This window comes from Candidatus Saccharimonadales bacterium, assembly GCA_035480635.1.
Taxonomy (GTDB): domain Bacteria; phylum Patescibacteriota; class Saccharimonadia; order UBA4664; family DATIHN01; genus DATIHN01.
On the sequence record DATIHN010000016.1, the window covers coordinates 57,228 to 112,729 of the forward strand.

66 protein-coding genes and 3 tRNA genes (2 of these 69 cut by a window edge) are annotated in these 55,502 nt (G+C 50.3%); 11 read left to right on the forward strand and 58 right to left on the reverse strand.

Annotated features, from left to right (window positions below; genetic code table 11):
* The 8 genes in view from VLE72_01975 to VLE72_02010 are tightly spaced (at most 51 nt apart) and all read right to left on the reverse strand, a layout consistent with a single transcriptional unit that may run on beyond the window.
* Window positions 1-365, reverse strand: partial view of a class II fructose-bisphosphate aldolase gene (locus tag VLE72_01975; GenBank protein ID HSX14656.1) — the 5' end (the start) only. It extends 523 nt beyond the left edge of the window; only the first 365 of its 888 coding nucleotides appear in the window; its start codon is at window positions 363-365; its stop codon lies beyond the left edge, outside the window.
* A complete protein-coding gene (locus tag VLE72_01980) occupies window positions 362-1,339 on the reverse strand; it encodes a transketolase C-terminal domain-containing protein (protein ID HSX14657.1) in 978 nt (325 codons plus the stop codon). Before VLE72_01980 ends, VLE72_01975 begins: the two co-directional genes overlap by 4 nt.
* Window positions 1,332-2,177 (reverse strand): transketolase, encoded by an 846-nt coding sequence (locus tag VLE72_01985; GenBank protein ID HSX14658.1) that lies wholly within the window; start codon window positions 2,175-2,177, stop codon window positions 1,332-1,334. The genes VLE72_01980 and VLE72_01985 overlap by 8 nt, the downstream gene beginning before the upstream one ends.
* On the reverse strand, window positions 2,158-2,820 hold the full coding sequence (locus VLE72_01990; protein HSX14659.1) for a hypothetical protein: 663 nt from the start codon (window positions 2,818-2,820) through the stop codon (window positions 2,158-2,160). The genes VLE72_01985 and VLE72_01990 overlap by 20 nt, the downstream gene beginning before the upstream one ends.
* Window positions 2,820-3,257 (reverse strand): RpiB/LacA/LacB family sugar-phosphate isomerase, encoded by a 438-nt coding sequence (locus tag VLE72_01995; protein HSX14660.1) that lies wholly within the window; start codon window positions 3,255-3,257, stop codon window positions 2,820-2,822. Before VLE72_01995 ends, VLE72_01990 begins: the two co-directional genes overlap by 1 nt.
* Entirely contained in the window at window positions 3,254-4,267 is a 1,014-nt protein-coding gene (gene gap / locus VLE72_02000) for a type I glyceraldehyde-3-phosphate dehydrogenase (protein ID HSX14661.1), read from the reverse strand. Before gap ends, VLE72_01995 begins: the two co-directional genes overlap by 4 nt.
* 51 nt (window positions 4,268-4,318) lie before the next feature.
* A complete protein-coding gene (locus tag VLE72_02005; GenBank protein ID HSX14662.1) occupies window positions 4,319-5,059 on the reverse strand; it encodes a GGDEF domain-containing protein in 741 nt (246 codons plus the stop codon).
* A 9-nt stretch (window positions 5,060-5,068) separates the two neighbouring features.
* The gene (locus VLE72_02010; GenBank protein ID HSX14663.1) at window positions 5,069-5,581 is read right to left on the reverse strand and encodes an inorganic diphosphatase; all 513 of its coding nucleotides are present in this window, start codon (window positions 5,579-5,581) and stop codon (window positions 5,069-5,071) included.
* 168 nt (window positions 5,582-5,749) lie between these two features.
* Here VLE72_02010 and VLE72_02015 point away from each other — a divergent pair, with 168 nt between their 5' ends.
* A complete protein-coding gene (locus tag VLE72_02015) occupies window positions 5,750-6,016 on the forward strand; it encodes a GlsB/YeaQ/YmgE family stress response membrane protein (GenBank protein HSX14664.1) in 267 nt (88 codons plus the stop codon).
* Between the two features lie 42 nt (window positions 6,017-6,058).
* Here the strand turns inward: VLE72_02015 and VLE72_02020 are convergent, their stop codons facing one another.
* From VLE72_02020 to VLE72_02050, 7 genes are all read right to left on the reverse strand, one after another.
* On the reverse strand, window positions 6,059-6,985 hold the full coding sequence (locus VLE72_02020; protein HSX14665.1) for an FAD-dependent oxidoreductase: 927 nt from the start codon (window positions 6,983-6,985) through the stop codon (window positions 6,059-6,061).
* Window positions 6,985-7,236: a glutaredoxin family protein gene (locus VLE72_02025; GenBank protein HSX14666.1), complete on the reverse strand. Its 252-nt coding sequence runs from the start codon at window positions 7,234-7,236 to the stop codon at window positions 6,985-6,987. The genes VLE72_02020 and VLE72_02025 overlap by 1 nt, the downstream gene beginning before the upstream one ends.
* 63 nt (window positions 7,237-7,299) lie before the next feature.
* Window positions 7,300-8,511 carry a glycoside hydrolase family 1 protein gene (locus VLE72_02030; GenBank protein ID HSX14667.1) on the reverse strand — a complete coding sequence of 404 codons (1,212 nt, stop codon included), beginning with the start codon at window positions 8,509-8,511 and terminating at the stop codon, window positions 7,300-7,302.
* Between the two features lie 18 nt (window positions 8,512-8,529).
* Window positions 8,530-8,898 carry a response regulator gene (locus VLE72_02035; GenBank protein HSX14668.1) on the reverse strand — a complete coding sequence of 123 codons (369 nt, stop codon included), beginning with the start codon at window positions 8,896-8,898 and terminating at the stop codon, window positions 8,530-8,532.
* Between the two features lie 4 nt (window positions 8,899-8,902).
* Entirely contained in the window at window positions 8,903-9,421 is a 519-nt protein-coding gene (locus tag VLE72_02040) for a superoxide dismutase family protein (GenBank protein HSX14669.1), read from the reverse strand.
* A gap of 31 nt (window positions 9,422-9,452) precedes the next feature.
* A complete protein-coding gene (locus VLE72_02045) occupies window positions 9,453-9,614 on the reverse strand; it encodes a hypothetical protein (GenBank protein ID HSX14670.1) in 162 nt (53 codons plus the stop codon).
* On the reverse strand, window positions 9,607-10,146 hold the full coding sequence (locus VLE72_02050) for a hypothetical protein (GenBank protein ID HSX14671.1): 540 nt from the start codon (window positions 10,144-10,146) through the stop codon (window positions 9,607-9,609). The genes VLE72_02045 and VLE72_02050 overlap by 8 nt, the downstream gene beginning before the upstream one ends.
* 144 nt (window positions 10,147-10,290) lie before the next feature.
* Here VLE72_02050 and VLE72_02055 point away from each other — a divergent pair, with 144 nt between their 5' ends.
* Window positions 10,291-11,553, forward strand: a complete 1,263-nt coding sequence (locus VLE72_02055) for a cohesin domain-containing protein (GenBank protein HSX14672.1) — start codon at window positions 10,291-10,293, stop codon at window positions 11,551-11,553.
* The gene (locus VLE72_02060) at window positions 11,546-13,117 is read left to right on the forward strand and encodes a fibronectin type III domain-containing protein (GenBank protein ID HSX14673.1); all 1,572 of its coding nucleotides are present in this window, start codon (window positions 11,546-11,548) and stop codon (window positions 13,115-13,117) included. Before VLE72_02055 ends, VLE72_02060 begins: the two co-directional genes overlap by 8 nt.
* A 7-nt stretch (window positions 13,118-13,124) precedes the next feature.
* Here VLE72_02060 and VLE72_02065 read toward each other — a convergent pair whose 3' ends face one another.
* A complete protein-coding gene (locus tag VLE72_02065) occupies window positions 13,125-13,541 on the reverse strand; it encodes a VOC family protein (protein HSX14674.1) in 417 nt (138 codons plus the stop codon).
* A gap of 107 nt (window positions 13,542-13,648) precedes the next feature.
* Between VLE72_02065 and VLE72_02070 the strand changes: the two genes are divergently transcribed.
* The 5 genes from VLE72_02070 (at window position 13,649) to VLE72_02090 (ending at window position 17,399) form a co-directional block, all read left to right on the forward strand.
* Window positions 13,649-15,235, forward strand: coding sequence for an MFS transporter (locus VLE72_02070; protein HSX14675.1), 1,587 nt, complete (start codon window positions 13,649-13,651; stop codon window positions 15,233-15,235).
* Window positions 15,236-15,286: 51 nt separating this feature from the next.
* A tRNA-Gln gene (locus tag VLE72_02075) sits at window positions 15,287-15,361 on the forward strand.
* A gap of 189 nt (window positions 15,362-15,550) precedes the next feature.
* Window positions 15,551-15,883 carry a hypothetical protein gene (locus tag VLE72_02080; GenBank protein ID HSX14676.1) on the forward strand — a complete coding sequence of 111 codons (333 nt, stop codon included), beginning with the start codon at window positions 15,551-15,553 and terminating at the stop codon, window positions 15,881-15,883.
* Between the two features lie 98 nt (window positions 15,884-15,981).
* Window positions 15,982-16,224, forward strand: coding sequence for an SHOCT domain-containing protein (locus tag VLE72_02085; protein ID HSX14677.1), 243 nt, complete (start codon window positions 15,982-15,984; stop codon window positions 16,222-16,224).
* 68 nt (window positions 16,225-16,292) lie between these two features.
* On the forward strand, window positions 16,293-17,399 hold the full coding sequence (locus VLE72_02090; GenBank protein HSX14678.1) for a serine hydrolase: 1,107 nt from the start codon (window positions 16,293-16,295) through the stop codon (window positions 17,397-17,399).
* Here VLE72_02090 and VLE72_02095 read toward each other — a convergent pair.
* From VLE72_02095 to VLE72_02180, 18 genes are all read right to left on the reverse strand, one after another.
* Window positions 17,393-17,644, reverse strand: coding sequence for a hypothetical protein (locus VLE72_02095; GenBank protein ID HSX14679.1), 252 nt, complete (start codon window positions 17,642-17,644; stop codon window positions 17,393-17,395). The genes VLE72_02090 and VLE72_02095 overlap by 7 nt on opposite strands.
* Before the next feature lie 80 nt (window positions 17,645-17,724).
* Window positions 17,725-18,396 (reverse strand): tRNA (guanosine(37)-N1)-methyltransferase TrmD, encoded by a 672-nt coding sequence (gene trmD / locus VLE72_02100; protein ID HSX14680.1) that lies wholly within the window; start codon window positions 18,394-18,396, stop codon window positions 17,725-17,727.
* A 2-nt stretch (window positions 18,397-18,398) separates the two neighbouring features.
* On the reverse strand, window positions 18,399-18,578 hold the full coding sequence (locus VLE72_02105) for a hypothetical protein (GenBank protein ID HSX14681.1): 180 nt from the start codon (window positions 18,576-18,578) through the stop codon (window positions 18,399-18,401).
* A gap of 248 nt (window positions 18,579-18,826) precedes the next feature.
* A complete protein-coding gene (locus VLE72_02110; GenBank protein HSX14682.1) occupies window positions 18,827-19,204 on the reverse strand; it encodes a KH domain-containing protein in 378 nt (125 codons plus the stop codon).
* 53 nt (window positions 19,205-19,257) lie between these two features.
* On the reverse strand, window positions 19,258-19,815 hold the full coding sequence (gene rpsP, locus VLE72_02115) for a 30S ribosomal protein S16 (GenBank protein ID HSX14683.1): 558 nt from the start codon (window positions 19,813-19,815) through the stop codon (window positions 19,258-19,260).
* Between the two features lie 81 nt (window positions 19,816-19,896).
* On the reverse strand, window positions 19,897-20,625 hold the full coding sequence (locus tag VLE72_02120) for an alpha/beta fold hydrolase (protein ID HSX14684.1): 729 nt from the start codon (window positions 20,623-20,625) through the stop codon (window positions 19,897-19,899).
* Between the two features lie 69 nt (window positions 20,626-20,694).
* Window positions 20,695-21,375 carry a ribonuclease III gene (gene rnc / locus VLE72_02125; protein ID HSX14685.1) on the reverse strand — a complete coding sequence of 227 codons (681 nt, stop codon included), beginning with the start codon at window positions 21,373-21,375 and terminating at the stop codon, window positions 20,695-20,697.
* 5 nt (window positions 21,376-21,380) lie between these two features.
* Window positions 21,381-21,860, reverse strand: a complete 480-nt coding sequence (locus VLE72_02130; GenBank protein HSX14686.1) for an NUDIX domain-containing protein — start codon at window positions 21,858-21,860, stop codon at window positions 21,381-21,383.
* Complete coding sequence (gene nusB, locus VLE72_02135) at window positions 21,805-22,287, reverse strand: transcription antitermination factor NusB (GenBank protein HSX14687.1); 483 nt, start codon at window positions 22,285-22,287, stop codon at window positions 21,805-21,807. The genes VLE72_02130 and nusB overlap by 56 nt, the downstream gene beginning before the upstream one ends.
* Entirely contained in the window at window positions 22,287-22,442 is a 156-nt protein-coding gene (gene rpmF, locus VLE72_02140; GenBank protein HSX14688.1) for a 50S ribosomal protein L32, read from the reverse strand. The genes nusB and rpmF overlap by 1 nt, the downstream gene beginning before the upstream one ends.
* Window positions 22,442-22,912 (reverse strand): YceD family protein, encoded by a 471-nt coding sequence (locus tag VLE72_02145; protein HSX14689.1) that lies wholly within the window; start codon window positions 22,910-22,912, stop codon window positions 22,442-22,444. Before VLE72_02145 ends, rpmF begins: the two co-directional genes overlap by 1 nt.
* A 108-nt stretch (window positions 22,913-23,020) precedes the next feature.
* Window positions 23,021-23,467, reverse strand: coding sequence for a hypothetical protein (locus tag VLE72_02150; protein ID HSX14690.1), 447 nt, complete (start codon window positions 23,465-23,467; stop codon window positions 23,021-23,023).
* A 43-nt stretch (window positions 23,468-23,510) separates the two neighbouring features.
* Window positions 23,511-26,405 (reverse strand): class I tRNA ligase family protein, encoded by a 2,895-nt coding sequence (locus VLE72_02155; GenBank protein HSX14691.1) that lies wholly within the window; start codon window positions 26,403-26,405, stop codon window positions 23,511-23,513.
* 90 nt (window positions 26,406-26,495) lie between these two features.
* Window positions 26,496-27,785 (reverse strand): UDP-N-acetylmuramoyl-tripeptide--D-alanyl-D-alanine ligase, encoded by a 1,290-nt coding sequence (gene murF, locus VLE72_02160; GenBank protein HSX14692.1) that lies wholly within the window; start codon window positions 27,783-27,785, stop codon window positions 26,496-26,498.
* Window positions 27,769-27,996 (reverse strand): hypothetical protein, encoded by a 228-nt coding sequence (locus VLE72_02165; protein ID HSX14693.1) that lies wholly within the window; start codon window positions 27,994-27,996, stop codon window positions 27,769-27,771. Before VLE72_02165 ends, murF begins: the two co-directional genes overlap by 17 nt.
* A complete protein-coding gene (locus tag VLE72_02170) occupies window positions 27,993-29,315 on the reverse strand; it encodes a lipase family protein (GenBank protein ID HSX14694.1) in 1,323 nt (440 codons plus the stop codon). The genes VLE72_02165 and VLE72_02170 overlap by 4 nt, the downstream gene beginning before the upstream one ends.
* On the reverse strand, window positions 29,300-29,779 hold the full coding sequence (locus VLE72_02175) for a GNAT family N-acetyltransferase (protein HSX14695.1): 480 nt from the start codon (window positions 29,777-29,779) through the stop codon (window positions 29,300-29,302). The genes VLE72_02170 and VLE72_02175 overlap by 16 nt, the downstream gene beginning before the upstream one ends.
* Window positions 29,780-29,870: 91 nt before the next feature.
* A tRNA-Ala gene (locus tag VLE72_02180) sits at window positions 29,871-29,946 on the reverse strand.
* Window positions 29,947-30,055: 109 nt separating this feature from the next.
* Between VLE72_02180 and VLE72_02185 the strand changes: the two genes are divergently transcribed.
* A complete protein-coding gene (locus VLE72_02185) occupies window positions 30,056-31,783 on the forward strand; it encodes an Ig-like domain-containing protein (protein ID HSX14696.1) in 1,728 nt (575 codons plus the stop codon).
* Window positions 31,784-31,802: 19 nt separating this feature from the next.
* Here the strand turns inward: VLE72_02185 and VLE72_02190 are convergent, their stop codons facing one another.
* The 15 genes from VLE72_02190 to mnmA form a co-directional block, all read right to left on the reverse strand.
* Window positions 31,803-31,970, reverse strand: coding sequence for a hypothetical protein (locus VLE72_02190; GenBank protein ID HSX14697.1), 168 nt, complete (start codon window positions 31,968-31,970; stop codon window positions 31,803-31,805).
* 22 nt (window positions 31,971-31,992) lie between these two features.
* A complete protein-coding gene (locus VLE72_02195; GenBank protein ID HSX14698.1) occupies window positions 31,993-32,769 on the reverse strand; it encodes a sortase in 777 nt (258 codons plus the stop codon).
* Window positions 32,750-33,937 carry an Ig-like domain-containing protein gene (locus tag VLE72_02200; protein HSX14699.1) on the reverse strand — a complete coding sequence of 396 codons (1,188 nt, stop codon included), beginning with the start codon at window positions 33,935-33,937 and terminating at the stop codon, window positions 32,750-32,752. The genes VLE72_02195 and VLE72_02200 overlap by 20 nt, the downstream gene beginning before the upstream one ends.
* Window positions 33,938-34,010: 73 nt before the next feature.
* Entirely contained in the window at window positions 34,011-34,316 is a 306-nt protein-coding gene (locus tag VLE72_02205) for a hypothetical protein (protein ID HSX14700.1), read from the reverse strand.
* A 9-nt stretch (window positions 34,317-34,325) separates the two neighbouring features.
* A tRNA-Ala gene (locus VLE72_02210) sits at window positions 34,326-34,401 on the reverse strand.
* Window positions 34,402-34,488: 87 nt separating this feature from the next.
* Window positions 34,489-35,742: a GTPase ObgE gene (gene obgE / locus VLE72_02215; protein HSX14701.1), complete on the reverse strand. Its 1,254-nt coding sequence runs from the start codon at window positions 35,740-35,742 to the stop codon at window positions 34,489-34,491.
* Between the two features lie 822 nt (window positions 35,743-36,564).
* Window positions 36,565-37,809, reverse strand: coding sequence for a LysM peptidoglycan-binding domain-containing protein (locus tag VLE72_02220; protein ID HSX14702.1), 1,245 nt, complete (start codon window positions 37,807-37,809; stop codon window positions 36,565-36,567).
* A gap of 279 nt (window positions 37,810-38,088) precedes the next feature.
* Window positions 38,089-38,883, reverse strand: a complete 795-nt coding sequence (locus tag VLE72_02225) for an inosine/xanthosine triphosphatase (protein HSX14703.1) — start codon at window positions 38,881-38,883, stop codon at window positions 38,089-38,091.
* Window positions 38,884-39,099: 216 nt separating this feature from the next.
* Entirely contained in the window at window positions 39,100-40,095 is a 996-nt protein-coding gene (gene mltG / locus VLE72_02230) for an endolytic transglycosylase MltG (protein HSX14704.1), read from the reverse strand.
* The gene (gene ruvX, locus VLE72_02235; protein ID HSX14705.1) at window positions 40,092-40,466 is read right to left on the reverse strand and encodes a Holliday junction resolvase RuvX; all 375 of its coding nucleotides are present in this window, start codon (window positions 40,464-40,466) and stop codon (window positions 40,092-40,094) included. The genes mltG and ruvX overlap by 4 nt, the downstream gene beginning before the upstream one ends.
* Window positions 40,459-42,150 carry a hypothetical protein gene (locus VLE72_02240; protein ID HSX14706.1) on the reverse strand — a complete coding sequence of 564 codons (1,692 nt, stop codon included), beginning with the start codon at window positions 42,148-42,150 and terminating at the stop codon, window positions 40,459-40,461. Before VLE72_02240 ends, ruvX begins: the two co-directional genes overlap by 8 nt.
* Window positions 42,147-43,409: a cell division FtsA domain-containing protein gene (locus tag VLE72_02245; GenBank protein HSX14707.1), complete on the reverse strand. Its 1,263-nt coding sequence runs from the start codon at window positions 43,407-43,409 to the stop codon at window positions 42,147-42,149. Before VLE72_02245 ends, VLE72_02240 begins: the two co-directional genes overlap by 4 nt.
* A gap of 61 nt (window positions 43,410-43,470) precedes the next feature.
* Window positions 43,471-43,947 carry a hypothetical protein gene (locus tag VLE72_02250; GenBank protein HSX14708.1) on the reverse strand — a complete coding sequence of 159 codons (477 nt, stop codon included), beginning with the start codon at window positions 43,945-43,947 and terminating at the stop codon, window positions 43,471-43,473.
* Window positions 43,948-43,949: 2 nt separating this feature from the next.
* Entirely contained in the window at window positions 43,950-45,875 is a 1,926-nt protein-coding gene (locus VLE72_02255) for an alanine--tRNA ligase (protein ID HSX14709.1), read from the reverse strand.
* 15 nt (window positions 45,876-45,890) lie between these two features.
* A complete protein-coding gene (gene mnmA / locus VLE72_02260; protein HSX14710.1) occupies window positions 45,891-46,958 on the reverse strand; it encodes a tRNA 2-thiouridine(34) synthase MnmA in 1,068 nt (355 codons plus the stop codon).
* A gap of 113 nt (window positions 46,959-47,071) precedes the next feature.
* On the opposite strand from mnmA, the gene VLE72_02265 reads away from it, so the two are divergent.
* Both VLE72_02265 and VLE72_02270 read left to right on the forward strand, forming a co-directional pair.
* Entirely contained in the window at window positions 47,072-47,518 is a 447-nt protein-coding gene (locus tag VLE72_02265; protein ID HSX14711.1) for a hypothetical protein, read from the forward strand.
* 118 nt (window positions 47,519-47,636) lie between these two features.
* The gene (locus VLE72_02270; protein HSX14712.1) at window positions 47,637-48,095 is read left to right on the forward strand and encodes a hypothetical protein; all 459 of its coding nucleotides are present in this window, start codon (window positions 47,637-47,639) and stop codon (window positions 48,093-48,095) included.
* 34 nt (window positions 48,096-48,129) lie between these two features.
* On the opposite strand, the gene VLE72_02275 is transcribed toward VLE72_02270, so the two are convergent.
* The 9 genes in view from VLE72_02275 to VLE72_02315 are tightly spaced (at most 40 nt apart) and all read right to left on the reverse strand, a layout consistent with a single transcriptional unit that may run on beyond the window.
* Window positions 48,130-48,306 carry a hypothetical protein gene (locus VLE72_02275; GenBank protein HSX14713.1) on the reverse strand — a complete coding sequence of 59 codons (177 nt, stop codon included), beginning with the start codon at window positions 48,304-48,306 and terminating at the stop codon, window positions 48,130-48,132.
* 40 nt (window positions 48,307-48,346) lie between these two features.
* The gene (locus tag VLE72_02280) at window positions 48,347-49,315 is read right to left on the reverse strand and encodes a CvpA family protein (GenBank protein ID HSX14714.1); all 969 of its coding nucleotides are present in this window, start codon (window positions 49,313-49,315) and stop codon (window positions 48,347-48,349) included.
* Between the two features lies 1 nt (window position 49,316).
* Window positions 49,317-49,907: a YdcF family protein gene (locus VLE72_02285; GenBank protein HSX14715.1), complete on the reverse strand. Its 591-nt coding sequence runs from the start codon at window positions 49,905-49,907 to the stop codon at window positions 49,317-49,319.
* A 20-nt stretch (window positions 49,908-49,927) separates the two neighbouring features.
* Window positions 49,928-51,079 (reverse strand): cysteine desulfurase family protein, encoded by a 1,152-nt coding sequence (locus tag VLE72_02290; GenBank protein HSX14716.1) that lies wholly within the window; start codon window positions 51,077-51,079, stop codon window positions 49,928-49,930.
* A 34-nt stretch (window positions 51,080-51,113) separates the two neighbouring features.
* Window positions 51,114-51,575, reverse strand: coding sequence for an HAD hydrolase family protein (locus tag VLE72_02295; protein ID HSX14717.1), 462 nt, complete (start codon window positions 51,573-51,575; stop codon window positions 51,114-51,116).
* 7 nt (window positions 51,576-51,582) lie between these two features.
* The gene (locus VLE72_02300; GenBank protein HSX14718.1) at window positions 51,583-52,341 is read right to left on the reverse strand and encodes a TatD family hydrolase; all 759 of its coding nucleotides are present in this window, start codon (window positions 52,339-52,341) and stop codon (window positions 51,583-51,585) included.
* A gap of 1 nt (window position 52,342) precedes the next feature.
* The gene (locus tag VLE72_02305; protein ID HSX14719.1) at window positions 52,343-52,723 is read right to left on the reverse strand and encodes a hypothetical protein; all 381 of its coding nucleotides are present in this window, start codon (window positions 52,721-52,723) and stop codon (window positions 52,343-52,345) included.
* On the reverse strand, window positions 52,716-54,152 hold the full coding sequence (metG, locus tag VLE72_02310) for a methionine--tRNA ligase (GenBank protein ID HSX14720.1): 1,437 nt from the start codon (window positions 54,150-54,152) through the stop codon (window positions 52,716-52,718). Before metG ends, VLE72_02305 begins: the two co-directional genes overlap by 8 nt.
* On the reverse strand, window positions 54,145-55,502 hold the 3' portion of the coding sequence (locus tag VLE72_02315; protein ID HSX14721.1) for a transglutaminase family protein. 523 nt of this gene lie beyond the right edge of the window; only the last 1,358 of its 1,881 coding nucleotides appear in the window; the start codon falls outside the window, past its right edge — the gene reads right to left on this strand; the stop codon is at window positions 54,145-54,147. The genes metG and VLE72_02315 overlap by 8 nt, the downstream gene beginning before the upstream one ends.

A 55,502-nucleotide genomic window follows, 5' to 3' on the forward strand; every position in this document is an offset into this window, starting at 1 on the left:
GTAGCGGAAATAATTTCATCATCCGTGGCCTCTTTATTGGCTTGGGAAACATCGATATGAATAAATTCAAAACCGGCATCAATTCCAGCCTTTGCCGCCTCAACTGATGGCGAATGATCAAGGTTTATATACATCTCAATATCAAGTTCAGACTTATAGTTATCAACCATATCGCGTAAGTTAGCCAACCCCATAGCCTCAACCTCGCCCTGACTAGCCTCGATTAAAACTGGAGACTTTTTACTTGCCGCAGCCTGAGCGATGGCTCTGAGAGTCTCTTGATTATCAACATTAAAGGCCCCGACGGCAAACTTCTCTACACGGCTGCGCTCCATCAATTTCCTGGCGCCAGCAATATCGGTCATTTTGATCCCTTTCGTTTGATCAGTTCTTTGGCGGCTTTGGCGATGTGAGGCGCGGTTAATTTAAAATGTTCCAATAGTTCTGTCGGATCACCGGACTCGCCAAAGTGATCTTGCATACCCATTCGAGTCATCGGCGTCGGCAGCTCATCGGCCAAAAGCTCGGCCACCGTACCACCCAGTCCTCCCGCCACCTGGGCCTCTTCGCTGGTTAGCACAGCGCCGGTTTTTTTGACACTAGCCAAAATCGTGGCTTGATCGAGCGGTTTGATGGTAGCACAATTAATAACCTCAGCTTCGATTTTGGTTTTAGATAGTTCTTTAGCCGCTATCATGGCCTGGTATACCATGGGCCCGCAAGCAACTATGGTAACATCGGCTCCCTCTCGTAAAACTTGAGCTTGACCTACCCTAAAAGGTGTATCGGCAGTTGTGACGATCGGTGACTTTTCGCGGGCCAAACGCAGGTAGGTCGTATCCGGAGTATCCGCAATAGCCTTTGTAGCCCGCTCGGCCTCCAAACTGTCACATGGCACCACCACCGTCATATTTGGCAGGACTCGCATCAAAGCAATGTCTTCTAACATCTGGTGGGTCGCGCCATCCGGACCAACGCTGACACCGGCGTGAGACCCGACAATTTTGACGTTGGTCTCGTTCAAGCAGATAGTGGTGCGAATCTGCTCCCAATTGCGTCCAGGGCTAAAGGCGGCGTAGCTCGACACAAAGGGCACCCGGCCCATGAGCGACATCCCGGCCGCTGTCGTCACTAAATTTTGTTCAGCAATGCCAACTTGAAAAAACCGCTCCGGATAGGCTTCGGCAAAGTGATGCATTTGGGTTGATTCAGTCAAATCAGCGCACAGCGCCACAATCTTTTCGTCGGCTCCGGCCTCTTTCAGCCCGCGCCCAAAACCAGCTCGAATCGGTTCTTGTTCGACGTCTGAATCGTAGAGTTTGGGGTTAAGGCTACTCATGCTCGCTCCGGATCTTGCCGCCTAAAGTTCTTAGTTCCGCCAAAGCCTTTTTGGCTTCTTCGGGTTTGGGAGGTTTGCCATGCCAATGAAAATCGTATTGCATGAAGTCGACGCCCTTACCGGGAATCGTATGGGCAATGATGATGACGGGCTTGTTTTCGATAGCCTTGGCTTCATTACAAGCATTGATAATTTCATCAAAATTATGGCCGTTGATTTCCAGCACATGCCAGTTGAAGGCCTCCCATTTGGCCCGGACATCTTCGAGAGGCATAACAACTTCGGTCGGCCCGTCGATTTGAATATTATTGCGATCCATGATGACAGTGAGATTAGCCAGTTTGAATTTGCCGGCCAGCATAGCCGCTTCCCACAGCTGACCCTCGTTGCTCTCTCCGTCGCCAATTAAGCAGTAGGTCCAGCGGGAGCGATTGTTTTCCAAGCGATTTATTAAGGCAATGCCATTGGCTTGACTCAATCCACTGCCTAGCGGGCCGCTGGTGGTTTCGAGCCCCGGCAAACGTAATCGCTCAGGGTGGCCTTGCAAGCGTGAACCCAGTTTACGTAGAGTTTTAAGTTCTGACACCGGAAAGTAACCGGCTCGAGCCATAGTGGCATAGCGGACTGGCACTATGTGGCCATTGCTTAAAATCAAGCGATCGCGTTCTGGCCAATCCGGCTGTTTGGGGCGGTGGTTTAGGACTTCAAAATAAAGGGCGGTGAAAACATCGGCCATACCCAATGGCCCGGCTGAGTGGCCACTACCAGCTTCCAACAACATAGCAATGATGTCCTCGCGGATTTGGTTGGCTTTAGTTTCAAGCTGCTTGGTCGTCACTACTCGCCTCCGCGGCCGCCGTTACAATGGCGGCATAGGCCTGTTTGGGTTCAGTTGCATCCACTACATACCCACCGGTATTAATAACGTCGGCCCCAGCCGCTACCGCCGCCTGAGTGTGCTCTGGGTTCATTCCGCCATCCACCCCAATTTCCAATTCCGAACGCAGTTGTTTAAGTTGTTTAATTTTGGTTAAGGTATCGGGTTTAAAGTGGCTGTGATTAAAACCCAGGTGGTCCCCAGTAAATACCAGGACATGATCAAGTTGATCTAGGAGCTGAGAAATTTTGCCGACTGGAGTATCCTCGCGCAGCGCTAGGCCGACTTTAATGCCGACTTCGCGCCACTGGCTAAGTAGCTCGGACCAGTTGGCAGCCGCTTCAGCGTGGCAAATTACTAACTCAGGCCCCAGGCTGATGACGGTTTCTAAAAACTGGGCCGGACTAGTCACCATCAAATGTAAGTCGGTCGGAACGTCTGGCACATCATAAACTTGCGCCAGATCAATGGTTTTGGTCGGTGTAAAAACGCCGTCGCTGATATCAACATGGAAGCGCCGCACAAAGACTTCGATGCGCTTGATTCTAGTGGCGTATTCTTCTGGGGTTGTGACTGGCCCAACTGTGATAGCAACTTCGGCCATTACAAGTCCTCCAGTTCCTTGATGCGCCGGAGATGCCGCTCCTCGCCTGAAAACTTAGTGGCTAGCCAGGTATCAATAATTTTGAGAGCGGTGTCTTCATCAATCATCTGAGCGGGCAAACTTAAGACATTACTATCATTATCCAAGCGAGTTTCCTTGGCACCGTCGACGCTCCAGATAACCGATGCCCTAATGCCACTCAACCGATTGGCCGCAATTGCCATGCCCTGGCCGCTACTACAGACCAAAATCCCACGAGCATCATCTTCGCCCAAGACTTTGGTAGCCACATCATAAGCTTTGACTGGGTAATCATCATCCTTATCAAGTTCTTCTGGCCCTAAGTCCTCAACCTCAAAATCTGCCTGTTCCAAGTGCCGTTTGATGGTTTTTTTGAGCTCAAAACCGGCGTGATCGGCCGCCAGGAAAACTTTCATCTTGGAATCAAATTCCCCACTAATGCCACCATTTCAATGAGGCGGTTACTATAACCCCACTCGTTGTCATACCAGGCCACGACCTTAACGAGATTGCCCCCAACGACATTGGTTAGATTCAGGTCGACGGTGGAAGAGTGAGCGTCGCCAATGAAGTCCCGGGACACCAACTCCTCCTCCGTCCAAGTTAAAATACCCTTGAAGCGCTCACTAGCGGCCGCTTTTTTAATGGCCTCATTTACTTCTTCAATCGTCGTATGTTTGTGGGTTAGAAACGTAAAATCCGACAGCGACACCACCGGGGTTGGTACGCGAATACTGAGGCCAGTAAATTTACCCTTGAGAGCCGGAAAGGCCTTAGCGGCCGCAATTGTAGCCCCAGTCGAAGTCGGTACAATGTTTTCGGCGGCGTTTCGGCCTTCGCGAAGGTCTTTACCCGGTGCGTCTTGCAAGGCCTGGCTGGCGGTATAAGAATGGACCGTCGTCATCATGGCCCGCTCGATGCCAAAAGCCGCCTCGATGATGGCGCCGACAGGAGTGATGTCGTTGGTGGTACAAGAGGCGTTAGAAACAATTTCATGCTCGGGTTTTAGTGTATCTTCGTTAACACCAATAACGTAAGTGTCATGATGATCATCTTTGATTGGGGCTGAAAGCACGACTCGTTTGGCTCCGGCGTGAAGGTGCTTACTTAAATCTGCGTGTTTAGTGAAACGGCCGGTGCTTTCAATCACCACATCAACATCCATTTCCTTCCACGGCAAACTGGCTGGGTCCTTTTCGGCAACGACTGTAATCGATTCGCCCTCGACAATAATGTGCTCGTCGTCAGCACTGACCGTTTTGGCATAAGTCCCATAGTTGGAATCGTGTTTAAGCAGATAGGCCAAAGTGGCTGGTTCGGCTAAGTCGTTAATGGCCACGATTTCGATTTGGGGGTTGGCTTGAGCGATTTTAAAAGCGTTGCGACCGATCCGCCCGAACCCATTAATGGCAACTTTTATTTTCATGCTCCCTCCGCGAAGTCTATAGCTCTATTGTATAAGCTTTAGAGCTTTGGCTCAACCGCCCCGAACCTTGCTAGCCATATCGGGGTCATTGGGGTTATAAGCCACCACCTGGTTGCGTTGGACCTTGGCGGAATAGAGCGCAGCATCGGCTTTTAAGAATAAATCGTCGTAAGTTTCGCAGGTTTGATCAAATTCGGCTAGCCCAATACTAACCGTCAGGGCCTCGCGATCCGAGACCCCCCAGGTGACAAGCTGGTCAGCGCTGGCTTCGACCAAGCCTTGATGCAACCCGTTAATTCTCTCGGTGATAGCCGAACCGCTGCCAGCGTAGCCAATAACGAATTCTTCGCCACCAATTCGTGCCACCATATCGCCCGCCCGGACCTGATCGCTCAAAAAATGGGCCAGCCATTTTAGGATCACGTCCCCTGCCTTATGGCCAGCCTGATCGTTAACAGCTTTAAAATGATCAATGTCGATGACGGCTAACGTCAGGCCAGGGGGATTTTCGCTGCGGTGCTCTCGGTGCTGGCGTTGGCGTTGGATACTTTCGATGATTGGTTCAACCCACTCGGCCAGAGCCCTGCGATTAGGTAATTCGGTTAATAGATCGGTGCGAGCTTCCCGGTGGTAGGTTTCGCGCTCGAGCTCTAGTTCATAAACATACTGTTTAGCTTTTGGGCTTAAACCAGCTAATTCTTGTTCGACTGTCTTAGGACTTATCACCTCACCTAGCTCAGCCGGCAGTGCAATGGCCTGTTCGTAATAGCGCTGGTGGTTCGGCTGGCTCATGGACTGGACCTAGTTGCGAGCTTGCTCGGCTTCATAGGCCCGGCGGACTTCGGCTTTGGCGGCAGCGGCGTCCTCCCAACCGACGATTTCGACCGTTTTATGCTTGAGCTCTTTGTAGCGTTCAAAGAAGTGAGCAATTTCGATCGGAATGTGATCATTGATGTCATCAAGTGAGGTAATGTGGCCGCTTTTGATATCCTCGACCGGTACACATAAAACCATTTTATCGACTTCCCCGTCGTCGACTTTGTTAAGTAAAGCAATCGGCCGTGCTTCCACCACGCAACCCGGAAATACCGTCGTTCCAAACAGCATGGCATCTAGGTGATCTCCATCTTCGCTACGGGTTTGAGGGATAAAGCCATAATCATAAGGGTGAGCCATAGCCGCATAATTTACCCGGTCAAGTTTAATTGTTCCCAAGCCCTCATCGAACTCATACTTATTGCGCGAATGAGCTGGAATTTCGATGACGACGTTGAAGCTTTCGGGAAAGTTTTCGCCAATGGGGATGTTATGCACTAATAACCTCTTATTTACTGGTTGTGATTATAGCATTGGGTTTAGTTGAATGGGAAACACTAATTGCACCATATTTTGACAGGGAGAACAATGTTTGTAATTTTGACCATTCAAATACGGTAATAGTTTGTCTAACATAAGCGCGGTATTTAGAAAGGAGGTGAAGTTATGATCTTGGCAATCATTAGCTGGATTATCCTTGGTGCCCTGGCTGGCTGGATTGCATCCCTGATTATGGGGATGGATGAGGAACAAAGTGGCGTCATGAATGTGGTGGTTGGAATTTTGGGGGCCATCATTGGTGGCACGGTTCTGAAGCTAGTCGGTGGCAGCGATATCTCTGGCTTCAATCTCAGTACACTGCTAACGGCCATCCTGGGCTCCATCATTTTGCTGGTGGTTATTCGAGGATTCCGGCGTAGTCGAACCTATTAAAGAAAAACTACCCACCGCCCAAAACCGGGCGGTTTTTTTTGACTAGGCTCGGATTGGCAAATGGCCGGAAATAAATTCGCGAATGGCAATGGCGGCTGATACGCCTTCGCCGACGGCACTGGCGATTTGCCCAATGGCGCCGGCCCGAACGTCGCCAGCTGCAAAAACACCACCGATGTTGGTTTGAAAGTTATCATCGGTGTGAATGAAACCGCGCTCGTCGAGTTCGATCGTGTCTTTTAACCAGTGGGTGTTTGGCACCTGACCGATGAAAACAAAGATGCCATCAGCCTTAATCTCCCCTTGGTTGGTCATAACACCAGTAGCCATTTTCCCATTGTCCAAAACCCTCTCAATCGCGGTGTTGTATTGGACGGTGATTTTATCGCTGGCGGCCGAGACCCGATCGATTAAAAGCTGTGAGCCTTTGAGTTTTTCGCCCCGAACCAGCATGGTGATGTGGCTGGCAAATTTGGTTAAAAAGAGACCTTCTTGCATAGCCGAATCACCACCTCCTACCACGATTAAATCCTTGCCGCGGTAAAGCGGGCCATCGCAGGTAGCACAGTAATGCACGCCCTTACTGGTGAACTCGGCTTCGCCCGGCACCCCCAAACGTTTATAATCGCTGCCGGTAGTGATAAGCACAGCCTTAGCGTGCTTAGTCCCGGTACTAGTGGCAAGTTCGATGCCGTGCGGACCCTGCTTCAAACCCAAAATCATGGTGCCAGTTTTGACCTTGGCGCCGTATTTGGTAGCTTGGGCTTCGAGCTTATCGGAGAGTTCAACGCCGCCGACGCCGTCTGGAAAGCCCGGATAATTTTCGATGGTGCCGGTTAGGGCCGCCCAACCCCCGACTACGTCGCCCTCGTAGACGGTCGTTGTCATTTCCTCACGGCCGGTATAAATGGCTGCAGCTAGACCAGCTGGGCCAGCACCGATGATGGCCACATCGTCGAGTGATTCCATTAATGCACGCCCAAAATAGTTTCTAGCTTGGGTTTATCGAAGCCCAAGACCGCTTCGACCTTGCCGTCGTCTTGCTTGATAATGGTGAAAGGGACGGCATATTGCCCGCTGGCTTTAAATAGTTCGGTAGCCTTTTCTTGGCTTTCGTCGGCCTTAACCTCTTCGTATTTAATGCCGTGGGCGTCAAAAAACTGCTTTTCGGCCCGGCAGTAGATGCAGGTCGAGGTGGTATAGATTTTTATTGTTGGCATTGCACCTTCCTTATATATCTATAATAACAAAGTCGCTGGGATGATCGAAAAGCAAGGTTAGTATCACTCGATGCGTCCAGATTGGATAATTTGACTCAAAATCCGAGCGCTGGGGCGAACCGTTCGAGTCTGAGTCTGATAATCCACCGCAATCAGACCGAAACGCGGCCAAAAGCCACTATCCCATTCAAAGTTATCAATTAGCGACCAGTGCAAATATCCACGGACATCTGCTCCATGATCCATGGCTCGCTTGACCTGTTTTAAGCTCTCAGTTATGTACCAAGCCCGATGTTTGTCCGAAGCATCTGCTAGGCCATGTTCAGTTATATAGATCGGCTTATGATAACGGCGCTGCAAATTAAGTATTAAAAAGTAAAGGCCGCGTGGATAAAGCTCCCAGCCCATATCGGAGCGATAACGCTCTTCGTTTCGAATCCGCCAATAATCAACCCGCACGTGGTGATAGTAATTTAATCCTATAAAATCAGTTTGTTTTCTGATGCGATCCATAAACAAATGATTCCAAAACAACGTCCCAATCGCCGCCGCAATTCGATTGACCCATTTACGATCAAAGGCATCAAAGTAAATATTATCGTCCGCCAAACCAACTTGAGCTTCTGGAAATTTAGCTTTGATCAAACGATAAGCTGCTCGATGCCCCCGAATCATATTGCCCAAACTGTGGAAGTACAGCCAGGGATTGTGACGCTTCGATAGCCAGTTGCCCAGCATATAAACATTAAAGGCATAAACTTCAGGCTCATTTAACGTCAGCCAAAATTTGACCTTAGGCCCGAGCGCCGTCGACACCGTTCGGACGAATTCAATGTAGTGCTTAACGTTGGCGCGTTTACTCCACCCACCTCGGTCGGATAACCAAACCGGTAGCGTCCAGTGCCATAAACAAACCAGGGGCTCGATATTGCGTTTGCGAGCGGCGGCGATGACGCGGCCATAATGCGCCAGCTCGGCTTGATCATAGCGCCCTGGCTCCGGTTCGATCCGCGACCATTCGATTGAGAAACGATAGGCTCTAAGACCGATCGACTGGGCCAAGTCAAGGTCGGCTTCATAACGATGGTAATGGTCAGCTGCTTGGCCAGATAGATAGTTGTTGGGTTCACGGGCAGGGCTCGATTTGCCCTCGGCCGCTAAAGCAGCGGCGTTGAGTTTTTCCCACTGCGTCCAATCATTATTATTACCACCCTCCACTTGGTGGGCGGAGGTGCTAGCGCCCCATAAAAAATCTGACTCAAAATCTGGCTTCATAGCCGTATTGTACACGCTTTAGCTAGCGAGATGCTTTTTGACCACCTCAACAATTTGATGTGGAGTGTAGTCGACCTTGCGCAAATATTCGCTGACCCCCAATTTAGTGGCTTCGCTAACAACACTAGCAGTATCAATATTGCTGAGCGCAATAACTACCGTATCCGGGAGGTTTTTGGGCAATTCCATTTTTTTCAACATGTCCAAGCCATTCATTTCGGGCATCAGGACATCGAGCAGTATGACATCAGGCCGCTCGCTTTGAACCAAATGCACCGCCGACTGGGCCTGGTTAGCCACCAAGACCTCGAAGCCGGCTTGTTCTAAGACGATTTGGTAGGCGTGCGCTATCGGAGCTTCGTCTTCGACAATCAAAACCTTGGTCATGGCGTCATCCTACTGGCTTAAGTTCGATAATGCCGCAGGCTATCCTGGGACCACCACTTACACCTGACCCGCTTTCGCCGCCGTGGTAGGGATCGGGGTTGGCATGAATCATTAGTGCTGTACCCTCGCCGCCGATGATGCTGGCGGGGCCTGGACTGATGGTAACTCGAGTAGTCAGAGCCTCCAAGCGACCCTGACCTTCTTCATTAATTACGATATTGGGCAGATCGCCGGCATGAAAGGGGTGGTTTGCGTCCGGATCGCTGTTGCCGGCCGGGCCGGGATCAAAATGTCCACCGGCACATTTGAAACCGCCGCTACAATCGGCTTTCTCGTGAATGTGAACGGCGTGTAGGCCGGGCTTGAGCTTAGTTGGGTTGCCCGAGAGTTCGAGTTTAATTTGGACCAACGTCTGGGTTCCGATCTGGTATTCGACCAGTTCAGCCTGACCAGAGATACCTTCGCCGCTGACTATAGCCTCAGCTCTAGCGGTTTCTTTTTTACCTGGACCACTTACTTCCATGACTTTAATATAGCAGACTTGGACAGCTAGCTCACGAGGCTAATTGCCAAACCAACCATATCCCAAACAAGCCACCGATGGCTCCAGTGATGATGCTCCAGCCCGAAAGCGCACTGGAGCCGAATAGCATTGGTAGGTAGCCCCCGATAGTGGAGCCGGCAAAGGCGCCTAATAAAACTAGCTTCTTATCCACGGCCCTTAGGATCGATGGTATAAATGGTGGTCACTAGGATCAAAGCCATGGTCACTAGCCAACCCAGTGCCACTAGTTGTAAAACGTGATCTTCGAGCTTTTCGACTTCGCTCAGCGACCGGCCAGCCAAAACATAACCATTCGGATATTTCACTACCACTGCCGCAATGCGGACTCCTCCCCGGGGTTGCCACGTCACTCGATGGTCATGGTTTTCGGTGGCCGCTTTTATAACCCCGGGTGGCACCACCGGATTTGCACCGTCTAGCACGGCCCCGCTAGCCACCAAATTAGCATTGTCGTCATAAATCATGACAAAAGGCGCTAGGCTACTAGCGATATCGGTCTTGATACTAGTAGCGATGGCCGCTTGGTATCTACCATTGACTATACTGTTGGCGGTATCGTGAGCCAGTTGAACTTGCGGTTGATTAGCCCCCTGGCGGATCGTCTGCTGGATAGTTACATAAAAAGTGGCATAAGTAACCGTCACAGCCCCTAGAGCGCAGCCAATCCAAAGCATTTTCTTCATGGCCTGATAATAACATTTTTTATGACCTAATTGTCAGGATTGACATTAATGCTAATGCTTGCAAGAATAGCCATAAGGATTAAGGAGTAAGAGCAGATTTCTGATTTAGGCAAGCGCCTTTCAAGTTGGTTAGCCACTGGGCTAATGATGTCGCTGAGTTGGCTGCTGCTTTTGAGTTCTCCAGCGCAGGCCGCCGGATCGGCGACATTATCGTTGGTGCCATCGAGTGGCAGCTATAACATTAATGATGTCTTCACGGTTACAGTTCATGAAGATAGTGGTGCCGAGGCCATCAACGCCGTTGAATCTGATTTAATTTACGATGCGGCTAAACTTCAATACGTCAGTATCGATGCGAACACCAGTGCCTTCGACCTAAGTGCTAATAGTAGTGCTGGGAGCGGCATTGTTAAAATTGCCCGGGCCACGTCTGGTGCACCATTAACGGGCGATCAAACTGTCATCAGCGTAACGTTTAAAGCTTTAGTTGGTAGCGGCACTACCCCAATCAACTTTGCAACCTGCGACACCCAAGCCCAACCTAATTGTACCAGTTCTGCCATCGTTCGTTATTCTGATACCACCGATATTTGGAATCACGTTATCACCGGAGGAACGTATACTCTAACTGGCGATACTACCGCCGCACCCGGCACTACCAGCTCGACTACAACCACCAGCTCATCGAGCAGTGCTCGCCGCACCAGAGCCACAGCCGCTACCGTATTGCCCTTAACCTTAACTGTGCCAACCACCCCAATTTCCTCCACCACAAAAACCTATTTGGTTGCGGTTCGGTTGCTCAACTCCAGGAGTAAGCCAGTGGTGGGCGCACATGTGACCTTACATAGCGATCCTCAAACCGCGACGACCGATAATACCGGGGTGGCAAGTTTCATTAATGTCCCAGCCGGTGAACATTCGGTTGATATTGTCTCTGGGCGAACGCATCTGACGAAAACGATCAATGTGGTTGCTAGCGACCAGTTACAAACGGTTCAGGATTTTGCCATAGTGCTAGCCATGAGCCGAACGGCTCAGATTCTCTGGTTAATTGGATTACTGCTGATTCTGGTAATTATTGCCGGTGGCGGTATTAGCTTGGGCCGGGCTCTGATTAAGCACCAACCGCATCTTGGTGCGGAGGTATCATCTACCAAAACCATCATGACCCCGACAACAGCTGCAGCTGCTAATGGAGCACCGACCTCTGTGGCCGTCGCCGGCCCCACTGTTGCAGCTCCCACTCCTCCGCCAGCTGCGCCGACTCCAACTCCTCCGTCTCCGCCAGTAGCGGCAACTCCAGATATCAACCCAACTGGCCAAGTTTTTTACCCTGATCCCAATATTCAACATTTAACTGGTAAGCCAACCGATTGGCAAAGTGAGGAAGAGACTAATGGTTAGAAGAAAATCAAACCCAAAGCATCCGCACAAACAGCACGCATCTGAGCACATTCAGCGTGGCCGGTTGCTGTCTGGACCACTTAAAGTCCAGCCAGTCGTAGCAGTACTCATGGCCGCTGTCTTGGCCGGTTTAGGTATATTTGTAGTTTATAAATCACTAGCCGCCACCGGGTCACTTTCGCTAGTACCGACTTCATCAACTGTTAGCTTAGGATCGAGCTTTACCGTGGTAGTTCATGAAAACAGCGGCACCGATGCGGTTAATGCCGTTGAAGCTGACATGACCTACGATGCGACCAAGTTTCAATTTGTTAGTATTGATGCTACTGCCAGCGCCTTCGATCTTAGTGCAACCAGTACTGGCGGAGCCGGCAGCGTCAAGATTGCCCGGGCCAAATCAAATACGTCCCTAACTGGCGATCAAGTTGTGGCTTCAGTTACCTTTACAGCCATTGGATCTGGGGCCACTACCATTCCGTTCGCAGCCACTTCGGCCCTGGTGCGAGCTTCAGACACCACCAACGTTCTAGTTACCACTACGCCCGGTAGTTACACTATCGCTGACACCACTGCCCCAACTGTACCGACGGGCTTAGCCGCACCGACTAAGACGGTTACGACCGTGGCCTTAAGTTGGACGGCCTCGACCGATAATGTGGCCGTCAGTGGTTATGACGTTTATCGTAACGGCGTTAAAGTCGGTACGGTCACAGCCCCAGCCACCACCTATACCGATACTGGACTAACTCCCAATACCAGCTACACCTACACCGTCGATGCTTTTGATGCAGCCACGCCAGCTAATGTTTCGGCTAAAACAGCCGGCTTAGTGGCAGCGACCTTGCCCGACACCACCGCCCCAACTGTGCCGACAGCTTTAACAGCTCCAACCAAAACCGTTACCACTATTGCTTTAAGCTGGACGGCCTCGACCGATAATGTGGCTGTCAGTGGCTACAAAGTCTTCCGCGGCGGCGTTCAAGTCGGAACTGTCACAGCCCCAGCCACCACCTTCACCGATACTGGCCTAACTCCGAACACCAGTTACTCCTACACCGTATCGGCCAATGACGCCGCTGGTAACAACTCAGCCCAAACCGTCGCCAGCAGCTTCGCCACCCTCCCCGATACCACTGCCCCATCGGTACCAACTGGATTAATTTCATCAACTCAAACAGTTAATACCATAGCTCTAGCCTGGACCGCTTCAACTGATAATGTGGCCGTAACCGGATACAAAATATTCCGGGCCGGCGTGCAGGTTGGCACCAGTGCTACCACCACCTTTACCGATACGGCTCTAACCCAAGGTACAGCCTATTCCTACACGGTTTCGGCCAATGACGCCGCTGGTAACAACTCAGCCCAATCAACGGCGAGTAGCTTTAGTACCAAGACTAAACCGGGCGATATTAACAGTGACGGCACAGTAGGCATTTTGGACTTGAGTATATTAGCAGCCCACTTTGGCCAAACCGGCACATTCAGTCAAGGTGATTTGAATGGTGACGGCGTCGTTAACGTCTTTGACCTATCAATTCTTGCCACGTACTGGGGAACCTAAGAGTAAGCTAAGCTTTTTCAGCCAGAATATCGACCATCCACGATATACCAAATTGATCGCGCAAGTTCCCAAAAGTATCACCCCAAAATTGCTTTTCCAAAGGGTGCTCGACTGTGCCTCCAGATCTCAAGGTGTCGAAAATTTGGCGCATCTTGGCCTCATCGGATCCCGTCAGAGACAAGCTAATGCGGGCACTCTCTTTAGGGATATCGCCCACGTCGTCGCTAGCCATAATGGTTACGTCTCCGCTTTCGAGCTTGGCGTGCATGATTTTGTCTTTCATCTTTGGGTCGGCTTTTTCGCCCATAGCTTCTCCGTGGGTTTGCAAGCTTAATTCACCACCGAAGACCGATTTATAAAACTCCATAGCTTCTTTGGCCCTGCCATTAAAAAACAAGTATGGTTCCAATTTTATGCCGTTCATAATGCCTCCTATGATTAGTTTTGGCCAGTATAAATGCTGTCTGAAAAGCAATCAAGATTCATTTTGCTGATTGGGGTCTGATCGGCCTAAGTGCTATAGTTATTGTCATGAAGAAATGGACCGTCGTTATTTTACTGGGCATGGCCCAATTCGTAATGGTGCTCGATAGCACTGTTATGAACGTTTCAATTTCGACTGTGGTGGCTGACCTGCATACCAGTGTGACTGCCCTCCAGGCCGCTATTACCTTCTACACTTTGACGATGGCGGCGTTCATGCTTCTGGGTGGGAAATTGGGTGATGTTTGGGGTCGCAAACGGGCCTTTACAATTGGCGCTATTATATATGCCTTGGGGTCGTTTATTACGGCCATTAGCCCCAATATTGCGACGCTCTTCATTGGCTGGTCAGTAATTGAGGGGCTGGGTGCTGTGCTGGTAATTCCAGCCATTGCGGCTCTAGTTGCCAGCAATTACCACGGCAAAGATCGGATGGTGGCCTATGCCATTATCGGGGCGGTTTCTGGAGCGGCCGCGGCCGCCGGACCCTTAATTGGTGGCTACGTCACGACTTATTTATCCTGGCGATACGTTTTTGTAGCCGAAGTCTTTATTATGGCCATCATCCTTTTGTTTGGCTCCAAAATCGCCGACGCTCTGGGTGCCATCAAAACCAAAATCGATGTCCCCAGTGTGCTGCTTTCGGCTAGCGGTCTGTTCTTCTTAGTGTTTGGCATGCTACAGAGTAAAACTTGGGGTTGGGTGCAACCGCGCGCGATTCCGACAGTTGGTGGACATGAAATTGCCCCATTAGGTATTTCGCTGGTGGCCTATTTAATTTTAGTTGGCATTCTAATTTTGTACTGGTTCTTCAACCGCCAGCGCATGTTAGAGCAATCCAATCGTAATCCGCTGCTTAAGACTTCTATGCTTTCAATTAAACGCTTGCGCAGTGGACTGGGGGTGCTAGCAGCTCAATACATGATCACCGCTTCGGTGTTCTTTGTCATTCCGGTTTACTTGCAAATGACGCTGGGTTTGGACGCCCTCCAAACTGGGATTAAAATTTTGCCACTGTCGATTGCGGTTATCCTTTGCTCAATAGTTGGCACCCGCTTGTCATCCAAATGGCCACCCAAGAAGATCGTTCGAACCGGGCAGTTTCTGTTGGTCATTGGCGCTTTGACATTAGTTGGTTCAGTGGCAACTGAGCTCAAAAGTGGTTTCTTTCTAGTTGGCATGTTTTTGGTCGGCTCTGGTTTAGGTTTGCTAGCCTCCCAGCTGGGGAACATCAATATGTCCTCGGTTGATGAAAGCCAAAGTGCTGAAGTCGGCGGCCTGCAAGGCGTCTTTCAAAACTTAGGCTCGTCCTTTGGCACAGCCTTGATTGGCTCAATTTTGGTGGCTACACTTACCACCGCCTTCGTTGCTAACGTTAATACTAGTACCCTGCCCAGTAATGTGAAAACTTATGTTAACGAGAATTCACAGGCTGGAGTGGCTATAGTTTCAACTAAAGATGTTTCTAATTTCGCCCAGTCTCAAGGTTTAAGTGAGGAAGATGTTAACGCTGTCACCGACGCCTATGCCAGCTCGCAAATTGAGGCTTTGCGGACATCACTATTTGCAGTAGCGGTGCTAGCGATTTTAACCCTGGCCTTCTCGCGTAATATCCCCACTGAGATTAAGACTTAGTCCCTTGCGTTGCTAATACGGTCGAAGTTTCGTAAAATTAAGCGCTAGCGATGGGGCGTGGCCAAGCGGTAAGGCGCCTGACTCTGGATCAGGAGATCGTAGGTTCGAATCCTACCGCCCCAGCCATGGGTCGTCGCTCGACTAAATGTCGAGCTATGGCCCATTGTTTTGTCGGGTGGTAGGATGAGAACCGTAGCCCATAGGGCAGGTTCGATTACGAGGAGCAGGCGCAGAAGCTGGCTTCGAGCATGCGACGAAGGATACAAAATGTAATCCTACCGCCCCAGCCAATAACATATTGCTAATATTTACGATATGACTAATCGAAAATCCATTGGGGAGCTAGTTAATAATACGACCATTGAAGATTTGGCCTTGCCATCCAACTTCCTATACGGTCGCGCTATATATGATCGAGGAGCAGTTGAGCTGATCGAACGACTCGAGAAATCTGTCGAGGCTTGGGTAGGCGGACTTGATGGAACCGTGTCCGAAGGAGCCGGATCAAGACGACGCGTTCAGCTATTCTCTACTTCAGATGGATTAAAGTGGCATTGCAGTGGTAACCCGAAAAATCATCAAATTTTTTGTAAGCACTGTGTAGCATTGGCGCTGGCCATTCAAAACAAAGACCGAAAGAGTAGCTAACTAAAGCGCACAGCCAAATTTGATCTGATTTGTAAGTATGCCCTATGACATAAACAGTTAAGAGAGCATAATTGGGTTAGCATAATCGAGGAAAAACCATGGGACCACGCAGACGAGCCAGGAGACGAGGTTTAGTCGCCGGAGCGGCAGTTGGAGCCGCTGTTGGACATCACGCCGCTAATAAAGCCAACGAACAAGCTGCCCAGGAAGCAGACTATCAGGCTGAGCCGCAGCAATCAGCCATGGCACAGCAGCTGCAAGAGCTTGAAGGCTTGAAGAATCAAGGGATTATTACTCAGGATGAATTCGACGCCAAAAAGCAGCAAATACTAGGCCTCTAAACTTATTTGATCTAGATACAGCCATAAGCGTATTGATCTGAATGCCGCTCATGCTTACAATATAAAGCATGAGCGGCTTGGTCATGGACGGCGTGAGGCGTCCGAAACAAGGTGGAGAGGTTTTGATATTGGAGTCTGGATCACCTTCGGGTGCTGCGGCTGCGATGGTCTTGCCGCAAACCTTAGCCATGCAGGCGGCCAATTCGATTGATGGTTTGAGACGAGCGGCTGAGACAATTTGGCCGCTAAATTTAGCTGATTCTGAAACTGACCCTTATAACCCCGTTCTAGCAGCTAACGCTGAGCGGACGGTCTGGCCTTACGCTCTGGCCAGTTTGGCAGCCTTGCCAATGTTTGCGGTCGCTTCGGTTTATGGTATTAGATCAGTCTTAGCCAACCGAAGTGTTACTCAACCCAGAGCCGCCAGTACCACCGCTACTGCTCCGGCCGACCCCGTTCCTCAGACTGAACAATCGCAGCTGGCAGCGACAGCCGTCACCGCATCGTCATTGCAGCAATTGATGGATAATTTTGGTCAATCGGGCACGTATAGCCTCTATGTTAAAGACTTGAACACCGGGCAGCTCGGAGTCGTTGGACCTGACCGTAGCTTCCGCAGTGCAAGTTTGTATAAACTATTTGTGGCTAGCGAAATTTACCGTCGAATTGATAATGGTACGCTGTCGTATACTTCAGTCGCTGGTAGTGGAACTGGCAATAATGTGGCCGGATGCTTGAATTTGATGATCACCATTTCTGATAACGGTTGTGGCAATGCTCTTGGATCGCTAGTGGGATGGAACAATCTAACTCAGACACTGAGAGCCCAAGGATTTGGCGGCACTAGTTTAAATCAGCCGATGGTCACTACCCCGCGCGACGTCGGGACATTATTTGAGCGTCTCTATGCCGGAACATTACTAAGCCCCGACAGCTCGGCTAATTTTCTAGCCTTACTCAAAGCTCAAAAGGTTAATAATAGATTGCCTCAAGGACTGCCAGCCAGCACGACCTTTGCCCACAAAACTGGGGATCTGGATGGCTTTTTGCACGATAGCGGCATCGTTTATGGTCCTAAGACCAATTATCTGGTTGTTATGATGGGAGCACCAGGCGCCCGCCCCAGCGACTTTGCCACTTTGTCCCAAAGGTTGTGGCAACACTTTAATCAGTGATCGTTAATATTATCATCTCTTAGTAAAGGGTTTCGGAGCTGACCACGGACTCTTAGTTGGGCTTCGACAATGTTTTGGGCTTCAGCCGCCTTTTGGGAAGCTCTGTCTGCTTTGATGTTGGCCTCCCTGGCATTATCAAGAATCTGCTCCAAAATGACTTTGACTTGTGAGACCACGTAAATCACAATACAGACCAACAGACCAAACCCTAATATGTTTACGATAATTAGGGTTTTGATATTCACGAGACCCTCCTAACTTGCTCGGTTAGTCCGAATGGTACCTTTAGCGTAATAGTAACATGAGCGTTAGGGCTTATGTAGAGCTACTTTAATAGGTCGGGCCGCTGCTTTTTTGTTTTGATCTTGGCCTGGTCTTTGCGCCAACGCTGGATTTCGCCGTGATGACCGCTCAACAAGACATCTGGTACTGCCATGCCCCGAAACTCTTCGGGTCTGGTGTAGTGGGGATATTCCAACATACCGCTAGTGAAAGTTTCATCAATCGCACTGTCGTCGCTGCCTAAAACTCCTGGCAACAAGCGAACTATGCTATCAACCACCACCATAGCTGCTAGTTCCCCACCAGTTAAAATGTAATCGCCAATCGAAATTTGATAATCAGCCAGGCTGGCGATTCGTTCATCAAAGCCCTCATAATGACCGCAGATTAATATGAGGGATTCTTGGGTTGCAAATTGTTCGGCTTGGGTTTGGTCGTAAGGATTACCGGATGGAGTTAGAATTATTACTTTAGCCGAAGGGTTTTCCCGCTTGGCCGCCTCAACCGCCGCAAAAACTGGCTCTGGTTTGAGAACCATGCCGGGGCCACCACCGTAGGGAACATCATCAACTTGGCGCCTTGGACCCAAACCAAACTCTCGCAAATCACGTAAATTAATTTCGACTAATCCGCGGTCTTTGGCTTTCCAGACCATGCTCATATCAAACGGACCCTTAAACATGTCTGGGAATAAGGTAATAATATCAATCTTCATGGTTATGGTCGCAGTTCATCTTTTACGTATGGGCCTAATTCGGGATACTTTTCTTTTAAAGCTAACAAAACCGTTTCTTTGAGCGTCTGCTCATTCCGAGCTGCTATTTGTTTAAGTTGTTTTTTAATCTGGGGGCTAGCGTCAACTTGCAACTGACTTCGGAGAATATACTTCTTTTCCATAATTTTATTATTGCACACAAGTGTGCTTTCACACAATCACACATTCACACAGCTAGCTGCTTTTTTGCCTTGTTTAAGCACTTTTTAACGATATGATATCTGAGGATTGTCAACTTTCATGCACACATGTGTGCATGACTTAAATAAATTGTCACATATCAATTCTGTAATAAGAGCTCTGGCCACAGTCATAAATATAACGACATTGGCATACTTCACCTTATAAGAACGAATTTAGCGATTAAGAACTAAAGCTCTAAATCAGCTAGTTCTTCCAGCTCTTTTTTGGTTTGAGCCTTGATATCAGTTTCGTCTTCAGCTGTTGGTTCAGGCTCTTCTTTAACGGCTTCAACCGCCTCAGTTCTTTCGCCTTCTCCCTCTGGTTCAACAATTTTTAGGTTGACTCGCGAATCGCTCTTGGCGCCCAAAACTCTCAGGAGTGTCCGGATACTTTTAGCCGTAGCGCCGGCCTTACCAATAACTTTGCCCATGTCGGCTGGATCAACCGTTAGTTCTAGCAGCACACCCATGTCATCTACTGTTCTTTTAACCTGAACTGCATCGGGGTTAGCTACCAAGGCTTTTACAACATATTCAACAAAGGCTTGATCAATTTCAGTTGCCATGGTTCGTCCTCTGATTACATACTAATAATAGCGTATCATGGCAAAATGTCGAACTAAGCGTCTGTTGGTTCAGGCTTGGCATCAGCTTCGGTTGAAGCTACTTCAGCCGCTACCTCGCTAGTCGCTTTGGCCGCACTAACGTCTTCGGCCAGACTAGCGGCCGTTTCGGCCTGGTTGGTTGGTTCGTCTTTTTCGGCCACAGCATCAGCGTGCTCACTGGCCACCTCTGTCACACTGGCAGCCGATTGGTCTGATTCATCGCTTGAGGCGGCGACTGCCTCGGTTTCAGCAGCTTGATCATTGGCCGGAGCCGCTTCCACTGTTGGCTGTGACTTTTTGGCCGGTCGGTTGCGGGTTGTAAGTTGAACCCACTCCGGCACGACTATCTTCTCTTGCTGTAATAGTTTAATCACGGCGTTCGATGGTTGGGCCCCATTGTTAATAAATTTTGTGGTCTCGTCTTTTTTAATAACCAATTCTTTAGTGTGGGGATTATAATGGCCCAAAATCATGACAAATTTACCGATGGCAGCCCGCCGGGAGTCGGCGGCCACAATTCGGTAAGTTGGATACTTCTTACGACCGGTTCTGGCTAAACGTATAACTAACATAGAACTAAAGAATTCTAGCTGTAATCAGGGTAAAAGTCAATTATAAACGTTCGGGCCCCAGTTTTTGGCTGGGGCCCATGTCTAGCTGGCTGCGACCGAAACTAATGCCACTGGTCGTTGCTGCCGATAGCGCAAGTTATGAATAATTGCAATCACCCGGGGGTCGAACATCAGCGCCAAATGTCCCGATGCCAGCGGCAAGCTACGCACCAGTTGGACATCTAGCCCAGTTGGCAAGTCGCTAGGCAAGTGCCTGCCGAAATAGTAACGGCGAACGTCGGTACCCTCAGGGAATTCCAGGTCGAGCGCTGAACTGTGCGGCCAGACCAAGCCATCGCTAGCCCCGGCAATCAGCCGCACTGGAATCTCGGGGTCCCACTCAGTGGCGATGCGCTGCCGCAAGTTCTGGATGACTTCGCTTTCGGGGTGCATTTGGTTAATAGCCGGCAAAGTCCGGTCAAAGACCCAGGCCAGCGGCGCCGGTATGAACCTGACCCACTTGGTGCCGCCCAACGGTCCACAGAGCGAAACCACGCCGCAGACGTCACTGGGATGGTCGAGCGCATACATGAAGGCGTGAATAGCACCCTGCGAGTGCCCCATCTTGACCACCGGGCCGAGCGGCTCGATCCAATTGGCTAGGTCATCGGACAAGGTTTGATTAGTCAGCGGCATGCTGCCCATGCCGAATTCCGGGATGGCAAATGGCCTGGCATCCCCCTCCAACCGATGTACGAGGTATGCCGTGTTGGCCACCCAACCTTTGATTACCCCAGTACCGCAAATCGTTGCTAGCGGTGCCAAACTCATTTCAGCCCCCTATGTCAAGAGAACTAGACTACTCTTGTAATAGCACAAGCACTTTACTTGCACAATAGTTTATTTTTTGGCGTAGTCGGCTAGAGCTTGTTCGGCCGCCATTTGTTGCGCGGCCTGTTTGCTGGATCCTGTCCCCTTGCCCAGCATTTTCTTGCCAACGTAGACACCGACCACGAAGGTTTTATCGTGATCGGGCCCGCTCTCATCTAGAACCTTATAAGCTGGCGTGATGCCGTCATGATCTTGGGCCATTTCCTGAAACTTGCTTTTGGCATCGACCCAAGTACCGGTTTTGAGAATCCCGGGCAACTGAGCAATCATGTTCTTAGCAATGAAGTCGGCGGCGGCATCGTAGCCTTGGTCAAGATAAATGGCTCCAATAATAGCTTCGGTGGCATTAGCCGAAATTAACATTCGACTGCGATCATTGCCCTTGGTTTCGCCGCGACTAAGCTTCATAAAGTTCATCACCCCCAACTCCTCGGCCACAGCCGCCAGCGACTCAGTTTTTACCAGAGCGCTGCGCCAGTTGGTTAGATCCCCTTCTGGATTTTCATAATTACGATACAGATGGTCGGTAACGACTAATTCCAGCACGGCATCGCCCAAAAATTCCAAGCGTTCGTTGTGCTCTAAACCCAGTTTAGGGTGTTCATTTAAATATGAGCGATGAATGAAGGCCCGTTCTAATAATTTGGGGTCATTGAACTTCAACCCTAAAACGGCTTCGAACTCAGACACATCAGTCATGATTTTAATTTCTCCAATCCCATCCGAAAGAGCTTTTCGGTGTCCTTGTACTCAATTAGTTTTAGGGCTTCCTCAGACTTAAACCACTTAACGTCGATGATGCCTTCGCTATCGCCCATTTTAAGGTCATTTGTGTTTTTGGTGGCTTCAGTTAGAAATACGCTAGTGGTCATAAAGATCAGCTTACCGGCCCGACGGTAAAAAAAGTAGATGTTGTCTAGTTTGTGGCGAATTTTGAGGTGCTTTAAGCCGGTTTCTTCGCCGATTTCGCGCAAGGCCGTTTGCTCCAGCTTTTCGCCTTTTTCGACGTGGCCTTTCGGAATTGTCCAGCGGCCCTTGTGGTCTTGGATCATCAAAATCTCGAGCTCGCTACCGCGGCCACGATAAACCACCCCGCCGGCGGTGAATTCGCGCACCGCCCTACTTGGCTGGGTCTGAGTTGGCTGCTTTGGCTTGATGGTCTTCTTCTGGTTCATAGAAATCACTCTGGCGATAAATAGTACCGAGTACTCCGTTGACAAATTTGCTGGAATTTTCGCCCCCAAAGGCCTTGGCCAGCTCCACGGCCTCATTGATGGCCACTTTGGGCGGCACATCGCGCTTAAAGCACAATTCGTAAACTCCGATTCGCAAAACGATTTTATCGATTTTGGCAATTTGATCGACCGGCCACTCTGGTGCTGCCGGGCCAATCATGGCATCGATGTTGTCTTGCTCTTTCAATACTCCCTGAACAATATCGTGGACGAAGTCTGTATCGTCGATGGCATTGGAAAATTCGCCCAGGTTGCGCTCTAGGATGGGGGCTAACACAACATCCTTTTCCTCGCTAGCGGCCCGAAAGTCATACTCGTAGAGTGTTTGCATCGCCACAATTCGGCCGAGATGACGATTGGATGCCATTATTTGTTCTTAAGAAGCCCCAATTTGGCGGCCCGCACCAGGCGATGCGGCAGGGCAACACCAGCCACCATCACAAGTTGCGGTTGCTTGAGTGCGTCGTGACTGCGGCGTTGGCCCTTGGTACTATTGGTCGTTCGTTTCTTTGGAACTGCCATTACGGTCCTTTCTTGATTCTTGGTCTATTCCCTAGTTCTTGAATTTCGTGTTTGTGGTCTTTGGTTTGGCGTTGACCACATTCGGTACACAAGCCGGCGCAATCAGTGCTACAAAGCTGCTGAATCGGGATACTTACCAAAGCCTCTTGGCGCAACAGCGGCGTTAGATCAATTTCGCCTCGGCGCGTTATCGGCCATTCATCCTCACCTGGATTTAAGTTAAAGAGCCCGGTCAAATTCACTTGAGCCTGATGCTCGTAGGTATCCAAACAACGGTAGCATTCCAATTTAAAGACCAAATCGGCGCTGCCTTTGAGCGCTAGCCCCTCATCCAATTTGGTCAAACTGAATTGGCCGCTAACCGGTTGTGAGAGTTCAAGATCTGGGATGTTAGGGTACTCCCCCTCAATCGTGAAATCGGTGCTGGCACCGACATCACCAGCCAAGATGTGACTTACATTTATGTGCATGTGCACTCTTAGCGCCAAGTATAGCCTAATTTGGCAGTTTTGACAATTATTTGATCACAAAATTAACTAGTTTATGCGATACGACGATTGGTGCCAAACAATTTTTTCTCAGGAGACCTGACCTTCGTCTTCGGAGCCAACGGGTTTTCTGACTTGGGCTGGTGATCTTGGAGTTCTGGTGGACGCACCTTTCTCATAATCTAATACCTTCATACCACCTTCCACTGGTTTTACATTCTTGTCCTTCGAGGAATCATCTGTAAAATCAACGCCGAACTTTGCTATATCACCAGATGCCTCGCCCATCTCCTTTTTAATTTGTTCAGCACTTTCTCCACGTTCGACCATTCTCTGCCCCACATTTTCTGCTAACTGGCTGGCTCTTTCGGCATAAGTTCCTGCCGCATTAGACCACTCAGCCATTTCTCGCCGTCTGGCTTCAGCCTCGGGACCACTGGCCTTTGCCACTTCTTCCATAGCCTTGAACTTTGATTCATCAGGACTACCACTGGTAACCTCTTCTCCTTCAGGACCTGGCCCATCTTCTGCACCCATGATTACCCCTCCTTAAGTTAAAAATCTAATATTAACTACAGGCTTACTTTATCACAAAGTTAACCAGTTTGCGGGGCACTACAATGGTTTTAGCGATTTGTTTGCCCTCAAGATGCCGAGCGACGTTTTCAAGTTCGGCAGCGGCTTTTTTGAGGTCATCTTCATTTATTGCAGGATCAATCGTTAATGTAGCTCGGAGTTTACCATTAACTTGGACCGGGACTTCGATTAATTCTAGGCGGACGTACTTTTCATCATACTTAGGCCAGGTGCTAACGTGCACGCTTTCGGTGCCGCCTAGCTGCTCCCATAATTCCTCGGCCACGAAGGGGGCGAAAGGTGCCAGCAGCTGCACCAAAGTGTTGAGAGCGGTGGCCCAGGCGTCATGGGCATCGGCAAACGGCAAATCAACTTTCAATTTATAGAGTTCGTTGGTTAGCTCCATTAATGCTGCTACAGCCGTGTTGAAGCTAAAGCTGCCAATGTCGTCCGTAACTTTCTTGATGGTGCGATGGGTGGCCGACTGCAAAGCCGTTTCTAGTTCGGTCTTTGAACTACCTGAACCTACCTTAATCTCATCAAATTCCTGTACCAGTGCCCAGACTCGTTTGATAAAGCGTTGCGCACCATCTATGCCATTAGGGTTCCAGTCGACATTTTGGTTATAGGGCCCAATAAATAACTCATAGATGCGTAAGGCATCGGCGCCGTAACCTTGCTCGGTAATATCATCAGGCGTCACTACATTACCGTAGCGCTTACCCATTTTTCGGCCGTCGGCCCCACCAATCAGACCCTGGTTGCGCAGCTGTTTGAACGGTTCCTGGAAATTGATCAGGCCTTCATCGGCTAGAACCTTGGTCCAGAACCTGGCATAGAGCAAGTGGGCCACGGCATGCTCGACCCCACCCACGTAGGTATCAACCGGCAGCCAGTAGTTAGCAAGCTCTGGTTCAAAAGGGGCTTTGTCGTTGTGGGGGTCAGCGAAGCGTAAAAAGTACCAGCTACTATCCACGAACGTATCCATAGTGTCGGTTTCGCGTTTGGCTGGCCCAGCACATTTTGGACATTTGGTGTTAACAAATGATTCGACCTTGGCTAGTGGCGATTGACCGCTGCCGTCAGGCAAATAGTCTTTGACTTCCGGCAGAATAACTGGCAAATCAGCTTCTGGCACTGGCACCGTGCCGCAGTTGTCGCAATAGATAATTGGAATCGGTGCGCCCCAATAACGCTGGCGGCTGATGAGCCAATCGCGCATGCGGTAATTGGTGTTAGCTTCAGCCTGGTTTTGCTTAGCCAAGAACTCAGTAATGGCTGGCCTGGCTTCGGATGAGCTCAAACCATCAAATTCGCCGGAATTATACAGAATGCCATCGCCTGTCCAAGGTTTAGCCAGAACAAACTTATCGTAGGCATAACGATGGAGGTCGTCATGAACCTTGCTACCAGCTTCTGCCACACTTAGCCATTCAACTTTGAACTTACCGTGCTCATCGGGCTCGAGTTTTTGACCACTTTGTTCGGTGTTCTCTAGTTCAAAATAGAAGGCAATGGCATCAATTGAACGGGCCACCTTTTTAGAGTGAGCAAAGTAGTTATGATGAATGGTTTCTGATTGGCTAATTAACTTCAAGTTCTTGTAGCCAGTCTCCTCGGCCACCTCGCGCCTGGCCGTTTGTTCGGGATCTTCATCCTCATCGATCCCCCCACCGACAAAGAGGTTGCCCCCACTACCGTCACCCCAGTTAATCGAGAGAAGTTTTTTGGTTTTAGGATCCCGCACCACTGCTACAATACTTCGGCGGTGTTCCGGGTTTTCCTGCGGCGTGCCTGTGACAGGCTCAATTGAAGTTTTTAATGGGATATCGTATTTGCTAGCAAACTCAACGTCTCGCTCATCATGACCGTCACCAAAAACCGCACCCGTACCATAGCCTGGCAAAACAAAATCGGCTAACCAAATTGGCAACTTCTCATTATTAACTGGGTTGATAGCGTAGCTGCCGGTAAAGACGCCGGTTTTTTCCCGATCGGTTTCCATGCGCTGAATGTCCGATTCAACGGCGGCTGCCTTCTGGTAAGACTCAACTGCCTTTTTCTGAGTCGGCGTGGTCAGTTTTTGAACCATTGGATGCTCGGGGGCTAAAACCAGGAACGTAGCACTGTAAATCGTATCAATCCTGGTGGTGAATACTTCGATTGCCTCTTTTGAGCTCTCAACCTTAAACTTGACCTTCGCTCCATGACTGCGACCAATCCAGTTGACCTGCATGGCTTTGATATTTTCGGGCCAGTCAATGTTTGCAAGATCATCCAACAAGCGATCAGCATAATCGGTGATTTTGAAGAACCATTGATTCAAACGGCGCTTCTCGACCTCGTGCCCACAGCGTTCGCAGACGTTTTTGGTACCGTCTTTAATAACTTGCTCGTTGGCGAGCACAGTTTTATCCTGCGGACACCAATTAACGCTAGCTTCGGCCTTGTAGGCTAAATCTCGATGATAAAACTTCAGAAACAGCCATTGAGTCCAGCGATAATAATCGGGTTGGGCAGTATTGATTTCGCGCGACCAGTCGTAGCTGATACCAACGGCCGAAATTTGCTGCTTGAATGCGGCGATGTTTTTGGCTGTTGATTCGGCCGGTGACGTACCGGTTTTAATCGCAAAGTTTTCGGCCGGCAGGCCAAAGGCATCCCAACCCATGGGGTGGAGAACATTGAATCCCTGCATGCGTTTAAAACGGGCGTGGGCATCGGAAATAACATAGTTTCGAACATGGCCAACGTGCATGGTCTCACCGGATGGGTAGGGAAACATTTCGAGCTCATAAAACTTAGCTTTGGCTGGATTTTGATCCGCCTGATAGAGCTTAGTATCATCCCAAACTTTGGCCCACTTGGCTTCAACTTCGGCTGGTATATACTGCTTCATCTTTTATCAACTTTACCTGTCATTCTCTGGCTTGACCAGAGAATCTAATCACAGAGATCCTCGCATCACGTGCAAGGATGACAGCTATTACTATTTTGCCGAGTCATAATCTTCGAATTGTTCCTTTTTGGTGGCCTGCCACTGGGCCGTCTGCCGGACTAATTTACTCCTGTCGGCGAGATTGCGCAAGACTTGGGCGGCAGCCTCTTCGCTAAAGACGCCGTTCTGGGAACCTTTAACCAAAATGGTATCGCCTGGCTGGATCAGGGGTTTCAAATATTTGCCGGCGGCGTAGGGCGACATGAATGATTTGATTTGACCCGCCTTAAGCCCCGCCTTAACGGCGGCTGGCACCAGGATGTCTTGGGCCTGGCGGCCAATGGTGATGAGTAGATCCAGCTGTCCGCAAGCTGCTCCAACTAATTCATGCCCCTCGCGAGCATAATCACCTAATTCATTCATCGAACCCAGTACGGCGATTTTGCGCCCGGTCGCAATTTTAGCAAGCGCCGCCAGAGCGGCTACCACGGCATCTGGGCTGGCATTGTAACTATCATCGATGATCAAGCTGTTATTCACCCCGTTTAGTAAATTCATCCGGCCGGCCACCGGTTTGAAATCAGCCAGGCCGCTAGCAATTTCAGTTTGACTTAGACCCAATTCTTGCCCAACAGCGGCTGCGGCCATCAAGGCATAGAGGCTGTGTTCGGCCACCACGTTGGTCTCGACATTGATCACTTTCTGACCCAAATCTAGTTGGCCGCTCAGAGTGTGGTTTTGGCTGATTGATGTAAGAGTAAAATGGACGGCACCGGACTGGCCGTAGGTGATAACCTTTTGTTTGAGCTCGCTCTGGCGCATCTTTAGACCCTCATCATCGCCATTGATTACGGCGACCTTGGAGCCGCGGGCCAAGCCAAATTCCTCATCGATAACGGCCTGCTTGGTTTTAAACTGGAGCATGTGTTCTGGAACCGTGGCAGTGACTACCCCAACATCGGGCTTGAGGAATTTCATGAAAGCCGGGATGTCACCGGGCTGATCGGTGCCCAATTCAACTAGGGCCACATCATAGTTGTAGTCTGTTCGCACAACTCTCCTGGCGGCTTTGAAGGTCGCTAGCCAAGCTAGGGGGTTATAAAGCGCTGGAACCTCTAACCCCAGAATTGAAAGTGGCACCGAAATCGGATCATTATAATTGCCCTCGTGGTGATTAACGCGAAACTTTTGCTTTAATACGCTAGCAATCGCTAGTTTAGTTGAAGTTTTGCCAACGCTTCCGCCGACTGCCACCAATTTTAATTCTGGATTAGCTTGGCGCAATCGCCTAACATAGCCCTCGAGTACTGAAGCGAACAGTAATTTAAAAGAGCGTTTCATCGCCAGCCTCCATATGATCAACTGACTCTTTCGCAGCCTCAGAATCTAGCTGATTATTCCCAATTTCAACATCATTCAGGCCAGACCTTATGTCCTTAACATGTTTAAGTCTGCGTTCGCTACGAATAGCGTTAAGTTCCTCTGGCGTCGGCATACGATAGACGTCCCGGGCATCATCGGACGGTCGCTCGGTTGGAAGTTCTGCGCTCATACTCCAGTACAGCTACTTGGCAGCTGCTCCCCGTTTTGGGCCTTGGTAAGCCAAGCCAGAGTGTCTTTATAGCTTTTTACCATAATGCTGTAATGACTGGCATCGGGATAGGTTTGGATTTTGGCTGGCCCCGAACCGGCTCGACAAAGTAACGATAGGGCGTTGGTCTGCTGGTCGGGCAGGATAATATTATCTTTTTGGCCCTGATTAATTAGTTTGGGCGTGGCCGTAGGTCCCGACCAGGACCGATTGGCCACCAAATCAGCCGCCAAATCGGGATAACTCGATGCTAGCGTAGAGGTTTTCAAAGCCGTTAAAAATTCCGGGGTGTAGACTTCTTCGGCTTTAGGCCAATATTTGACACTGTTGATGCAGTGTCCTAAGACGTCAGTTTTTAGAGTCGGGATCCACTTGGCTTGCAATATCGTATTAAGCGGAAAAGTCTGGTCGTAATAATCACTGTAGCTAACTAAAACATAGGGACCGAACCAAACAATGTTTGCACCTCTGGCGATATCAGCCAAAGTTGTCGTAACATCGCTAACTGGCGCAAACGCCACCAGGCCTTTGATCTTTAGGTCTGGAGCATAAGACGGTGCGATCTTATCAGCCCAAGCCACAGCCTGCCCACCCTGGGAATACCCAGCCAAGAACAGCCGGTTGCGGTCCAAATTTTTATAATCTCCCAGGTTGAAGGTTGCCCGAGCCGCATCCAAGACAGCTCGGCCCTCTAGTTCGCCCACCATGTAATGATGCAGCCGCGAACTATCGCGCATGCCTTCATAATCAGTAATCACTACGGCATAGCCTTGGCCGGCATAAGCCGCCGCATGTGATTCATAGTTAGCCCAATTCGCTAAAGCTGGCACCTCTAGGCTGGCGGCGCATTCGTCGCCAATGCCGGTAGTTCCGGGTCCGAATGAGATTAGCGGGATTTTGCTAGATGTGTTGGTCCTTGGTAAATAGACCCGGGCGTAGAGGTCAATCTCCTGACCTTGAGTATCAACACTGGTGTATTTTAGTAAGCGCTTGCTGATAGCGTTTTGAGCCGGCACGGTATCGGCACCGTAATTTTGTTTGGCCAGCGCATTCACCTCCTCAACTGAATAATTCCGGATGACCTCCTGAGAAATTATTTTGCCGCCGGCGGGCTGATGAGAATGGCTAATTGGCAATATATCGCTAGGGGTTCTAAGAATCGAACGTTGTCCCAAGTAGACCCAGAGACCTAGTCCAATGACGATAATCAACAGTCCAGACAGCCAGTACTGGCGCTTGATGCGATTTCTGATTGATTTGAAAGTTATTTTTTTGCCCATTGGTAACTCATTATTTTCATATCAACCCCATAGAGTTTATCGGTGCCTTCGAGTTTGAATCCATACTTGCGGTAATAATCTTCATAATTGTGAGTTACCAAACTGATTCGCTCCATGCCTCGACTGCGCACAACCTCGACGAAACTATCCAGCAATTTAGTCCCGAGTTTGGCCCCACGCGCGTCTGGCCGAACGTAGAGCCAGTAGATTTTGGCGCTGGCATTACCGTTGGTAACGCCAATAATGTAGCCGACCAGTTCCCCGTTACGCCAAGCTCCCAGTAAGATTCGTGATGGTCTAAAAGCCGCTACCAGCAAACGGATCAGACTATTTTCGCGCAAGACCTGAGCTCGATAGGGTCCCGGAAAGTAGCTAAAGTCGCTCGCCACCGCCGATTGGAACAGGCGATGGAGCTGGCTAACCTGCCCAGGATTAATGCTTGCGATATGCGTATCTGTTTTCACCCTAAGCATTAGTGTGATCAAAAAACTGATCTAATGCAACTAGGTTAAGGACGATAATTGCCTTTTGGCGCGGATTCGACTAGTGATCATTTGGTGGAGATACGGGGATTCGAACCCCGGACCTCTTGCATGCCATGCAAGCGCTCTACCAGCTGAGCTATATCCCCGTGTCCAAAATGTTACATTAACAGGTTTACCTAATTTGTTCAAATAATCAACTTGACTTATTGAACCAAAACTCTTACCCTTTAATAAAGTTTAGGCTTCGAGCCAACTATGCCAGCTTCAAGAACAAAAACCTCACACAAAAAAAGTCGATCGACCGCAAAAAAACAGTCTAATGCGGGCAAAGGTTATATTACGATCAAAGGTTTTGCACCGTTCAAAAAGCGCCGGGTTGGAATTTTTGCCGCCCTGTTTGCAGTTTTTGGCTTAGCCTGGCTGATTTTGGCTCATGCCATTGCCTCATTTAGTCTCGTCGGCACCCACCCCCAGGCCGCCCTGCAACCAACTGCCACCGGTCAGACTATCCAGACCCTCAAGGCCTGGAACGGTAAACTCTATGCTGGTTATGGTGATTGGGCCCAGAATACCGGCCCCATCGACATCAACCCGCTTGATCTGACTAGTAAGACTTTTGCCACCCAACCCCTACTAAGTGCCAATACTGATGCCATCATTTTATTCCGCAGCCTGAATGGCAAACTGTATGCGCCCTCAACCGATCCGCGCAAAGATAAAACGACCGGACAAGAAGCCGATTTTGCCCTCGGCGATACCAGCACTGGCGTTGAAACTTGGACCAATCACGTCAACCAAGCCGGCATGACTCATGTTTTCGACATGACGTCCTTTGGCGGCAATCTGTGGATGGCAGGCTCAAAAGGTTATAATGCCGTCGTTTACCGCAGCAGTGATGGCGGCGCCACCTGGACTCAATCCCTTAGTGAGCCCTCGCAAACCAGTTGCGGTATCGTTGCCGCTCGATATTACTTTATGGTCGTCTATAATAATAAACTGTGGGTCCAGGCTGGGGATTTGGGCTGTAGTGTTCATCCCAATTCTATGGTCTTTGATGGCACTAGTTGGTCCAGTGGACCAGCCATTACCACATCGCGCTCGGCCTATAATGCCAATACGTTTGCTGGTAAGGTCGTGATCCAAGATTGGCAATCGGTTTCGGCCAGCGCCCTGCGGACATTCAATGGCACGACCAACTCGACGGTTCTGAGTTCTGTTTTTAACTACACTATCGCAAGCGATGGTTATTTATATGCTCTACAATCGAATGGCAATGTTAGTAAAAGTCTAGATTTAACCAATTGGACGGTGGTTGCCACTGCGCCAACCACCGCCCGAAGTATCGAAGTTATGAACGGTATTATCTATGTCGGTACAACTGATTCTAAAATTTACGCGGCCGATACCGCCAGCCAGTCCGACACTACCGCCCCATCTGTCTCAATTAGTCAGCCATTGGCCGGCGCAAGTGTCAGCGGCACAACGACGCTCGCGGCTATAGCGAGCGATAATGTTGGGGTAACCAAGGTTGAATTCTACGTCAATGGGACTTTGGTTGGCAGCGACACCTCATCGCCCTATAATGCAAGCTGGAATACCGCTGGCTACGCCAATGGATCATATTCAATTTCGGCCATCGCCTATGACGCCGCCGGTAATACAAGGGTCTCTGTGGCTGTAGGAGTCACTGTCAACAACCTGGTAGTAACTGATACCACTCCGCCAGTTGTTACTATTACCAAGCCCACCGATGGTACCGTCGTCCACCGCAAAGTCTCGATAACTGTAACTGCCACCGACAACGTCCAAGTTGCCCGGATCGAAGTCTACGGTGATTCAACCCTGTTAGGGACGGTCTACAATGCTTCGGCTACCATAAATTGGGATACGCACGCCTTGGCCAGTGGTCCCCATAGCGTTACGGCCAGAGCTTACGATGCTGCCGGCAATTCTACCTCGACCAGTATCAACGTAATTAAATGACTTCAGTTTAGTTGGATTGTTAAATAATTTTGAAGATTTTCAGGATCAAATAGCCTAATCCGCTAAGGATTGAGAGGCCGAGCAGCCACGCTACGAAAAAACCAAAACCAAAGCGAAAGCCGTCGCTAAATCCAAAACCGTTTGGTGGCACGATATCGGTATTAGCACCAAGTAAATTCTTTTTCATTGCTTGAATTGTACCATAACCATTAAGGTTGAGGCTTAGCAATAACAACTATCCGTTCAGTCTGACGTTTGTCGTAGCAGGTGTAGATCGTTAGCTGGCTATCGCTAGTTGGGTTTAATATGGCCGTATCGTTTTGGTTGATGCGTTTAGTTTCACTAACGCTATAGGCGAGGCGAGTGCCGTACCAATCAACATAGATGGTATCGCCAACCGCAACCTCGCCTAAGTTATACAGCGTCGAAGTATTTGGGGGCAGATATTTAAAACGGTGACCAGATAGCACCAAGTTGTCGCCAGCAATTTGACCACGTTGATGCCAGACTCCTTCGTGTTTTTTCAACACGTCCAGCGAGGCCCCCTCTAAGATAGTCGTATCAACCCCAATCTTGGGAATAATAACTCGATTATGGTTAGAGTCTGGAGCAGCAATGGCTTGGGTATCGCCAAAGCTGCCAATTTGTTTTTGAACCTGAAATTTAACACTAGGATAGAGTGGGTAGAGCACCAAAAAAACCCCGGCGATTAACAAGGCCGACAGAGTTGGCACAGCGATACCACGCTTCAAAGTCGGAACTAATTTGCGCCAATGGCTGGGTTTAGGTGCTGACTCAAAGCGAGCCGGACTGAAAGTAAAGAATCCCGAGGGCGCCGGATCGTCCCAATGTTTCGGCTGGCGATAGGCGATCTTTTGGGCATCGTCTATCTTATAGACCCATCGCCTAGTTATCAGTGTCCGGTTAGGTCTAAAGTTGGCGGGCTCTGGGATCAGCCGGCCGAGCTTATACTTGGTCGCGGCCAATTTTGGTGACCAAGATTAGGCCAGTTGTTGCCCCAATCGCTAGCACCAACCCAAGCAAGGTTAAGATAGCGGTATTATCACCGGTTGGAGCAATTTGAGTGGTGGCTGGAGCGGCGGTGGCAGTATTGACGCTGATGGTGAAGGTCGAAGCCGTGCGATTCCCAGCCCCGTCAGCCACAGTGATAGTTACGGTGTGATCACCATTGGCCAGATCTTGGCTAATGCCGATGGTCCATTTACCGCTGGCATCAACGGTGGCGGTCCCGGTCTGGTTATCGGGAGCAATTGCTACTGAAACGGTAGCACCGACCTCAGCTGTACCGGCGATGGTCGGGTGATTGTCTGTGGTCGAAAGGCTGGTTGCGCCTTTGGCAACGGTTTTTGACCCGACAGTTGTGATTTGGGCTGCCACTGGGGCGGTACTATCAATCATGAAATCAGCGACTGTTTCAGCGTTAGCGCCATAGGCCACCCAATCACTGGTGCTATCGCCCACGGCAAAGCGGGCCTGCCAATGGTACGAACCGTCATGCAAATCAGTTACCGCCACCTTGGCTGCAATATTACCGCCGGTAGCAGTCAGGCTGCTGCCCTTATAGTTGGGCTGCCCGGTGAAGGCAGTTCCGACTGGTTGGACCTCAACTTGCGGCTCAACGCTACCACTGTTGGCCGAGGTCGTCATCGTAAAATCAAGTTCGAGTGGGTTTTTGGTCAGAGCACCAGTAGCTAAAGTTTGAGTGCTAGCATCTTTTTGGGCTAAATCAGTTGGTGCCACTGCAGTGACCGGCACAGTTTGAGCTGGTTGTTGGCTGGTTTGATTGTGGGATGGCCGATAACTCTTGAAGTACCAATAGGTCCCACCACCGGCCAACAGCAGTACCAGTAGAATTATTAAACCAATGATGATTGGTCGATTATTGTGAGGTGATTTTGGAGCCGGCGGAGCCCCTGGTGGCGGAGGTGGTGTTGGTGGTACCGGCACTTCAGGTGGGGGAAGCGGCGATTGATCCTTTTTACTGGCCGGTTTTGTTGGCGCCGCCACCGCTGGTTGCACGATGGTTCCAGGATGTAAAAAGTCTACCCGAGTACTAGCATGAGACTCGTCCTCGTCCTTGAGGTGCTCGAGTAGGGGATTAACTTTTGGAGTTGTTTGAGTCGTTGGCTCCACACTTCGCCTCTCACTTAAGCAATATCATACTACTTAAGCTTGGGGTGGTGCAATCTTTTCAAACTGATAATGTTTAGTAATTCGAGACGTCTTGATTCGATGCTGCTGGTTGCAGGTTGGGTTGGCCGGACTGATCTACGCCTTGGTTATTAGTGCTCGGATTAGATGTCTGTTGGGGGCTGGTGGTTGTGCTCTCAGATCCGTTGGTCGGTGCGACTTGAATATCCGGTTGAGTCGATGTGGATGCAGTTGACTCGGTTTGGTCGGGATGGATTTGATTAGAAACAATTTGGCTAGTGCCAAAGATAACTAGGACACTCAATCCGGCTAGTAAAAATATGGTGAAAGTTTTTTTATCGATCAGTAATTGATTAGACATAGTTTTCCTTGGTGGAGCCGGGGAGACTCGAACTCCCTGCCTCAGCAATGCGAATGCTGCGCTCTACCGGGTGAGCTACGGCCCCGTGCCGCTGCCGGTACCTTAAAGGCCTAGACCGCTTGTAGCTTAACTGAGATTGGCTGGTTTGGCCAGTTTTTTGTTCGAGCAGCCTCTACCAAATGAGGTCTTTACCGGCAACTTCTACCCGATCGCCCGCCTTAAGTCCCTTCTGCTCTAACTTTTTAACAATGCCCAATTTAGTTAAAATATCTCGCAAACGGGCTAGGCTGTCAGGGTTGGCAAAATCAGTCCGTTTGGCAAAACGCTCTGGTTTTTGGCCACTGATGCGCCAACCGCTATCAAGTTTTTCAATTTCCCAAGCCGCTTCAGGTAGTTTGGTGTTGGATAGATCATAGACGAAAGGCGTCTCGGATTCTGGTTGGCTGCGGTGTTGGCGCAAAATTTCGGCCACAGCTCTTAGTAACTCGGCAAGACCCTTGTGAGCCGGAGCAGAAATGGCATAAACGGGTCTTTTAGTGGCTTTTTTGAGTTGAGCAACGATCAGTTTTACCTTAGCTGGCTCAAGACCATCGATTTTAGTGAGGACCACGATCTGCTCTTTATTTATTAAGTCATGGCCGTAACTTTTGAGTTCTTGTTGAATCAGGCGGTAATTAGTCACCACGTCCTGACTATGAGCATCAATCAAATGCAGCAAGATGCTAGTGCGTTCAATATGGCGCAGGAACTCATCGCCCAAGCCTTTACCTAAACTAGCGCCCTCGATTAACCCCGGGATGTCGGCGGCCACGAAGCTGTCGTCATCGATTGCTACCACCCCAAGGTTCGGCACTAGGGTGGTAAATGCGTAGTCGGCAATTTCCGGCCGAGCATTAGAAATGACTGATAACAGGGTCGATTTACCAGCGTTGGGTAATCCAATCAGGCCAACATCGGCCACCAGCTTTAGTTCCAACCGCAGCTGCATTTCCTCACCGGCCTCGCCCAATTCGGCCACCCGAGGTGATTGGCGGGTTGAAGACACAAAATGAGCGTTACCAAAGCCACCGCGGCCGCCTTGGGCCATAACTTGGCTTTGGCCATCTTCGGCTAGATCGGCGATTTGTTTATCGCCCACATAAACCATGGTGCCAACGGGTACTTTGATGGTTATGTCCTCGGCCGATTTGCCATGAGCCTTGTTTTTGCCACCCATTTCGCCGTCGCTAGCAGCGAGAGACTTGTGGTTACGAAAACTGGCTAGGGTATTTAGGTTGTGATCGACTAGAAAAATAATATCGCCGCCATGGCCGCCATCACCACCGTCGGGGCCACCTTTGGCCCGATATTTTTCGTGCAAAAAGCTGGTCCGGCCATCGCCGCCTTTGCCAGCTTTAACTTTTATTTCGACATTATCTGCAAACATAGTTTTATTTTACCAAGTTTATTAAACCGACAACCCCCGGGTCCGAAGACCCGGGGGCAACTTTCCGCCAATGCGGTCGGAGGAAACTGGCGATCAGCTCGGTCTGACCAACTCAGTCTTGCACATTCTGGTGACACAGTCGCCACGAGGCAGATGGTCACCGGAACTCCGGAGTGCTTGCTCTATGCGCCCTTGCGGGATCACCGGGGTTGACCCGGGCCGAGATACGGATTCTTGATTAGGCAGTTCCGTAGAACCTTATCGGCATGGTGGACTCGCGTCCAACCACCACCTTACTCTGGTGAGCTGACTACTTGGGTCGGTGTGGCCGTCCCAGATGGTCCCAGAGTAGTGCCAATTTCAAGTGGAGTTTCCTCCGCGAGGTAGAGCTGACGGATCCGATGGCAGGGTAGCAATCGAACCGCCTCTCGTCACGTGGGTGTCTAATCCGCGTGAGTCAGCCAGACCTCTCTTGACGCTTGGCACTGGCCCCGTCCTTTCACTGCCCGAAGGCAAGCGACAGTTTCGGGGCACCGACGCTTCGCTCCGCTCCGCTTGGTCGACCCGGTCAGGTCTTCCTTTTGGTGGTAGCTAGCATCGGTTCGACCGGCTGTGGCCGCGCTCGAGGCACGTTCCGCAAACCAGTGCGAATTGTCAATCTGTTCTCGTCCACTCTGCATTACGAAGACCAAACAGGACCTAAATATAATCCTTTCAAAAACAACGATCAAGCATAAGCAATTTGATTTTTACAGATTAGAAACATTAAAAACCAAAATTTTCTCAAAAAAGTTATCCACAGTTTTGGATGGCCGAGATAGCTTAATAAATGTAGCGGAACTCGCTGGCTGGTACCGTTCGCGACGAGATGTGGTTCCAACCGCCGTTGTAATTCATTTCCGAAACCGTCACCATGCCGCCCGAAACTCCCTCAACATAGGCCACATGGCCGTAGTAACCACCGGAGGTCCAAGCGATGGCGCCGGCGGCCGGGGCTGAGCCCACGGCGTAACCGCTAGCTTTGGCATTGTAATACCAGGCAGCAGCATTGCCCCAGTTACTGGGCACATAGCGGCGGCTAGCCACGTAGTAAGTGCAATAACCATAGGCGTAACCATTACCGCTGAAGGCCAACCGAGGCAAGAGGCGGCTGTTACGCCCGCTGGTAGCGATAGCAATGTTGGTGGCGGCCTTGGCAGCTGGAGCATCAGCTTTGACGCCATCGGGGATGATAATTTGTTGGCCAGGTGTTAGACCCTTAACCTCAGCATCATTAAAGCTCAGGATTTGAGCGGCATTCGATTGATATTTAGCCGCCAAACTATCGGCCGTATCGCCCCCTTGAACGGTGTAGAGCAAGCCACTAATCGGCAAAATAGTTAGGGCTTGACCGGGCTTGATGTTATCAGAGTCAGTTAAATTATTAGCCCACTTAATGGTGGCGGTTGTGACATTAAATTTAGCCGCGATACCGGAAAGGGTATCGCCATCGGCCACGCTGTAATTAATAATAGTGTGCTGATCGGCCCCGCTGGTGGCAACGGCCTGTCGTTTATTCAAAAAGTCACTACTGGAAGTAGGTAGGGATATTTGCGCGCTCAAAGCCGAAGCGGTCTGATTAGCATCGGAAGCAATCGTCAAATTAGTTTTGGCTGCTACCACTGCTGCCACATTGGCAGCCGAAGCCTCATCCAAAACTGAACCCAGCCCAGCCGGAGAGTTAATTAAACTGGCTTGATGGCTCGAAGCCGAGCTCCCAGCCACAACCACGAGTGTAATTGCGCTGGCCACTGCCACGTGCAAACTAAGCCTTTTGGCAGTTGGTTGAGCCAGGACTGTGCGCACATTCTTAACTTGGTTTTCAGTTGCTCGGGCTAGTTCGGCCGAGCGGTTTTTGGCGTCTGTTAAACGTGGGAGTTTTGTTTTAGAGATGGACTCGGCTGCTCCGGTTCCAAGCTGCCAGGTGGCAGGCGGGAACGATTCGAGGGAGCCGCTGAAGGCTTCTCTACTAATGTGATTTCTCCACCCCAAGCCGGTATTACTACCGATTGGGAAACTAAGGGCCACGTCTTCCTTGCAAAATTGCGAGCAGAAGGACTTCGACCTTAGGTTAATACCTTCGTATCGACGTTGCCTCTAGGTAACCAATGAGCAAAAACTATAGCCACAAGGCAATAAGCTAATGCTTATTAATGTACTTGTTAAGGATAACAAGGCCACTTTAACCTGTCAACCGTAGCTAAACCGCACAACTCACGTATGTCAAACATGACAATTCAGCTTGGAATATAAATGAAAACGGCGGCTCGAGATTGCTCTCAAGCCGCCGGGGTCTTGGCTGGCTAACTAGCGAGCAAAGACGTTGCGGATGATCTCATCATCGCGTACCCATGCCAACCAACAGTCTGGATCGTGAACCCTAGCAGGAAGTGCCGTGGGTTCCACGTCACGTACTGGCCGATAGTTGGGACCCATGTTGGAGCCCAGGGTCGTGACTACATCCAGATAATGCTGCCCGACTGCGATCGGCTGGCCACAACCAGCACAATTGGTCTGCAAACCTTCCGGAACTACCAGATAGGTTAACTGGAATGCTGAGTTGTCGTGGCCGTCGTATAGATCAGGGTGGGTAAATCGCGCCATAGCAAAGATGGCCCCATCACGATAGGCCTCCAAACGTGGTAACCCACAGTTTGTCATAACCCCGAAGAATCCGCTGCCGGTTCCAAGATTCGCTTGACCTAAGACTGCCTCGCAAGCTTGGTTGAGGTCCATGCCCTGCCGCAACAGTTCGGTTATGGCTGGTGGTACCAGCATCGATGGAGTGGCACCCCAACCCAGCCGACCTCCGCGGTCAACAATTGCGATCCAGCCGCACTCCATAATCGAGCCACTTTCACTCCACAACCCACCCTCCATACCCACACCGAAATCGGCTGTAGATTGGGTCATGGCATTTCCAGCTCGAGTCAGCGCACCCAAACGAGCAGTTGCCATCGTCATTGGTTGATCTGGAACCCCAGAATCGACGCTTCGGCCGAAGACATCCCAGTGTTTTTCAGGCCAAACTTTCGTGAAAGCCTGCAGGGTCGCCGCAATTTTGACTGGGTTGGTTGTGCCAACACATACGCTTGGCATCATGCCTCCAATTCGAACGTCAAAGAACTGACTAATTGTTAAATAAAATTGGGGCTATTTCAAGCCTGAGCGTGATATTGTTTTTTGAGTTTTAGTCTAAGGATCCAATGCGCATTAGATGTTTCGACAAGCTCAACATGACAGGCTATGAGATTGCCGCGTCGTTTTACTCCCTCGCAATGACAATTGAAAATTGATACTTGGGAATTGACAACTCTACTACAAATATTTGGCCACGTTGGCCTGGTGTTCAGCAAAGGTGCGGGCAAAATGGGTATTGCCGTCTTTGTCGGCCACGAAGTAGAGGTAATCGGTGCTAGCCGGGTTAATAACGGCGTTGATGGCGCCTAAGCCGGGGTTAGCGATTGGGCCAGGCGGCAAGCCGGGGTGCAGGTAGGTGTTGTAGGGCGAAATTATTGATCGGATATTGGTGACGTTGGTTTGCCCATTGAGCTGGGCACCGTAAAGAGCCGTTACGTCGCTTTCGAGCGCCATACCAATCCGCAGACGCTTCAAGAAAACTTGGGCCACAATCGGCCGATCAGCCGCATGAGCCACTTCACGTTCGATGATGGAGGCCATAGTAATACACTGGTGCAGGTTCAGGCCCTGTTTGGCGCAACCTGCGACCGTTTCAGACGTGATTTTAGTGCCAAAGTTATTCAACATGGCTTGAACGAGTTGATGAGGAGTGGTGCTAGGCGAAATTTCGTAAGTATCAGGAAAGAGATAGCCCTCGAGGCTGGCACCAGCTGGGCGGTCAATCAAAAAACTACCATTGTACGTATCGTGTTCAATGGCTGCCGGCAAATCACCGCCACGCAACCATTGGCTAAGAGCCGCGGCTTCAATTTGCTGGGTAGTTTCGCCCTCGCGGACCAAAAAGGCTTTGTTTACCACAATGCCACGAGCAATAATTTTGGCGTTGGTGGCTGCCGTGTCAGCTGGGGAGAGTTCATAGTAGCCGGCTTGGATCTTGCGACGCAAGCCGTGCAAAGTGACGTAAACATTAAAAGCCCAGCGGCTGCGGATAATGCCAGCTTGTTGCAACTTGGCCGAAATAGCGTTGACCTTTTGGCCGGGGTCAATGCCAAAGGCGATGGGTTCTGCGAGCTTGGTGTTAGCCGGCCGCAGTTCATAGCGATAGCTAGCGTAGGCCGCCACAATTAGCAGCCCCGCGACTACACCAGCCCCAATCAGCCACCAGCGCTTCAATGATTCTCCAAATAATCTTGTAGGATTTGGGCGGCCGCGGCATCGTCAACGGCTTGACCACTAGATGGTAGATTTTGGCTAGTGAGCGCCTCATCCTGCAGTGTCACTGGCAAACCTAAACGTTCTAAATCTTGAGCAAACTGGCGCACCTCAGCCGTTTGGGCTGTGTCGTCGCCATCAAGGTTACGGGGCAAGCCAAGGACGATATCGGTAATGCCCTCCGAAGTAATCAGTGAACGCAGTGTGTCCACCAAGGGCAGATGGTCGCGTTCAATTATCCGCCAAGGCCTGGCCACTTTGATGGCATCGTCGGCAATGGCTAGCCCAACGCGCTTAGCGCCATAATCTACCCCCAAAAAACGCCTAGCCACTAGTAGTTGCTACCTTAATTTCAATCTTGATTTTGCTGGCCCGGCGCGGTAGTTTGGTATCCCAGCTCGGCCAGAGCGTAATCTCGGAATGATCAACACCGGGGGTCTTGTTGATAATATCCATGGCATCCCCCAGCTTTTTGCCCTTAATCTGCTTGGCCAAGGCCGCAGTATCGATTTTGGGCCCAGCTGAGGCCTCGGCTGCAACATGAATATTTTGACTACCACCCGTGTTCTTTTTAATGACTTGGAATTGGGCGCTAGCCGCTCCGTTATCGTAAATTTGGTTGCCCGGGCCAATCTGTTTAGTAATGTTTTGATCGAGCAGAGCGTTCAAGTCATCATTGCTAATGGCCAGAGCATCATAGTTGGCGGTGACTTTAACGGTGACATTGGCGGCTTCGGCGCCGACGGCCGGGATGCCGGAAACATTGCTAGGGGTTTGGGTCATAGTCTCGTTCATCATGCGGTAACCATCGGTAACTTTTTTGACCAAATCGGCCTGAGCACCGTCTTTGTCTTTGCTGAGCAAATCAGCTACGGCCCCATCGATGTCACTCTGCTGCACTACTGTGACAGTTTTAGTTGTACCCCCGCCCATTTGACCGCCCTGGAATTTGACGTTGAAGGCACCCGAACTGGGGATTGAGCCGACTGTGTAGCTAGTCGGGGCTAAGTTGTACGAATCACCGTTTTCGGCCGCCGTTACACCGACCGAAGCCGTCGTTGGGTGGCAGACACCACCGGAGATCGTGGCATCGGGTACAGCGATGGCTGAGTTACCCAAGAATCTGTGGCCATCGGCTGCCGTATAAACTGTCCCGGCCGCAATAGTACCGGGATTGTAGCAGTTATTGGTAATGGTGATGGTGCCGGTAGCTTTGGTGCCGGCGTCTTTTTTACCGGTGGCGGTCACCTGCTCGCTGAGGTCTTTGCTCGATTGGACTTCCTGAGCTTTGACGGTGCCGGCACTTATATTTGAGCTGGGTGCACTAGGGTCGGCTGTAAAAGTCGCTTCAGCCGGGACTTTGCTACCTTTAGCAAAAACCGTTACATTAGCGCGCTCTAGGAAAAAGTTCGCAAATAACAGGCCAAAAACGATGACCAGTGCCAACGCCCCCCAAAAGACGCGTTTTTGCATGGCGTTAAAGTCTGGCACCCGAGCCATCTTTTTGCTTTCAGCTGGCGAGTCACTGATAGGCTTCTTGGTCATGGTCGGTTTATCGTCACTGGTGTCAGGTTTTTTGGTGTCTGTAGCTGGTGGCACAGCCTCGTCTTTGGCAGCAGCGGCTTTGGCCGCGGTTGCCCCAGCCGCCACACCCGCCATGGCCGCGGCCGTCTCTGGTCTGCCAGTTTCTTCGGTGCCGCCATCAATGACTTCGGTGGTGGGATCGGGTTCCTTGACGTTAGCTTCGGGCACACTGGCTTCGGCCCCCAATTTATCGGCGACGGCCAGCCCGACCCGACCGGCCAAATGACTGCTCAATCGATCAGTCGTAACCAGCACCAATTCTTTCTTGCTTTCGTCGGCGGCTTTTTTGAGCAATTTCAAGTTGATCATGCTCTGCAATAGCGTCGATCGCTTGGGTACCACAATCGAAACGTCGCCGGCCTGGCTGGCCTTTAGTTTTTCGACGGCGGAAGTAATGTCTTCGTCGTTTTCCAGATATAAAACGTCGCTCATGCCTGAATCGCCTTGGTTAGTTTTTGGACCAGTCCCTCTGTAATACTACCAGTGTTTACGGCATCGAGCCCAAGGTTAGCTAGCCCCATTGGGGTAATGTCGGCATAGCTAGTTAGCTTGCCGGTGGTATCGTGAACTCGCGTGACTTCTGATGGCGAAATGTGACTGACGGTTGGCTTGCGAGCAAAAGGCAGGCTTTTATACCAAGTGCTGCCTTTGAGCGCTTGAACGATTTCAGGCAAACCAGTGCCACCACCGCAGAGCAAAATCTTGGAAGGCAAATGATCAACCTTATTAAACTCAGCTAGTGAAAGCTCGACGCCCGAGAGCCAAACCTCAATATCGCCGGCCAAAGCTTCCTCCACTACTTTGCTATCAGCTTGATTTAGTTTGCCGCTAGCATAATCAAGTTTCATTTGTTCGGCACGCTCAAAACTGCTGCCCTTGGCTTGAGCGATGCGCTTGGTAAAACTGCGGCCGCCAATGGCAAACATTTTGGTGCCTTCAACACCACCATTATTAACAAGCGCAATATCGGTCGTTCCACCGCCGATATCGATGAAGATGGCACTAAATTCGGCCGAATCCTGTTCGCCGACCGATTTGGCCACCGCAAAGGGCTCGGCCGCAATGTTTATTAAGTTCAAATCCAAGTGGTTAGCCACGGCTTGGAGTGCGCCCAAATGAACCATGGGAGCGAAGGCGTTAAAGAGTTGGATACTAACGTCCCGGCCCTGGAAGCCGATCGGGTTTGTGACGCGGTAGCCATCGATTTGAACATCAACGATAGCAGTATTAACCAGCTTAACGTCAATTTCTTGGTAGCCGGTTTCCCAACTGAGCTGTTCCCGGGCCCGCTCAAAGGCTCGGTATTGGACCTTGTCCAAAATCTTTTTCAACTCTCCCATATCGATCGGGACTTGAGGGTTGGTTCGCTTATATTTAATAGTGGTAGAGGCACCTTTGACCAGTTCGCCGGCAATACCAATGACGGCGTCTTTGGCCACCAGCCCACTCATATTTTCAGCTACTTTGAGAGCCGCATCGCAGTTTTCGACCACGCCGGCAATATCGGTCACGGCCCCAGACTGCATATCGGTCAAACGCTGGCGTTGGCGGCCAACGCCGACAATATCAATATGATTACCCTCGACTTTTCCAATCAGAGCTTTCACAAATTCAGTGCCAATATCGAGGGCCACCAAATACCTGGGCCCCGCCGGCCGTTTGGATAATTTCTGGAGTAATTTTAAAGCCATGGCTCCTTATAATTGTAACGCTTAGAGGGTGTTTTGGCTAACTTCCTAATAATTTTAACTATTAAGCCCTATCTATTAAATAACGGCTAAACGCAGCCATGTCTTCTTGGTAGGCTGTCAATTGTTCGGCTGTGACTTCGTCCGGAGTAGAACCTGGTTGCACTTTAAACGCACCGTAGATACCTCTTTCTTGCAACCCAAGTCTGTGATTTGGGTCACGGTGTTGATTAAACTCAACCAATATCGGCTCAAACCGGGCACGTTGTTGTAGGTTTCGCTCGCGCCATTGCGCCTGCAGAACGGGATTATCCCTCCAACCCTCTGGCTCATCGGTTTCGATGTCAACATAGGGCAATGGAAATCCATCCAAATGCCCCTCACATGAACCGCTAGTTTCGAAACCATTGAGCTTCAGGGCTACTACCGTCTCTTTAATGCGATCATCGATGGGTGTACCTAGTTTATCGGCAATTTGATCAACTTCAGCACGGATGACATCGATGTCTTTTGGTTCATGGTCTGAAAGTTCTTCGGGCATGCTTATTCTAAGATAGCTTTGATCCGCCGCACCCCGGCCGAGCTGGCTTCTTCTTTGATGATTTTGAAGTGGCCCAAAACGCCAGTGTGTTCCACGTGCGGGCCGCCGCAAAGTTCCATACTATAAGGTTTGGCTGGGTCGCCGATAGTGTAGACCTTGACGGTGTCACCGTACTTTTCGCCAAAGTGCCCGCGAGCTCCCATATCCAGAGCTTCTTTGGTTGGCATCTCCTTGAACGTCACCGGCAGGTCAGCTTTGATAGCGTCATTAACGATCTTTTCGACCTCGCGCTGTTGCTCGGGCGTGACTTTACCGTGGTGGCTAAAGTCAAAACGCGTCCGCTCGGGCGTGATGTTACTCCCTCGCTGCTCCACATCATCACCCAAAACTGTTCGCAAAGCCTTGTACAGCATGTGGGTGGCAGTGTGGTATTTGATGGTTTTATCAGATTGGTCGGTTAACCCACCCTTGAACACACCCTTGGTGGCGGTGCGCGACCGCTCGCGCTGTTCGGTCATCAACTGATCAAAGTTTTCGCGCCAGTCATCTGCAAGTTGAATGTCCCTTTTCCCTGCCTCTTCAGCTGACAGTTCGGGTGGGAATCCATAGGTGTCAAAAAGCTTAAATATTAGCTCCCCCGTTAAGAGCAACGGACCCTCCACTTCGCTCCCATCCTTCTCGGATCCATAATGCAAGAATTCGAGCCTCAGTTTATCAAACTCTCGTAATCCTTTTCTTAGCGTTTGGCGGAAGACTTTTTCTTCGTGCTCCAGAATTCGGATAACTTTGTCTTCATGCTTAATTACTTCGGGGTAGGCGTCGCGATAAAGATTAGCCACCACCGGTGCTACCTCGCGGATCAGGCCCTGCTCAATGCCTAGTTCGTGGCCGCGGCGAATGGCCCGGCGCAGTAACCGCCTCAGCACATAGCCCTGACCGGTGTTACTCGGCATGACGCCGTCGCAAGCCATAAAGACCGCACTGCGCATATGGTCGGCTATGATGCGTTTGGCTTCTACGTGATCTTGATACTTCTTGCCGCTAATTTGCTCCAGCTTCTCGATAATCGGCCACATCAGGCTGATCTTAAAGACATCCGAATTATCTAGCGCCGCCGCCGCAATCCGCTCTAGTCCGCCACCAAAATCAACGTTCTTGTGTGGCAGATCGACTAAACCGTCATCCTTAGTTTTGACATACTGCATAAAGACCGAGTTAGCGATCTCCAAGAAACGGCCGCAATCGCAATTGGGATGGCAATGCATGCCCCACTTGGCGTCGTGTTCGATACCGTCAAACAAGTAGAAAACCTCGGCACTAGGGCCACAAGGATCCCCCACGGGGGTAGTTCGCGGGCCTTTTTCGCCCCGATTCCACCAGTTCTTCTTTACGTCATAGAGAAATATGCGTTCGTCTGGCTTGATTCCGCGATTGTAGCTGTCCGCTTCGGAACCCATTTCGGCCACCTTCGGGTCGATGCCTTTGTCTTTGAAAAGTTTGGTCCAAGTCTCCACGGATTCGGTATCGCGTGGGATTTTGTATGTATCATCACCAATTAAAGCCGTGACGTAGAGTTTTGTTGGATCAAGTCCAACCACATCAGTCAAAAACTCAAACAGCCAGGGCAGCTGCTCGGCTTTAAAGTACTCACCCAAGCTCCAGTTGCCAAGCATCTCAAAAAAGGTGGTGTGGCGATTGTCGCCGACTTCGTCGATGTCTTCAGCACGAAAGCATGTTTGTGAATTGACCAAACGGGTGCCGGACGGATGTTTCTGCCCCAACAAATACGGCAGCAGTGGCTGCATGCCGCTGCCAGTAAAGAGCGTAGTCGGGTCGTCTTGCGGCACCAAGTTAGCCCGCGGAATAATCGTGTGGTCTTTGGCTTTAAAGAAATCTAAGTATTTCTGGCGAATTTCGGAAGCGTTCATTGGTCTAATTGTAGCCTACCTGTTATGAGTGGCCAATGCCGGTTTAGCACTGGAGATGATGCCGCTACCAACTACGCGGTCGCCATCGTAGATTACGGCCGATTGTCCAGGTGTAACGGCCCGCTCACTGCGATCCATTTTGATGACGTAAATTCCACCCGACTTTGAGATGGTGCAGTCAATCAAGTTGCCCATATGCCGCGTCAGCACCTGATACCGTTTACCAGTTTCAATATCATCAAATAGGTGTGGATTCTCAATCTCGAATTCATCACTAAATAGTTCCATGCCACGCGGTTCATCGGTCACATAAACGGTGTTGGTCGTCATATCTTTACTGGTGACATAATATGGCTTGCCACCACCCACACCCAAACCTTTGCGTTGACCCAAGGTGTAGAAAATGGCGCCCTCGTGTTGGCCAATTTTCGTGCCGTCGAGTAGCTTAATGGGGCCAGGCTCAGCTTGGACGTACTGGCTCAAAAAATCTTTAACACCAATCTCCCCCACAAAACAGATGCCTTGCGAGTCGGGCTTTTTGGCTGTTGGGAGCCCAAATTTAGCTGCTAATTTACGAACCTCGGCCTTGTGATACTCCCCAATCGGCATCAAAACCTTACCCAGCGACTCGGCTGGCATACGGCAGAGGAAGTAGCTTTGGTCCTTGCCCGGATCAAGGCCTTTGAGCAACTGACCATCCTTGATTCGGGCATAATGCCCCGTCGCAATCAAATCGGCGCCGTCAGCTAAAGCTGCCTTTAAAAACAAGGCGAACTTGACCTCCTGGTTACACATAATGTCAGGGTTGGGCGTGCGGCCGGCCTGGTATTCTGCAATCATGTAATCGACCACCAAATGCTTGTATTGGTCCTGAAAATCAAACACCTTGAACGCAATATCAAGCTTGGCCGCCACCGCTCGGGCGTCAGCTAGGTCTTGCTGCCACGGGCAAATGTTCCCGGCCACATCCTGGGTCCAGTTTTTCATATATACGCCAACCACCCGGTAACTTTGCTGCTTCAAAAGCGCAGCTGTGACCGAGCTATCGACTCCCCCACTCAAACCAACATAAACCGTTTTCATAAGGAGTATTATATAAGAAAAGGGTTCTTTAGTCTATGAAGTGTTATTGACAAATGTCAATATTTATACTAGAATCACATAAGTTTTTCCGCACCCCGACAAATGAGGCATCGATGGAATCGACCCAAAATCACAGCCCCAAGACTAGAAGCTGGCTTTGGATAGACTGGCTCTTCTTGATAGTCGCTGGTCTTAGCGTTATTGCCATTGCCCTAAACGTGGCGTTCTTGATTGATGCGAAAAAGTTCGACGACGCATTCAACCCAACGCGGATCAGGGAGCGAGCAAGGACCGAACTGGTACATCACCTAGAGCACGTCGGGGTAGAGGTTGTGGCATCAAAGACCCAATACTTGGTACTCAAACTGAGCGCCAAGTGTCCGCACTTTCCCGTAAAGCTTGGGTATGAGTTCGTCGACATGACCCACTATGACGCTTATTTGGTGGTGGACCCCAGTGGTGCGGCCATGCAAATTCAGCGTTCGGATGACTTCGCCTACATCTACCCGCAGTGCTACGACCGAATTCCTCCCTATCCATGGGGTACCGGGAGAAGCTAAACCCCGCAAGGGACCTCGTTAAATCGAGGCGCCCGGCGGGGCGTTTCGTTTATTGACTAATTTCAAATTACTCCTATAATTATGCCATCTCGCACCTTGAACTGAGTGAGGAGACCAGATGATACTCTGGCACTACCACTTCGACTGGGACAGCCTTCTAGTAGTGCTCTGCATGGTAATTGTCGTCATGATTCTTCTAGGATTTCACTTGCGTAACAAGACGGATCTTTTGGCGACTTTCTTGGTAGCTGTCTTGATGTTCGTCGTACTAGGCGGGGCAATGTTGACCATGGCTGGCCACGTCTACTATCAAGATCAAGCCAAAAAGGAAGACAAACGAGCCAGGGCAGAGCTTATCGACCAACATTTCGAAGTCATTTGGGTCGACACCCTAAATCACAAAGCCAAAGTGGGTGTGCCCAACTACCGGCCGGTTAATGGCTACCCGACATGCCAAATCGAAGCCGGCCTCCGGGAAATCAAGAAGACCTGGAGGGTGATGTTCCCTCTGGATCAAATGAACGGCCCTCTGGCGCCACAACAATTGCGCTTTATCTGCGATCAGCGGATCAAGTGAAACAGCCCTCGACTTCGGTCGGGGGCGTTGCTCTTTAATAGGGCGAATTAGTGGTGGTACTTGAGTTGTTGTTGTGATTATGGACGTAGTAGTAGGCCACGCCAGCGTAAATGACGCCGCCGATGATGACATAGATTAGAATCCACTGCCATAGCGGCCGTTTGCCATAACCCTTTTTATACTCCGATTTGGGTTGATTTTCGTCTGCCACAAAAGCCTCCTTTATTAGTCTTACTATACGCTGGCTGGGCTTAATCCGTAAAATCTTGGGTAATCATCAAGCCGTAGCGCCCCCCATCAATTATGCCGATGCCAACGCTCGCGTAATCCGAATCCAAAATATTGGCGCGATGACCCGGTGAATTCATCAGACCCTGGTGAGCGAGAGGAAGGGTTGGGGCAAGAGCTAGGTTTTCGCCCGCTGCCAAAAAAGTTACGCCACCTTGGTGCATGCGCTCAAAAGGATCCAAGCCCTCGGGCGTAATGTGCGAAAAGTAGCCACGAGCAAACATATCGCGGCTGTGATCGCGAGCCACCTGCTGAGCCTTTACGTTGATTGTAAGTGGGGCTAATCCTTGGCTGGTTCGTTCTTGATTGACCAGTTCCAGCATGCGATTCTCTAGGTCCGGGCGAACAGTGCCATTGGTGACTTTGAACCCAAGAGCAATCGATTCATTGTCGGTTTTAGGTTCAACCGTGACAAAGTTGAAAGTCGAGAGATTTTGGTTGATAAAGTGGTTAACCTCGGACTGCAATTGATTGGTCGAAGCAAGCATAGTTGAGCTGATGCGGCTAGCGGCTAGAGCATTCTTCAGACCGGCTGGCAGCGGTAGACCAACCAAAACAATCAGGGTTAGAGCCACTAGCACCAAATATGATAGGGCGCTCAAAGTGGCGGCGGCGGCTTTAGAAATGCTCATTCCCAATGATGAGCGCTGGTGCCGGAGCGGCCAAAACTTCCAAAGGGCCAAGTAAAGACCTTCGACCAATGTCCAGGCTAGAACGAAAGCCAAAATCGGGGTGATGGTTGGTGGCAAGCCAATGTGATGGGCCAGCCAAGAACTCAAATGTTGATAGGCCACAAGCCCGGCCAAAGTTGCAAGCAACAGTCCGCCCACATCAAATAGCACCCGCACCAGCCCAGTTTCGGCGCCGCGCATAATGGCTCGAATCAGGCCGGCGACGATGGCTAGATCGATTAACCAACCCGCTAGCGTCATACTACTTACTCCCGGTCACCATCAAAAAGACGGTTTTTTGCAATTCAGACAGCGTTAGACCGTAAGCATAGGGGTTGGCCCACCAGCGCGACCGCCGCCAGGATTGATCGGGCGCCGAGTGATTGATAATTTTGACGTCCGGTCCCAGCGCCCGTGAAAAGCTAATGGCTGCTCGACGTTGGTGATAGGGCGACGTCACCAAAATGATGCTATGGATGGCGTGGTTGTGAGCAATCGAAGCCACCGCCTCGGCATTCTGAGCTGTGTTGGATGAGGCCTCGTCGATAATGATGGCATCGGGTTCAATGCCGGCCTCAATGGCCAATCGCTCCATAGCTCGGGCGTTGGAAGGGCCGCTTGAATCTTGAGCCGCGCCAGAAAATATTAGCGTCGGGGCATATTGGTCGCGATAGAGCTTGATGGCTTCTCTAGCCCGAGCGTCGGTTTCGCCGCCGCTAATAGCCACGATGGCATCGGCATGAGCCAGTTGACTCTGGGGCGCCAAAAAGTAGCCTATGCCGAAGACTAACCCGATAACCAGTCCGCCTAAGCCGACCGCCACAACTATCAACCACACCACTGCCCTTTTCATACCACCTATTGTACCAATCTTTAGGCTTTGATCAGGCTCCTTAAGGTTTGTATAAACTGATCTAATTCGGTTTGAGTCGTCGATCGCCCTAACGTCAAGCGCAATGACGAATTGGCTTGATCTAGAGTTAAGCCAATCGCTAACAGCACATGTGAGGGCTGATTGTTCGAAGCCCCGCAGGCGGCGCCGGTGGCCACGGCAAAACCAGCCGCATCGAGCTTGTAAACCAAATCCTCACCGTTTTGCTTATCAATACGAAAATTAATAATGCTAGGCAGGCTGTGTTGGGGATTGTTGATTGTGAGCCCCGGTATTTTCGTCAGTTCTGATTTTAAGAATCGGTTCAGCTCACCGTAGCGCCGCTCGTCTGCCTGCCGGCGCTGTTCGGCCAATTCCAAGGCCGTGGCAAAACCCGTCGACTGCACCAGCGATTCACTACCGCTGCGCAGTCCCTTCTCCTGCCCACCGCCGTAGATCAGTGGCTCTAATTTGGTGCCAGTGCGAACGTAAAGCGCGCCTGCACCCTTTGGTCCATAAATCTTGGCGCCGTTTAGAGCCATCAAGTCCACGCCCAGCCGGCTGACTTGCAGGCTGAGGTGACCGGTGGCTTGGGCGCCGTCGCTAAATAAATAAATCGGCAGATCAATGCCGCGTTTTTTGCGGTCGGCGCCAGTGCTAGCGATTAGTTGAGCAATTTCGGCCATTGGTTGAATGGTGCCTAGCTCGCTATTCGCCAAACCGATACAGAGCAAGACAACATTATCAGCTATTAGCTTTTCCAGCTGGTCGCGGTTGATCCGGCCGTTCTTTTTAACTGGAATCAACCCACCCCTATCACCCAGTTTTTCAATAATGGCCAAAACGGCCTGATGCTCAGTCGCCAGCGCCAGCACTCTACCCTGTGGATAACTTTTGCTGACGCCCTGAATGGCAAAGTTGACTGCCTCGGTCCCACCGGCGGTAAAGATAATTTCGCTCGGTTTGGCGCCCAAAACCATGGCCACCTGCTTGCGGGCAGCCTCCAATGCTAACTTAGCCGCCCGCCCTTCGGCATATAGGCTTGAGGGATTAGCAAACTCACCAGCCAAATACGGCTCCATAGACGCTTTGACGGCTGGGTCGAGCGGCGTGGCTGCCGCATAATCTAAATAAACCCTCTTTTCAGCTTTCATAGGCGCAAATTATACAATGAAAGTCTAAGATGGTCTACTTGCGTAGTGTAGCAATGAGTCTCTGTTGATCAATAAATAAATCAAGGGCGTCATTTATTGTCGGTACAACAATATCTGAGCTCAATAGTGTTTGAACATGTACTCCCTCGGCTTGTAGGGTCACGATTCGAAGTTTTACGATCTTCATTAGCTCCAGGTCGATTAAGCCATTGCCAATTGCGGCACATGCTTTTGGATCCAACTTAGCAGCCTGGTGACTTTTTTCAATTCCGTCCTTGGCTAAGCTCCAATCAATACCCAAGTCCCTAGCAACATCATCTGCATCACCACGTGTATTACCAGTAAAAAAGATCAGTTTAAATCCTTGGTCTTTCAGTTTGGCAAGCCGCTCCATTACGCCCTCGGGAATTTTCCCCCCGACAGTCAAAGTGCCGTTTAGGTCTAGGATGATTGTATTTATTTCAAATGAATTTTCACCTGGGATTTCATATATCATGCAACCATCATAGCAAACCGAATAATGCTTCAGCATTCTTGGTGGTAGCGACTGATAGCTCTTCGGCCGACTCCCCGCGCAAGTTGGCTAGGAACTCGGCGATGATTTTGGTGTGGGCTGGCTCGTTGCACTGACCGCGGTGGGGTGCCGGGGTTAGATAAGGACAGTCGGTTTCTAACAACATTCGATCAAGCGGGCAGGCTTTGGCTGCGGCCAACTGATATTGGTATTTAGTAAAGGTCATAATACCGTTATAACCTACGTAAAAACCCTGGTCCAAAACTTTATTCAACGTCGCCTCGTCTCCTGTAAAACAGTGCACCACACCGCGAACACCTTTATAGTTCTCCAGCACCCGGAAAAAGTCGTCAAAGGCCTCGCGGACATGAAAAACTAGGGGTTTATCCACAGCCTGAGCAATGTCGATCTGGGCCTGAAAAGCCTTTATTTGATCCCTTTTAGGTGAGTGTTCATAGTAATAATCCAACCCACATTCGCCAATGGCTACGACTTTGGGGTTGGTGGCCAGGTCTTTAATAGCTTCAAGGGTTTTTTGGCTGAGTTTGGCATCATGCGGATGCAAGCCGACCGTGGCCCAAACGCTGTCATGACTATTTGCTAGGTCGATAGCTAGTTTACTGTCATTATCGTCTACACCAATAGCGATGATTTTAGTCACGCCGGCCTCGACTGCCCTGGCCATGACCTCGTCGCGATCACTATCATAGACGTCCTGGTGAATATGGGCGTGGGTGTCGATGAGCATGTTAGTTAAGGTTAAAATTCCACCACTTATATTTAACACCAGTTCTCTTAAGAGCTTTCTTCCATTTTCTGTATTCAAAGCCAAATCCACCTGCGTTTTTGCCTCCACCGCCTAAGTATTTTGGGTCAGTCAAAGAGACTACGAAGTTATCGCTGGGAGTACGAAAGGTAAACCCCGAGGTAACAGAATTGGGACTAATAGTGATTTCTCTAGCTTTCAACTCAAACAGGAGCTTGCCATCATCAGACAGCTGAATGATGCTGTTAGGCTGTATAGTCAATTGACCGGCTCTAAAGTGCCCTGCATACTGTGTGCCTGTTTCTGAACTTGGGGTTGACCCCCGAACCCACCACACTGACGCTGATAATACGTTTTCAGGCATTTGATTCCACTTTGGGGAAGAGAATCCCAACCGAGGTATCAACAGTTGAGCCACCAAGAGTTTTTTGGATTTTTTCGGCCGTGGTTGGCAAAAACGGTGCTAGCAAGCCAGTGATTTGAAGCAGATCAGAGATGATATGCTTTAAGACTTTTTCCAGCTGGTCTTTATCGGTTTTTGCCAGCACCCAAGGTTTTTCCTCGTCAACCATCTGGTTGAGCCCGCGGATTTTGACCCAAATGTCTTTCAATGCCGCCTCAAAATGATAGTTTTCAATCGAATCTTCAATATCTTTGACGTCATGGGTGTGGGGTGGGTTGGCGCCAATCTGGCCGTCTAAATATTGCACTGCCATTTTGGCCACCCGTTGAACTAGGTTTCCGAGCTCGTTAGCCAAATTACTCTGGTAAACTTTGGACAGGCGGTCTTGGCTAAAGTTGCCGTCGGCACCAAAGGGGAATTCTGAGAGCAAATAGTAGCGTAAAGCATCGACCCCGTAAGTTTCGGAAATATCCAGTGGGTTAATGCCATTACCAAGTGATTTGGAAATTTTTTCGCCATCGACGGTAAAGAAGCCATGTGCCACCACCCGTTTGGGCAATTCCAACCCAGCACTTAAAAGCATGGCTGGCCAAATGATGCAATGAAACTTGATAATGTCTTTGCCGATAACATGCAGATCCGCCGGCCACCAATCTTTGTAATCCGCTTTGGGATAGCCGACGCCAGTTAGATAGTTAATTAGAGCATCAACCCAAACGTAAACGACTTGCGAGGGATCAAACGGCAGCTTGATACCAAGGGTTTGATTGGCCCGGCTGATGCTGATGTCTTCCAGACCGCGATCGATAAAGGCCAGCACCTCGTTGCGCCGGCTTTCAGGTTGGATGAAATCCGGGTGCTGATCGATGTGTTTTTTGAGCGCGTCTTGATATTTCGACAATTTGAAGAAGTAGTTTTCCTCCTTGATGAATTCCGGCGGGGTTTTGTGAACCGGGCAGAGCCCCTCGATCAATTCGTCTTCTTTGTAAAACATTTCACATTTGTAGCAGTACAACCCCTCATAGATGCCTTTGGTTATATCGCCGGCGGTGTGAATCTTGGTTACCACATCGCGCACGGCTGCCTCGTGGTCCGGCTCCGAAGTCCGGATGAAGCGATTGTAGCTAATCCCTAGAGCATCCCAGGTGCTCTGCCACTGTTTGGCCATGGTGTTGGTGTAGGCTTCGATCTCTTGGCCAACCTCTTTGGCCGATTCGACGGTTTTTTTGGAGTTTTCGTCGGTGCCAGTTAAGAACCAAACCTTGTCTTTACCTAATTTAGCGCGCCAGTAGCGGGCCAAGACATCGGCTGCAATGGTATCGTAGGCATGACCGATGTGCGGCTTGTCGTTGATATAAAAAATGGTGGTTGTAATGTAGTACTTAGTCATGATCTTGTCGCTTAATTCCGGGGAGTCGGTGCGGCCGTAATCTTACCATAATAAGATAAGCCAAACCAAGTACGGCGCCAAGGGTGATGAGGCCGAGCGGCCAGTGGACAACCGAAACCGTTGCCTGGGCCATGACCAAACTGACAGCACCAGAGCTGCCCGTTAGTTGGGCAGTTTGGCTTTGATCGTGACCTAGGTCAAAACGAAAACGTCGAATGGTTTGACCGGGTGCCAAGTTACCGAAACCGACTTTATGATTTCCAACACTAACGCTATTGGCCGAGATGACCTGCTGGCTGGCATTACTCACACTGATCCGTTCCAGATTAATAAATGGCAAAATGCTATAGCGACTGAGGTGAAGCGAAACGGTTGCCAGCGTTTGTGGAGCCGCTTCGGCGTAGGTCAGGGTGGTTTGTTCGTATTGATAGCCAGTATCCTGGCCGCCGGCCATCACCGGTACTGGCAGTTGATCGTTCCCACCCCAAACGGCAAAGGCAAAATGATCCAGATCGCTTTGACCAAATAGATCAAACTTTTCGCCCCACGTTGGATCCAGCGTCATCCAGCCAATGCCCGGCACGTAAGCCTCGACCCACGAATGCAAAGAATCGACTACGCTATCGGAAGCCTTTAAATTGCCGCTGTAACCATAGCCAACTGGCATCCGAGCCGGAATGCCTTGGGCTCTAAGCAGCGCCACCAACAGATCCGAATATTCCAGACAAACCGCATTAGTCGGATTGGCTAAAGCTTTGGCTGCACCTTGGCGAATGTTGAATTTAATCTTGTCGGGGTTATAAGTTAAGTGATCAACCACATATTGGTAAGAGGCCCGAACGTTGTCGATGACCGGCGCATTAGGTTGGTTTATTTGTTTTGCTGCGGCCGCCACACTGCCATCGGTTTGCCAATACTTGGTACCCGCAGTATAAGTTTTGACCAAATCCGATGGGATATCGCTCTGCTTCCCGGAAGCCGCTAAGTTGTAATCTAGGTATTTGACCTCTCCCGTCACAAGCGTTTTGACAACCAAATGGGTGCGGGCCGGCACGCGGTAGTCAGCCAAAATGTTGCCATCGGTATCCAATCGGGTACCAGCGGGCTTAGGATCAAGCGATTCAATTGTGATGTGTTGATTATTGAGGTTGGGTGGCAAGGTAATGGTCATGGTTTTGGCCAGTCTAGAATCATTATGAAGGGGGAAGTTAAAGTTGGCCTGATAGATCGTGGCATTGCCAAAACTAAGCGCTAGCGACTGGTTGGAAAGCGTTGATTGGTTAAAGTCGAAGTAGAGTCGGCCCGGCGAGGCTCCTGAGGCCGCCGGTTGAGCACCGCGAAAGTGGGGGG

Coding starts and splice junctions, on each gene's coding strand:
- VLE72_01980 (HSX14657.1), bottom strand. CDS start 1,339: ATGAGTAGCCTTAACCCCAAACTCTACGATTCAGACGTCGAACAAGAA.
- VLE72_01990 (HSX14659.1), bottom strand. CDS start 2,820: ATGGCCGAAGTTGCTATCACAGTTGGGCCAGTCACAACCCCAGAAGAA.
- VLE72_01995 (HSX14660.1), bottom strand. CDS start 3,257: ATGAAAGTTTTCCTGGCGGCCGATCACGCCGGTTTTGAGCTCAAAAAA.
- gap (HSX14661.1), bottom strand. CDS start 4,267: ATGAAAATAAAAGTTGCCATTAATGGGTTCGGGCGGATCGGTCGCAAC.
- VLE72_02005 (HSX14662.1), bottom strand. CDS start 5,059: ATGAGCCAGCCGAACCACCAGCGCTATTACGAACAGGCCATTGCACTG.
- VLE72_02015 (HSX14664.1), top strand. CDS start 5,750: ATGATCTTGGCAATCATTAGCTGGATTATCCTTGGTGCCCTGGCTGGC.
- VLE72_02020 (HSX14665.1), bottom strand. CDS start 6,985: ATGGAATCACTCGACGATGTGGCCATCATCGGTGCTGGCCCAGCTGGT.
- VLE72_02025 (HSX14666.1), bottom strand. CDS start 7,236: ATGCCAACAATAAAAATCTATACCACCTCGACCTGCATCTACTGCCGG.
- VLE72_02030 (HSX14667.1), bottom strand. CDS start 8,511: ATGAAGCCAGATTTTGAGTCAGATTTTTTATGGGGCGCTAGCACCTCC.
- VLE72_02035 (HSX14668.1), bottom strand. CDS start 8,898: ATGACCAAGGTTTTGATTGTCGAAGACGAAGCTCCGATAGCGCACGCC.
- VLE72_02040 (HSX14669.1), bottom strand. CDS start 9,421: ATGGAAGTAAGTGGTCCAGGTAAAAAAGAAACCGCTAGAGCTGAGGCT.
- VLE72_02050 (HSX14671.1), bottom strand. CDS start 10,146: ATGAAGAAAATGCTTTGGATTGGCTGCGCTCTAGGGGCTGTGACGGTT.
- VLE72_02055 (HSX14672.1), top strand. CDS start 10,291: ATGATGTCGCTGAGTTGGCTGCTGCTTTTGAGTTCTCCAGCGCAGGCC.
- VLE72_02060 (HSX14673.1), top strand. CDS start 11,546: ATGGTTAGAAGAAAATCAAACCCAAAGCATCCGCACAAACAGCACGCA.
- VLE72_02065 (HSX14674.1), bottom strand. CDS start 13,541: ATGAACGGCATAAAATTGGAACCATACTTGTTTTTTAATGGCAGGGCC.
- VLE72_02070 (HSX14675.1), top strand. CDS start 13,649: ATGAAGAAATGGACCGTCGTTATTTTACTGGGCATGGCCCAATTCGTA.
- VLE72_02080 (HSX14676.1), top strand. CDS start 15,551: ATGACTAATCGAAAATCCATTGGGGAGCTAGTTAATAATACGACCATT.
- VLE72_02085 (HSX14677.1), top strand. CDS start 15,982: ATGGGACCACGCAGACGAGCCAGGAGACGAGGTTTAGTCGCCGGAGCG.
- VLE72_02090 (HSX14678.1), top strand. CDS start 16,293: ATGAGCGGCTTGGTCATGGACGGCGTGAGGCGTCCGAAACAAGGTGGA.
- trmD (HSX14680.1), bottom strand. CDS start 18,396: ATGAAGATTGATATTATTACCTTATTCCCAGACATGTTTAAGGGTCCG.
- VLE72_02105 (HSX14681.1), bottom strand. CDS start 18,578: ATGGAAAAGAAGTATATTCTCCGAAGTCAGTTGCAAGTTGACGCTAGC.
- VLE72_02110 (HSX14682.1), bottom strand. CDS start 19,204: ATGGCAACTGAAATTGATCAAGCCTTTGTTGAATATGTTGTAAAAGCC.
- rpsP (HSX14683.1), bottom strand. CDS start 19,815: ATGTTAGTTATACGTTTAGCCAGAACCGGTCGTAAGAAGTATCCAACT.
- VLE72_02120 (HSX14684.1), bottom strand. CDS start 20,625: ATGAGTTTGGCACCGCTAGCAACGATTTGCGGTACTGGGGTAATCAAA.
- VLE72_02130 (HSX14686.1), bottom strand. CDS start 21,860: ATGAACCAGAAGAAGACCATCAAGCCAAAGCAGCCAACTCAGACCCAG.
- nusB (HSX14687.1), bottom strand. CDS start 22,287: ATGGCATCCAATCGTCATCTCGGCCGAATTGTGGCGATGCAAACACTC.
- rpmF (HSX14688.1), bottom strand. CDS start 22,442: ATGGCAGTTCCAAAGAAACGAACGACCAATAGTACCAAGGGCCAACGC.
- VLE72_02145 (HSX14689.1), bottom strand. CDS start 22,912: ATGCACATAAATGTAAGTCACATCTTGGCTGGTGATGTCGGTGCCAGC.
- VLE72_02150 (HSX14690.1), bottom strand. CDS start 23,467: ATGGGTGCAGAAGATGGGCCAGGTCCTGAAGGAGAAGAGGTTACCAGT.
- VLE72_02155 (HSX14691.1), bottom strand. CDS start 26,405: ATGAAGCAGTATATACCAGCCGAAGTTGAAGCCAAGTGGGCCAAAGTT.
- murF (HSX14692.1), bottom strand. CDS start 27,785: ATGAAACGCTCTTTTAAATTACTGTTCGCTTCAGTACTCGAGGGCTAT.
- VLE72_02165 (HSX14693.1), bottom strand. CDS start 27,996: ATGAGCGCAGAACTTCCAACCGAGCGACCGTCCGATGATGCCCGGGAC.
- VLE72_02170 (HSX14694.1), bottom strand. CDS start 29,315: ATGGGCAAAAAAATAACTTTCAAATCAATCAGAAATCGCATCAAGCGC.
- VLE72_02185 (HSX14696.1), top strand. CDS start 30,056: ATGCCAGCTTCAAGAACAAAAACCTCACACAAAAAAAGTCGATCGACC.
- VLE72_02190 (HSX14697.1), bottom strand. CDS start 31,970: ATGAAAAAGAATTTACTTGGTGCTAATACCGATATCGTGCCACCAAAC.
- VLE72_02205 (HSX14700.1), bottom strand. CDS start 34,316: ATGTCTAATCAATTACTGATCGATAAAAAAACTTTCACCATATTTTTA.
- obgE (HSX14701.1), bottom strand. CDS start 35,742: ATGTTTGCAGATAATGTCGAAATAAAAGTTAAAGCTGGCAAAGGCGGC.
- VLE72_02225 (HSX14703.1), bottom strand. CDS start 38,883: ATGATGCCAAGCGTATGTGTTGGCACAACCAACCCAGTCAAAATTGCG.
- VLE72_02240 (HSX14706.1), bottom strand. CDS start 42,150: ATGAGCGACGTTTTATATCTGGAAAACGACGAAGACATTACTTCCGCC.
- VLE72_02245 (HSX14707.1), bottom strand. CDS start 43,409: ATGGCTTTAAAATTACTCCAGAAATTATCCAAACGGCCGGCGGGGCCC.
- VLE72_02250 (HSX14708.1), bottom strand. CDS start 43,947: ATGCCCGAAGAACTTTCAGACCATGAACCAAAAGACATCGATGTCATC.
- VLE72_02255 (HSX14709.1), bottom strand. CDS start 45,875: ATGAACGCTTCCGAAATTCGCCAGAAATACTTAGATTTCTTTAAAGCC.
- mnmA (HSX14710.1), bottom strand. CDS start 46,958: ATGAAAACGGTTTATGTTGGTTTGAGTGGGGGAGTCGATAGCTCGGTC.
- VLE72_02265 (HSX14711.1), top strand. CDS start 47,072: ATGGAATCGACCCAAAATCACAGCCCCAAGACTAGAAGCTGGCTTTGG.
- VLE72_02270 (HSX14712.1), top strand. CDS start 47,637: ATGATACTCTGGCACTACCACTTCGACTGGGACAGCCTTCTAGTAGTG.
- VLE72_02280 (HSX14714.1), bottom strand. CDS start 49,315: ATGACGCTAGCGGGTTGGTTAATCGATCTAGCCATCGTCGCCGGCCTG.
- VLE72_02285 (HSX14715.1), bottom strand. CDS start 49,907: ATGAAAAGGGCAGTGGTGTGGTTGATAGTTGTGGCGGTCGGCTTAGGC.
- VLE72_02290 (HSX14716.1), bottom strand. CDS start 51,079: ATGAAAGCTGAAAAGAGGGTTTATTTAGATTATGCGGCAGCCACGCCG.
- VLE72_02295 (HSX14717.1), bottom strand. CDS start 51,575: ATGATATATGAAATCCCAGGTGAAAATTCATTTGAAATAAATACAATC.
- VLE72_02300 (HSX14718.1), bottom strand. CDS start 52,341: ATGCTCATCGACACCCACGCCCATATTCACCAGGACGTCTATGATAGT.
- VLE72_02305 (HSX14719.1), bottom strand. CDS start 52,723: ATGCCTGAAAACGTATTATCAGCGTCAGTGTGGTGGGTTCGGGGGTCA.
- metG (HSX14720.1), bottom strand. CDS start 54,152: ATGACTAAGTACTACATTACAACCACCATTTTTTATATCAACGACAAG.